General features: G+C 48.9%; 59 protein-coding genes and 2 tRNA genes (2 of these 61 cut by a window edge). 7 read left to right on the forward strand and 54 right to left on the reverse strand.

The window, feature by feature from the left end; translation table 11 throughout:
- From Q334_RS0108070 to Q334_RS0108110, 9 genes are all read right to left on the reverse strand, one after another.
- On the reverse strand, positions 1 to 277 hold the start of the coding sequence (locus tag Q334_RS0108070) for a hypothetical protein (protein ID WP_155888975.1). 1424 nt of this gene lie to the left of the window's left edge; 277 of the gene's 1701 nt are visible here — the first part of the coding sequence; its start codon is at positions 275 to 277; its stop codon lies beyond the left edge, outside the window.
- 71 nt (positions 278 to 348) lie between these two features.
- Complete coding sequence (locus Q334_RS0108075) at positions 349 to 2067, reverse strand: hypothetical protein (RefSeq protein WP_027312759.1); 1719 nt, start codon at positions 2065 to 2067, stop codon at positions 349 to 351.
- A 6-nt stretch (positions 2068 to 2073) separates the two neighbouring features.
- A complete protein-coding gene (locus tag Q334_RS0108080) occupies positions 2074 to 2814 on the reverse strand; it encodes a phosphocholine cytidylyltransferase family protein (RefSeq protein ID WP_027312760.1) in 741 nt (246 codons plus the stop codon).
- Between the two features lie 9 nt (positions 2815 to 2823).
- Entirely contained in the window at positions 2824 to 3417 is a 594-nt protein-coding gene (locus Q334_RS0108085) for a gamma-glutamyl-gamma-aminobutyrate hydrolase family protein (protein WP_027312761.1), read from the reverse strand.
- On the reverse strand, positions 3414 to 5738 hold the full coding sequence (locus tag Q334_RS0108090; protein ID WP_211249518.1) for a PEP-utilizing enzyme: 2325 nt from the start codon (positions 5736 to 5738) through the stop codon (positions 3414 to 3416). Before Q334_RS0108090 ends, Q334_RS0108085 begins: the two co-directional genes overlap by 4 nt.
- Before the next feature lie 8 nt (positions 5739 to 5746).
- Positions 5747 to 6499, reverse strand: coding sequence for a class I SAM-dependent methyltransferase (locus Q334_RS0108095; RefSeq protein WP_027312763.1), 753 nt, complete (start codon positions 6497 to 6499; stop codon positions 5747 to 5749).
- On the reverse strand, positions 6489 to 7010 hold the full coding sequence (locus Q334_RS0108100) for an adenylyl-sulfate kinase (RefSeq protein ID WP_027312764.1): 522 nt from the start codon (positions 7008 to 7010) through the stop codon (positions 6489 to 6491). The genes Q334_RS0108095 and Q334_RS0108100 overlap by 11 nt, the downstream gene beginning before the upstream one ends.
- An 8-nt stretch (positions 7011 to 7018) precedes the next feature.
- Positions 7019 to 7285 carry a nucleoside-diphosphate sugar epimerase/dehydratase gene (locus tag Q334_RS0108105; protein WP_027312765.1) on the reverse strand — a complete coding sequence of 89 codons (267 nt, stop codon included), beginning with the start codon at positions 7283 to 7285 and terminating at the stop codon, positions 7019 to 7021.
- Positions 7282 to 8367 carry a sulfotransferase gene (locus Q334_RS0108110; protein ID WP_027312766.1) on the reverse strand — a complete coding sequence of 362 codons (1086 nt, stop codon included), beginning with the start codon at positions 8365 to 8367 and terminating at the stop codon, positions 7282 to 7284. Before Q334_RS0108110 ends, Q334_RS0108105 begins: the two co-directional genes overlap by 4 nt.
- A gap of 85 nt (positions 8368 to 8452) precedes the next feature.
- Here Q334_RS0108110 and Q334_RS0108115 point away from each other — a divergent pair, with 85 nt between their 5' ends.
- Positions 8453 to 9469: an FkbM family methyltransferase gene (locus Q334_RS0108115; protein ID WP_027312767.1), complete on the forward strand. Its 1017-nt coding sequence runs from the start codon at positions 8453 to 8455 to the stop codon at positions 9467 to 9469.
- Between the two features lie 28 nt (positions 9470 to 9497).
- Here the strand turns inward: Q334_RS0108115 and Q334_RS0108120 are convergent, their stop codons facing one another.
- From Q334_RS0108120 to Q334_RS0108310, 39 genes are all read right to left on the reverse strand, one after another.
- Positions 9498 to 10658: a 2OG-Fe(II) oxygenase gene (locus Q334_RS0108120; RefSeq protein ID WP_027312768.1), complete on the reverse strand. Its 1161-nt coding sequence runs from the start codon at positions 10656 to 10658 to the stop codon at positions 9498 to 9500.
- A 2-nt stretch (positions 10659 to 10660) separates the two neighbouring features.
- Entirely contained in the window at positions 10661 to 11743 is a 1083-nt protein-coding gene (locus Q334_RS0108125) for a methyltransferase domain-containing protein (protein ID WP_027312769.1), read from the reverse strand.
- Positions 11740 to 12564 (reverse strand): phytanoyl-CoA dioxygenase family protein, encoded by an 825-nt coding sequence (locus Q334_RS0108130; protein WP_155888976.1) that lies wholly within the window; start codon positions 12562 to 12564, stop codon positions 11740 to 11742. The genes Q334_RS0108125 and Q334_RS0108130 overlap by 4 nt, the downstream gene beginning before the upstream one ends.
- Positions 12565 to 12567: 3 nt before the next feature.
- Positions 12568 to 13419, reverse strand: coding sequence for a 2OG-Fe(II) oxygenase family protein (locus Q334_RS0108135; protein ID WP_027312771.1), 852 nt, complete (start codon positions 13417 to 13419; stop codon positions 12568 to 12570).
- 17 nt (positions 13420 to 13436) lie between these two features.
- Positions 13437 to 14495, reverse strand: a complete 1059-nt coding sequence (locus Q334_RS0108140; RefSeq protein ID WP_027312772.1) for an alpha-ketoacid dehydrogenase subunit beta — start codon at positions 14493 to 14495, stop codon at positions 13437 to 13439.
- Positions 14488 to 15495 carry a thiamine pyrophosphate-dependent dehydrogenase E1 component subunit alpha gene (locus tag Q334_RS0108145; RefSeq protein ID WP_081414398.1) on the reverse strand — a complete coding sequence of 336 codons (1008 nt, stop codon included), beginning with the start codon at positions 15493 to 15495 and terminating at the stop codon, positions 14488 to 14490. Before Q334_RS0108145 ends, Q334_RS0108140 begins: the two co-directional genes overlap by 8 nt.
- Before the next feature lie 17 nt (positions 15496 to 15512).
- Entirely contained in the window at positions 15513 to 16172 is a 660-nt protein-coding gene (locus tag Q334_RS0108150; protein ID WP_027312774.1) for a class I SAM-dependent methyltransferase, read from the reverse strand.
- Between the two features lies 1 nt (position 16173).
- Complete coding sequence (locus Q334_RS0108155) at positions 16174 to 17295, reverse strand: DegT/DnrJ/EryC1/StrS family aminotransferase (protein ID WP_051527631.1); 1122 nt, start codon at positions 17293 to 17295, stop codon at positions 16174 to 16176.
- Positions 17292 to 18437 carry a DegT/DnrJ/EryC1/StrS family aminotransferase gene (locus Q334_RS0108160; RefSeq protein WP_051527632.1) on the reverse strand — a complete coding sequence of 382 codons (1146 nt, stop codon included), beginning with the start codon at positions 18435 to 18437 and terminating at the stop codon, positions 17292 to 17294. Before Q334_RS0108160 ends, Q334_RS0108155 begins: the two co-directional genes overlap by 4 nt.
- A complete protein-coding gene (locus Q334_RS0108165; protein ID WP_027312777.1) occupies positions 18437 to 19435 on the reverse strand; it encodes a GDP-mannose 4,6-dehydratase in 999 nt (332 codons plus the stop codon). Before Q334_RS0108165 ends, Q334_RS0108160 begins: the two co-directional genes overlap by 1 nt.
- The gene (locus tag Q334_RS0108170) at positions 19429 to 19995 is read right to left on the reverse strand and encodes an SIS domain-containing protein (protein ID WP_027312778.1); all 567 of its coding nucleotides are present in this window, start codon (positions 19993 to 19995) and stop codon (positions 19429 to 19431) included. Before Q334_RS0108170 ends, Q334_RS0108165 begins: the two co-directional genes overlap by 7 nt.
- Positions 19992 to 20930, reverse strand: a complete 939-nt coding sequence (locus Q334_RS0108175; RefSeq protein WP_027312779.1) for an NAD-dependent epimerase/dehydratase family protein — start codon at positions 20928 to 20930, stop codon at positions 19992 to 19994. Before Q334_RS0108175 ends, Q334_RS0108170 begins: the two co-directional genes overlap by 4 nt.
- Positions 20927 to 22222, reverse strand: a complete 1296-nt coding sequence (locus Q334_RS0108180) for a hypothetical protein (protein ID WP_027312780.1) — start codon at positions 22220 to 22222, stop codon at positions 20927 to 20929. The genes Q334_RS0108175 and Q334_RS0108180 overlap by 4 nt, the downstream gene beginning before the upstream one ends.
- A 16-nt stretch (positions 22223 to 22238) precedes the next feature.
- Positions 22239 to 23393, reverse strand: a complete 1155-nt coding sequence (locus Q334_RS0108185) for an acyl-CoA reductase (protein WP_027312781.1) — start codon at positions 23391 to 23393, stop codon at positions 22239 to 22241.
- Positions 23377 to 24507 (reverse strand): LuxE/PaaK family acyltransferase, encoded by a 1131-nt coding sequence (locus Q334_RS18490; protein WP_051527633.1) that lies wholly within the window; start codon positions 24505 to 24507, stop codon positions 23377 to 23379. The genes Q334_RS0108185 and Q334_RS18490 overlap by 17 nt, the downstream gene beginning before the upstream one ends.
- On the reverse strand, positions 24504 to 25907 hold the full coding sequence (locus tag Q334_RS0108195) for an AMP-binding protein (RefSeq protein ID WP_051527634.1): 1404 nt from the start codon (positions 25905 to 25907) through the stop codon (positions 24504 to 24506). The genes Q334_RS18490 and Q334_RS0108195 overlap by 4 nt, the downstream gene beginning before the upstream one ends.
- Positions 25904 to 26623, reverse strand: a complete 720-nt coding sequence (locus Q334_RS0108200; RefSeq protein WP_162157429.1) for an SDR family NAD(P)-dependent oxidoreductase — start codon at positions 26621 to 26623, stop codon at positions 25904 to 25906. The genes Q334_RS0108195 and Q334_RS0108200 overlap by 4 nt, the downstream gene beginning before the upstream one ends.
- Before the next feature lie 29 nt (positions 26624 to 26652).
- Positions 26653 to 26892, reverse strand: a complete 240-nt coding sequence (locus Q334_RS0108205) for an acyl carrier protein (protein ID WP_027312784.1) — start codon at positions 26890 to 26892, stop codon at positions 26653 to 26655.
- Positions 26893 to 26907: 15 nt separating this feature from the next.
- Entirely contained in the window at positions 26908 to 27540 is a 633-nt protein-coding gene (locus Q334_RS0108210; RefSeq protein WP_027312785.1) for a hypothetical protein, read from the reverse strand.
- A 63-nt stretch (positions 27541 to 27603) separates the two neighbouring features.
- On the reverse strand, positions 27604 to 28623 hold the full coding sequence (gene pseG / locus Q334_RS0108215; protein WP_027312786.1) for a UDP-2,4-diacetamido-2,4,6-trideoxy-beta-L-altropyranose hydrolase: 1020 nt from the start codon (positions 28621 to 28623) through the stop codon (positions 27604 to 27606).
- Positions 28624 to 28627: 4 nt separating this feature from the next.
- A complete protein-coding gene (pseI, locus tag Q334_RS0108220) occupies positions 28628 to 29677 on the reverse strand; it encodes a pseudaminic acid synthase (RefSeq protein WP_027312787.1) in 1050 nt (349 codons plus the stop codon).
- A 9-nt stretch (positions 29678 to 29686) separates the two neighbouring features.
- Complete coding sequence (gene pseF, locus Q334_RS0108225; protein ID WP_027312788.1) at positions 29687 to 30394, reverse strand: pseudaminic acid cytidylyltransferase; 708 nt, start codon at positions 30392 to 30394, stop codon at positions 29687 to 29689.
- A 36-nt stretch (positions 30395 to 30430) separates the two neighbouring features.
- On the reverse strand, positions 30431 to 31579 hold the full coding sequence (pseC, locus tag Q334_RS0108230) for a UDP-4-amino-4,6-dideoxy-N-acetyl-beta-L-altrosamine transaminase (RefSeq protein ID WP_027312789.1): 1149 nt from the start codon (positions 31577 to 31579) through the stop codon (positions 30431 to 30433).
- Between the two features lies 1 nt (position 31580).
- Positions 31581 to 32567 (reverse strand): UDP-N-acetylglucosamine 4,6-dehydratase (inverting), encoded by a 987-nt coding sequence (gene pseB, locus Q334_RS0108235; protein WP_027312790.1) that lies wholly within the window; start codon positions 32565 to 32567, stop codon positions 31581 to 31583.
- 8 nt (positions 32568 to 32575) lie between these two features.
- Positions 32576 to 35476, reverse strand: a complete 2901-nt coding sequence (locus Q334_RS0108240; RefSeq protein WP_027312791.1) for a motility associated factor glycosyltransferase family protein — start codon at positions 35474 to 35476, stop codon at positions 32576 to 32578.
- A 39-nt stretch (positions 35477 to 35515) separates the two neighbouring features.
- On the reverse strand, positions 35516 to 35815 hold the full coding sequence (locus tag Q334_RS0108245; RefSeq protein WP_027312792.1) for a hypothetical protein: 300 nt from the start codon (positions 35813 to 35815) through the stop codon (positions 35516 to 35518).
- 1 nt (position 35816) lies between these two features.
- Positions 35817 to 36269 carry a flagellar export chaperone FliS gene (fliS, locus tag Q334_RS0108250; protein ID WP_211249519.1) on the reverse strand — a complete coding sequence of 151 codons (453 nt, stop codon included), beginning with the start codon at positions 36267 to 36269 and terminating at the stop codon, positions 35817 to 35819.
- A gap of 41 nt (positions 36270 to 36310) precedes the next feature.
- Entirely contained in the window at positions 36311 to 37771 is a 1461-nt protein-coding gene (gene fliD / locus Q334_RS0108255; protein WP_027312794.1) for a flagellar filament capping protein FliD, read from the reverse strand.
- A 17-nt stretch (positions 37772 to 37788) separates the two neighbouring features.
- Positions 37789 to 38175, reverse strand: a complete 387-nt coding sequence (locus Q334_RS18495; protein ID WP_051527635.1) for a flagellar protein FlaG — start codon at positions 38173 to 38175, stop codon at positions 37789 to 37791.
- 68 nt (positions 38176 to 38243) lie between these two features.
- Positions 38244 to 39068 (reverse strand): flagellin domain-containing protein, encoded by an 825-nt coding sequence (locus Q334_RS0108265; protein WP_027312795.1) that lies wholly within the window; start codon positions 39066 to 39068, stop codon positions 38244 to 38246.
- Positions 39069 to 39497: 429 nt separating this feature from the next.
- Entirely contained in the window at positions 39498 to 40325 is an 828-nt protein-coding gene (locus Q334_RS0108270; protein WP_027312796.1) for a flagellin N-terminal helical domain-containing protein, read from the reverse strand.
- Positions 40326 to 40483: 158 nt separating this feature from the next.
- On the reverse strand, positions 40484 to 41422 hold the full coding sequence (gene flgL, locus Q334_RS0108275; RefSeq protein ID WP_027312797.1) for a flagellar hook-associated protein FlgL: 939 nt from the start codon (positions 41420 to 41422) through the stop codon (positions 40484 to 40486).
- 7 nt (positions 41423 to 41429) lie between these two features.
- Entirely contained in the window at positions 41430 to 43061 is a 1632-nt protein-coding gene (flgK, locus tag Q334_RS0108280) for a flagellar hook-associated protein FlgK (RefSeq protein WP_027312798.1), read from the reverse strand.
- Between the two features lie 37 nt (positions 43062 to 43098).
- Positions 43099 to 44094 carry a flagellar assembly peptidoglycan hydrolase FlgJ gene (gene flgJ, locus Q334_RS0108285; RefSeq protein WP_027312799.1) on the reverse strand — a complete coding sequence of 332 codons (996 nt, stop codon included), beginning with the start codon at positions 44092 to 44094 and terminating at the stop codon, positions 43099 to 43101.
- Positions 44095 to 44106: 12 nt separating this feature from the next.
- On the reverse strand, positions 44107 to 45213 hold the full coding sequence (locus Q334_RS0108290) for a flagellar basal body P-ring protein FlgI (RefSeq protein WP_035461146.1): 1107 nt from the start codon (positions 45211 to 45213) through the stop codon (positions 44107 to 44109).
- 18 nt (positions 45214 to 45231) lie between these two features.
- Positions 45232 to 45903, reverse strand: a complete 672-nt coding sequence (flgH, locus tag Q334_RS0108295) for a flagellar basal body L-ring protein FlgH (protein ID WP_027312801.1) — start codon at positions 45901 to 45903, stop codon at positions 45232 to 45234.
- A gap of 14 nt (positions 45904 to 45917) precedes the next feature.
- On the reverse strand, positions 45918 to 46703 hold the full coding sequence (flgG, locus tag Q334_RS0108300) for a flagellar basal-body rod protein FlgG (RefSeq protein WP_027312802.1): 786 nt from the start codon (positions 46701 to 46703) through the stop codon (positions 45918 to 45920).
- 11 nt (positions 46704 to 46714) lie between these two features.
- Positions 46715 to 47461 carry a flagellar basal-body rod protein FlgF gene (gene flgF, locus Q334_RS0108305; protein WP_439897758.1) on the reverse strand — a complete coding sequence of 249 codons (747 nt, stop codon included), beginning with the start codon at positions 47459 to 47461 and terminating at the stop codon, positions 46715 to 46717.
- 133 nt (positions 47462 to 47594) lie between these two features.
- A complete protein-coding gene (locus Q334_RS0108310) occupies positions 47595 to 48518 on the reverse strand; it encodes a histone deacetylase family protein (RefSeq protein WP_027312804.1) in 924 nt (307 codons plus the stop codon).
- Positions 48519 to 48748: 230 nt separating this feature from the next.
- On the opposite strand from Q334_RS0108310, the gene Q334_RS0108315 reads away from it, so the two are divergent.
- A complete protein-coding gene (locus tag Q334_RS0108315) occupies positions 48749 to 50326 on the forward strand; it encodes a response regulator (RefSeq protein ID WP_027312805.1) in 1578 nt (525 codons plus the stop codon).
- Positions 50327 to 50352: 26 nt separating this feature from the next.
- On the opposite strand, the gene Q334_RS0108320 is transcribed toward Q334_RS0108315, so the two are convergent.
- From Q334_RS0108320 to flgA, 4 genes are all read right to left on the reverse strand, one after another.
- Positions 50353 to 50428: transfer RNA gene (locus Q334_RS0108320), tRNA-Arg, on the reverse strand.
- A 120-nt stretch (positions 50429 to 50548) separates the two neighbouring features.
- Positions 50549 to 51025 (reverse strand): flagella synthesis protein FlgN, encoded by a 477-nt coding sequence (locus tag Q334_RS0108325; protein ID WP_027312806.1) that lies wholly within the window; start codon positions 51023 to 51025, stop codon positions 50549 to 50551.
- Positions 51026 to 51038: 13 nt separating this feature from the next.
- Complete coding sequence (gene flgM, locus Q334_RS0108330; protein WP_027312807.1) at positions 51039 to 51347, reverse strand: flagellar biosynthesis anti-sigma factor FlgM; 309 nt, start codon at positions 51345 to 51347, stop codon at positions 51039 to 51041.
- Positions 51348 to 51486: 139 nt separating this feature from the next.
- On the reverse strand, positions 51487 to 52194 hold the full coding sequence (gene flgA / locus Q334_RS18500; RefSeq protein WP_051527636.1) for a flagellar basal body P-ring formation chaperone FlgA: 708 nt from the start codon (positions 52192 to 52194) through the stop codon (positions 51487 to 51489).
- Between the two features lie 101 nt (positions 52195 to 52295).
- Between flgA and Q334_RS0108340 the strand changes: the two genes are divergently transcribed.
- The 5 genes from Q334_RS0108340 (at position 52296) to Q334_RS0108360 (ending at position 56280) form a co-directional block, all read left to right on the forward strand.
- On the forward strand, positions 52296 to 53147 hold the full coding sequence (locus tag Q334_RS0108340; RefSeq protein WP_035461148.1) for a CheR family methyltransferase: 852 nt from the start codon (positions 52296 to 52298) through the stop codon (positions 53145 to 53147).
- A 91-nt stretch (positions 53148 to 53238) separates the two neighbouring features.
- A complete protein-coding gene (gene flgB, locus Q334_RS0108345) occupies positions 53239 to 53631 on the forward strand; it encodes a flagellar basal body rod protein FlgB (RefSeq protein WP_027312809.1) in 393 nt (130 codons plus the stop codon).
- A gap of 11 nt (positions 53632 to 53642) precedes the next feature.
- Positions 53643 to 54098, forward strand: coding sequence for a flagellar basal body rod protein FlgC (gene flgC / locus Q334_RS0108350; protein ID WP_027312810.1), 456 nt, complete (start codon positions 53643 to 53645; stop codon positions 54096 to 54098).
- A gap of 10 nt (positions 54099 to 54108) precedes the next feature.
- Positions 54109 to 54777 carry a flagellar hook assembly protein FlgD gene (locus Q334_RS0108355; protein ID WP_027312811.1) on the forward strand — a complete coding sequence of 223 codons (669 nt, stop codon included), beginning with the start codon at positions 54109 to 54111 and terminating at the stop codon, positions 54775 to 54777.
- A 12-nt stretch (positions 54778 to 54789) separates the two neighbouring features.
- Positions 54790 to 56280, forward strand: coding sequence for a flagellar hook protein FlgE (locus tag Q334_RS0108360; protein ID WP_027312812.1), 1491 nt, complete (start codon positions 54790 to 54792; stop codon positions 56278 to 56280).
- A 71-nt stretch (positions 56281 to 56351) separates the two neighbouring features.
- Here the strand turns inward: Q334_RS0108360 and Q334_RS19965 are convergent, their stop codons facing one another.
- Both Q334_RS19965 and Q334_RS0108370 read right to left on the reverse strand, forming a co-directional pair.
- Positions 56352 to 57218, reverse strand: a complete 867-nt coding sequence (locus tag Q334_RS19965) for a lipase family protein (RefSeq protein WP_027312813.1) — start codon at positions 57216 to 57218, stop codon at positions 56352 to 56354.
- Between the two features lie 227 nt (positions 57219 to 57445).
- A tRNA-Ser gene (locus Q334_RS0108370) sits at positions 57446 to 57454 on the reverse strand (it continues 82 nt past the right edge of the window).

Raw genomic sequence — 57454 nt, forward strand, 5'->3', positions numbered from 1 at the left:
GATCCAGCACACAGACCACCCTTTCCCTGACCCGACTGTCCGCTTGCTGCAAAAAAGCTTGAGCCAATGCACCACCGGGATAGATAGCAAAGCGCTGAAACGGTAGGTATTCAGCAAGATAAGCCAGTGCAATTTCAAGATGACGAGGCGCAGCCCAAAACTGACGCAGCTGCTCCCCTACGTAGTCAAAATAAGGGGCTGGTTCCGCCAGACAAGCCTCTGGTAGCGTGGCATAGGGGGCGGTCAGATGGCCCAACTCATCCACAAGGGGACGCACATCTCGATGGCCACTACATTCCCTCCCTCGCGTGGGAAGCAATCTAAAACGCGTGATGTCCTGTGCTTGCATTAGCCTGCTCCCGATATCGCGGGAGCCTGGAGCTGTGCTAAAAAATCCTGCAAACGCCCCACATGTTGGCGGATATCATAGCGATGGCGCTGTTGCCAAGCCTGATCACAAAGCTGCTGCCACTGGGGAGAAGACATGATTGCCGCCAGACGCCCCACCTCGGAAAATTCCATCTGATACAAGCTACCCTGATAAAGACGCTGATAGCCCCAGAAATCCCTTGAAGCCAAGACCGGCAACCCAGCCGCCGCATACACCAGTGAAGAGGTAGCGACCGAGGTGGTGGCAAACATCTTAAAAGCCTCCTGCATGAATAGATCAGTGCACTGGGTCGATATTTTGTAAAACATCTGGTGATAAGACAGAGCAAAGCCACCATGACAACGCCGAATACTCTCCACTAAGGCTGCAGGATCACGAATCGGCTCATGCACAATTAAAAAGGGCTTAATTGAGTCAGGCAGGGTGTCAATAAAAGCGCGAGTTGCTGGAGACATGCCGGCGTAATAGTGCAAATAAATCCCCTGCTCCAACACTTGTCTGGCCACTTGAGCCAAGGGAGCACGCGAAGGCTCATTAAACTCACTAAACAGCATCGACAGGGCAGCAAGATGAAAGCCATCTTCATATCGCTCCTGCTCCAGCGCAGGACTTGCATGACCAAAACGATAAAGATGCAACCTAGGCACCTCAGGGATCAGAGCATTCTCAACAAAAGCCCCCATTTCCTCCACCGAAGAGCTGTATATCACCCCCTGACAACGCTGCATCATCTGGCGATATGCCCGGGCCGTAACAGCATCCCACTCGACTTCATCCAACCCACCTTTAATCGGGTCATAGAGCATCTGTACTTGCACCGCTCTCGGTTGCCACTGGGCAATCACCGCTGACAAAGCCGCACCACTGAGATAGCAATAAGCTGCGCGGCGCATATTCCATTGAGGATGAATATAACTTTCGATGTTAATCAACAAACGTTGATCACTGAGCTTAACTTGCTGCAAAACCTGCAATAACTGCGGAAAAGTCAGCAGATGACTCACATCAGCAGGTACCTGATCCACACTGATAATGGAATAGCCCAAATTTTGTGACAACCCGCCTAGCCAAATCACTTTGCGGCCTTGTTCACGTAGGGCCCTAAAAGTTTCAATCCAGGTAGTAGTGAAATATTGACTGACAATAATGACCGCTTGTGGATGCTGCTCAATACTTTGACAAGCCTCCTCCACCTGTTGCTGGGATTGAGGTAAGGGGAGGTATCGATGGACCAAATCGGCAATCGTTATCGTGTGCTCAGCAGGAAAGCGCTGCTGAAATAGTTCGATCACTTTTTCTGTGATAGTCGGGATAAAGTACCCTGTTTTTTCCACTTCCAGCTCTGGCAACTCATCAGCAGGCAAAATACTGATACCCTGCCAAACCCGACCCTGTTTTAAATTATCCAGCAACACTATCCGGGGAAATGCCGCCTGCAGATAAGGCAATATTGACTCGACATAATCCGGGCAAGGGCCCAGTACCAACGTATCAGTTTGCCCATTGCCCAAAAGCTGCCGTAGCTCCTCGACACTAGCTGTAGCAATAATAGCTTGCACTCGATCGTAGTGAGAAAGCCGTAACAGGAAATCAATCTTATCTGTTAGCCAATATGCATCCTCTATATGGCAAGCCTCACAAGAAGCAACAAGGTTTTCTTTAAAAGAGTGCATCATCACTCACTACTCATAATTATGAAATTGGGCGTCTTGGTTATAAAGGTTTAAATCACTTTCTGTATCAACTTCACCCCACACCCCATTGTAAGGGACACCCTGTATCCACCCTGACCCTTTGGTAATCAACTGCTGCAACATACCTGTTATATGCATTTTAGCCACTTCTTCATCACTAAATGTTGTACATAACTTTTTAACCAATTGCCAACCTACTGGGGTCATTTTAATTAAACCCATATATTGGCCATCAACCTCTTCATGCGAAGCAATTTTATCGCCTATTTCAATCACTTTATTTTGATCATCAAGCTTAAAACTTTCTGCATCATCTAGAGGATTATCAAACCTTCTCTTCCATAGCTGCCACCAGTTCTCATCATACAGAACAGCAATATCCGCAGAGCTTTCGGCTAGACTTTTAACTGCAGCAGATGAGTAGAAAATATCAGCATAGCTAATAATACAGGGGTATTCAGAAAGGTATTCATCCGCACAAAAAAGAGAGCGCAGCATATTAGTGGAGCTCCACTTTGGGTTGTGAAACTGGCTACCAGAAAATCCCGAAAATCTATCTGCTAGATATCCCGTAACAACGGCAACATCTTCACACCCACCCAAACGTAAAGAAGTCAGCTGCCGCTCAAATAAACTCATGCCATTCACTTTCAGCATACATTTGGGGACATCATTAGTTATAGTCCCCATACGGCTGCCGCGCCCTGCTGCTAGAATAATCGCTTTCATAATAGCCTCCTAACCAAAAAGCTTTTGCAACCGTAAAACATCATCCTGCTGAAATGGATCTTCACGCTCTGGATGCCACATCCATCCTTGCCATGGCAGCTTATTCGACTCTATGGCTTCGATCACACCATCCTGACATGTAGCAAGAACTCTATAGTCTGCTGGACACTGGGTTAAAGCATATTGATGAAAACTATTCACCTCTTGTTCTATTTCACCGCATAGCCTATGCCGAAGCGCAACATGATTCGAAACCCTTTCAAGATTTGCCCCAGAAAAAACTGCCATAGTTTGCATTCCACGACATATTCCCAAAACAGGAATCTTATTACCCTCAGCCCAAACCAGTAGCTTTCTTTCTAGCAAAAAACGCAAATTCCGTTCCGAGGCATCTCCCCCTCCTGTTAACAAAAATGCCTCCGGCTTAATAGATAGCAACCAACTCTGAAGCTTTTCATTATCAATGCTAATAGCATTAGGAATAGGAAAAGGTAAGTAGCCTGCATACAACAGCCATTGCACCAATTTTTGGTCAGAAGCATCACGAACTTCATTTCGCTCTGAATAAATATCCATGCGCTGTGTGTATACCACTCGCTTCATACTAACGCTTCAACTCTTTTAGCCGCACAATCTATCGATATTACTTTTGCCTTACTCCAAGAAGAAAAAAGAGCCTCACCCACTCCAATAACAGCTGGAATATTTTGTTCATTGGCTCTAATTGCCATATGACTATTGACACCACCATATGCTGTTATCAAACCTGCAATACCATGCGAGAATACCCAGTCATATCCAGGATCAGCACTCTTTATCAAAACTATCTTACCATTAAGGCTTTTTCCCGGCTCTGCTTGCACAGCATCCCCCCTAGCTTGCCCTAAAGTAACATAGTTAGGCTCACACTCCGTCAGCTCAAAATTATAGACATCGTCTGGTTTAGTAATCAGAGAGGGTAGCCACAACTGGCAACTTTCACGATATCTCCTTTTTCCCTCAGATATAGAATCTTCTAGTAAAGAATAAGGATCGTCCCAACCAGAATACAATTTCTGCACACATTTAATATCAGAATATGATAAGTCTTCTACAGAAAAACCTAACCCTTGCCCCCAACGCTTATAAAGAGCAAGTGCATCTGACAAATTCTTAGTAAAAAGAAACTTAGAATACTCTCTAAGCTCTATCGCTGACTTAATAAAATATATCAACTCATCAACGCTCACATTCAATCCATGCTGAATCAAAAGACATCCAATTTTATTTCGATGAGCAGCAGTTAAACAAAATTCTGGTGACGAATCTGGTATATAAGCACAATCAACATGTGAAAAATAAAGAGCTGGAGACTCATCATACCGGGGAGAGCAGATATCATAGGTACCTGGTCTGAGATGACCGTATTCGGACAAAAAATCCTCTTTGCTTTTACAGTGAAAATCATGTGCCATACGCTTACTAACTGTATTAATACTTAGCATAAATGCATGAAAGTCATGCTCTGTAAAAGCCCCCACGTTTACTAGAGATCGCAAGAGTTGAACTGCGATAAACCCAGCTCTAGCCAAGCCTGCAAAGGGTAACGTACCGTAACGCTTACAATCCTCCAAAAGCCAATAAATTTTTGACAAAGGATCAAGCTCAGAGTCTAAAACCCGCTTTCTTCTTTCAACCAAGCTATTAAGTTTATTAGCATCACTCAACCACAGGGCATTTTCAGAACCAATAATTTTGTTTGTCAAAAACAACAGGCTTCTTTTTAGTTCAGCCAGCTCAAAATTTGAAAACCCATGATCAATCAGCTTAGCCAAGCGCATATCAAGATCAAATGAATAACAAGAGAAAACAATCTCAAACTCAACCTTGTCATGCAATGCAGGCATTTTTATTAATGAATCAATATAATAATCAACAAGACGTTCAGCTAACCTGCCCTCAATTTCCTTTGGCAAAAAAGAGTTAAAAGAAACACGCACATCCACAAAAGGCTGCCCACCAAGACTCACAACCAAAGGAAAGCTTCGTAAGTTTTTATATCCGTAATTATTTCTTTGATAGGCCCAAATAGAGTCTGTAATTAAGTCTTGATAAAGAGACAAAGATAATGGGCGCGGCCTAACCCCAATTATTTCAGCAGGATTCCAGTCCGGCATAACACCGAGCACAGTTCTGCTTCCATATAAAAATACATGGGGTTGCTGTACCTGAGTGACTCGTCTATGAATCCTAGACAATAATCTGCTATGAATAAAATCATTAACACAACCACTATTAACATTAAGTGGTCTCACTTGTAACAAGTACAACTCAAATGGGTCTGCACACCAAGCAAACTCAATATCCAATGAATCAAAATCGACAAGATCAGCAAGCTCCTCCAAGAGAGAGACAATATCATCAAACTCTTTAATGCCACAGGCTTTTCCAGCAGCAATAACTTTCGTTCTTGCCAACCCCATGCCTGATGTTACAAGATCAGTATCCCCCTTATCTGAATAATTAATTACTCTATATGGAGAGCCTGTTGATGGATCATGTGAAAAAGCCACTCCCGCTAGCTTGACATTTACTAGCTGTGGCTGCACAAAAACCTCATTATCACCACTATCAGTTTCGTATGAATCTATTACTTTCCCTACCGCGTCATGTATTTCCTTCGCGCCCTGAACATTTTTTAATGATAAGTATGCACCAGCATTCGATCCATAATATGTGTCTTCATCTAGCGCACTTGACCTAACGACTAGTGGGACTTCACCAAAACTCTCTAGAATTCTATTAACATAACAGTTAGGGTCGCACCTCCAAGCCTTGACAGAAAAGCGGACCATAGGTAGCACATTGGCCTTTTGTATAACTTTTCCAACACTCTCTAGCGTTGAAGCCTTGGTCTCAAATACAATCCGCTTTTCTACCATCATCACCACTCTTATCCCTTGCTTTGCGCAACCCACATTCTTGTCGTATAGGGAACTATAATTTCACTTTCTTCGAGAGAGTTTACATATTCTTCTATAAGTTTTATCACATCAATAAAATTATCTTTTGCCTGTCTCGCTAGAGTTGCATGAGAGCGCCACGCCTCAATTAAATCTTCCTTACTCAATCGATGAGTAACACTACCAGAGATAAAGTGTACACCTTCATATAAACCAGACTGCTCTATAATTTCAGTCTGATCCTCTCTACGCTTACCATAACTATAGTCAGACACATTCGATTTAATAATTTCTTCAATAGCATTCTGAACCGGATCATTTAAATCTCTATGATTCCAAAGCAATGCAATCCAGCCTTTTGGCTTCAATAAACGTTTTGCTTCTAACAGTGCCTTTTGTTGATCGCAAACATTAAAAGATGATCCAAAAGTAACTGCGTCATACACACCACTTTCACGCCCTGTCGCTTCTCCAACACCATCATACCAAGTGACATTCTCCCATGATTGAGTCCTGATCACGCCATAATGTCGCATGTCATCATTGGGCTCAACTGCATCAACAGTAAACCCTTCACTTAATAACTCCAATGTTAAATGGGCAACCCCAGCACCTACATCGCATATCCTACTACCTAAATGCAGAGACGATAATTGATAAAATTGCTGCAATGCCTCTTTAGAATATTCTGGTCGTTTAATATAGGCTTTTGCTAATCCAGTATAATCCCACTCAGTTTTCATTCCCCCCCCTCATGTATCCTATAATATCTTCTGCCAAACTAAATATATCAGGCTGGTTTTCCCCAGCCACAACAAAATCTGAACTCTTTGGAAACTCAATCTCTCCTTCCATACCAGGCACCCTACCACCCGAAAATTTCCCAGATAAAGAGTACAATCCTTTCTGATTTCTAATCTTTAATATCTCTAATGGAACATCAAGAAAAACCTCATAATAATCTTGAATATTTTCCCTATTCCAGTCACGAACCATATCAAACATTGATACAGTTGCGCATATTACAAAATGCCCTTGATCTGAAAGCATCTTACACAATTTTGCGTAGAAGAAGGCTAGCCTCTTTCTATCCTCCTTCTCGTATCCCAGCTGAAAATGCAATAAAGCTCCACGAAGGTCATCGCCATCAAGCACAATAGGATTAACCCCGTTGCTGCGAACTTTTTCGGCTATAGCCTTAGCTAGGGTTGACTTTCCCGCGCCCGGTAATCCAGTTATCCAAATGCAGCTCATTTTCCTTCCTAAAGAACAGCTGGAAAAATTCTTATGCTATCTCTCTCAAAGCCTTGCAATGTAAGATCTTTCACAATCTCCGAATAATAAGACGAGGCAACAATAATACTCACACCCTTTTTCGGGACATCATTAATAGAAAGTACAGGCTTACCCAAAAAAAAACTACCAACCTTTCCAATATCAGAATCAATAAAACCTAGAACTTCTTCAGAGAAGCGATAATACTTTAAGCACTTCTCACCTCCTTCACCAGCCCCATATATATAAATCATATCAACCTCACCGGCTTAGGAAGAATGTCAAAATTATCTTTAACAAAACCAATTAAGTTAGATATTCTTGCCGATCTATAACCAACAACAATCTTCTCAAAATCAAAGATATCAGGTAGCTCTACCTTTTTCTCAATATAAGGATAGCCCCAGGCTAACATTTTGTCTCGTGTCAAGTATGATAGCACCGCCTTATCATGATCAGAGAAAAAATCATTATGTGATCGATTCGCCGCCACATTTCCTAACCCTGATATTTTCTCACCATTGTTAATGTATACCCAAGGTTCGCCGCCAAAAGTGCTTTTCAATAAAATAGGATGCCAATCAATTTCTAACCACTCAGCCACTCTTCGCATTGTCAACTCTGGCTCAGCATGGAGCTGCTCAAATTTAAAGCCTTTTATACTGTCATAGTCACCATTAATCGGAGTACCAGAATACAGCATCTGTCGCAACATCCCATACAAATACTCCTCATTAAACCCATATTCATTTATATAATGTTTAATATGCGACCCAAGGGAAATAATAGGATTTCTTATAACATGCAAAATTTTTGCATTAGGAAAGTCTTCTAAAAAATCGAGCAAGTACACTTGATCTGGAGAATGCAACTGGCATGCACATAAACCATCATCTGCAGACTTCCATTCTCTCCCAAGATATAAATTTTCAAAAGAGACATGCAGGGAAAGAAGGAATGAGGCACGGTTAGAAAAACCCCTTTCCTTAAAATCTAAAAAAAATCCGCTTAAACTTTCTTTAAAATTTTTCTCAGAAACAGTCATCCCCTTTCCTGAATTGAATGAGCACAAATTCATAACCTGAGGTGCATCTATTCTTGAATACAAATCAGAATTCCCACCATATACATCAAAGAGAGTCGCAAAATAATAGCAAAATTTGTTCAAAACATTGGAAAAAGAGTCCTGATCTTCTACTTCATTTCGCCAAAAACTATAAAAACCATTCAGGATATAGGGAGGTAGAGTCAGAATGGAGGGATGGCTATCCAACATGCTAGACACTAACATAGACCCGCTACGATTATAAAAGACGATACCCAAAACTTTCATCATGTCCCCCTAATCCATCCATTTACAACCCACAAAAGTTAGCGCATCATCCTTACCCAAGTCCACTCATAGAAAAGGCTTTTTCTACATGCGCAATATTCAACTAGAAAAGTCGGCACAGCTACTTACCCTTCCCGATCTTCAGCTGAAGGACTATGACCATATATACATTTATGGTGCTGGGGAAATCGGCTCTTACATAAAACAACTCATCACAGCAGACGGTCAAGGTGATAAGTTTCGAGGTTTCATTGAAACATCGCCAAGCCCCAGATCAGAGAGCATATCTCTAGCCCATCTCCTGACAAAGATTCAGAGTAACACTGCCGTTATCATCGCCTCATCTTACCAGTCCGAAATTTTAGAGGAGATTTTTAAAACAAACGCCACTCCGAGCTTTGAAATATGGCTTGGAAACCACCTCTTTCAAGACGCGCATTATGTTGTCGACCAAGAGGTGAAAAACTTTATTTTAAATTTATGCCAAAAAAGCGGAAAAATAATTAATTGCGCAATTGACATTGGAGCCAATGTAGGAAAGTTTTCAACACTACTTGCATTGTTTAGCAAAGAAGTCCATTTGTTTGAGCCCGACCCTGACAACTTTGCCATTCTGAAAGCTAGGTTCTGTGAAAAAAGTAAAATTATATTAAATCAGGTTGGTATGTCTGATAAAGCTGGCGAGCTTACCCTTTATAAAGACCTATTTACCAAAGAGGCTACTTCTACAACCTTTGATGTAAGCGTTTCTGAAAGTTGGTCAACAGAAAGCTTTGTTACTCATACTATTCCTGTTACGTCCTTGGATGAATATTGCCAGCAACACAAAATTGAGCCTAACTTTATTAAGATTGATGCCGAGGGTTTTGATCTAAAAATTCTAAAGGGCGGCCTAAAAACCATAAAAAGACATCAACCCATAATCGTTTTTGAAAATACACCATGTCATATACATGAGTATATTCAAGTGCTAGACGAGCTACAGAGAATTTATACTCTTATAAAGCTCTCCACGCAAAGAGAAATAAAAGATTGGAGTTCTTTACAAGTCCATCCCGAACAGGAAAATAGCTCCTATAACTATGCTCTTGTTCCAAAACATTGATAAGGAGGGCCAGCGCCCTCTTTAAAGATTAAAGAAAATCCTCTGCATATACCACTTCTTGACAAATAACATTTTCCAACAATGCAGATATTTCCTTCTTCCTTCCTATTGGAGTAACAAAAATTACTCGATTTTTATCTGTTGACCGAAGCATGTCATCAGCAGGCAATACTGTTTTGCCAATCTCTTTACACATCTTAGTGGCCATCCCAACATCTACCACTTCTTCAACCTTTTCAACAATATGAGGTAAAAATATTTTAGCTACACTTCCCAATCCATAAACCCACACCTTGTCCTTACTATTTAAGTAAGAAATGAGCGCATGAATTTTATTGAAATATTCTTGCGGACCCCCCCCAAAAACCTCGACTCTCTTCATGTCATCACCTAAAAATCCTGAAACCGCACTTTCTTTCTCTAAACTATAAATACAATGCTTTCTTTTAGCGAGCACAGCACTACTTCTAGCAGACCATGGATATATAGGAATTTTTGAATTTACCCCGGAATCCAAAACTCTTAAATCATTAACAAAGGATGGTCTAATCGTAATTTCGATTGTTGCCCTGAGCTCACCTTTCGTTACCGGTGGTTCTCCTTTGTGCACTATGGCAGTCGGATCAAATAGAACCCACCTACCTGGCTGGACTCCCACAAGGGAAATCTCCTGCCCTTTAACTCTTAACTTTGTTGTCCCAGATAGTTCATTTAGCTCAGTGAGGTATATCAGAATCTTATAAAAATTTTCTGGAAAATCATCTGTATGCCAACCAAGAGAATAGGAATCCTGACTCCGCTGTGGTTGTGGGTACTGCTCCCAGACTCTTGTAGATACAATAGAAAAATTATGCCCTATTTGCTGAGACACAAGTGGCTGCATACTCTCGAGTACATCACTCAAATGCCAACAGAACTCTTCTGAAAGCAGCTTAAAGGAAAAATTTTTATTTACATAACCCCTTCCCATCCAGTCAAGATTATTAAAAGAGTAATTTTCTAAGTGGTCCCAGCTACAAAATTTTACTCCATTAAGTTTGTCCACCTGCTCCTTCAATAGCTCCACACTACTTCGGTCAAGGTAATCAGTATAAAAGCCTCGCTCTTTAAACTCTGACTTACTTGAGCAATCGGTCACACAGCGTCTTAAAAGACAAAAATACTCATTCCAGCTTTTAATGCACTCCATGACTACTCCTTAACAAATAAATAGTAAGCACTAATAGCGTACATTTCCTTAATACCGGGAACATAGCTATAGCGCTTTACAATCTTATCTCTGTCAACAGAAAGCAGGTTAAACCCATGACCTTTAGCCACTACTTCCAACTCTTCAACAGACCAAGCATTTTGATGATTAAATGTGATTCCCTTACGCTCTTTAACTAGCTTCCTTAACAAATCAACAAACTCTTTTGGCGAACTTGAGCAAATCCATTGCTTGAGCACATCTTCTTCAATTTTCGGTGGCCCATTATAAGCACCTTCAGCATTTACATCATACTTATCAAATAAATTACCAAAAGCAGCGTTCCAATACCCACAAAAAAGATATGCACATCTATTTTCTATAGTGTCCTCCACACCTGAATTTTTCCATGTCTGAGTAGCACAAGGAAAGTTCCATAACTCATCGGAAAATGCAGACTTATCATTAATTTTGCATTTTTCAAGCAACCAATCGAAATCTGGTATTTTGACTAAAAATGCTCCAGAGGAGTGGAGAATTCGATTAACTTCTCGAAAAACAAAATCAACCTGCGCATCATTAAGATGCTCTAAACAGTGGGATGTATATGCAAGCTCAATACTCGAATTTTCAATGGGAAGCTTTTCAACACCAGAAAAATCATTAAATATTGCGTAGTTTTCATCTGCATTAATGTCTACGTTATACCACTCAGGATAAACAAATCGCCCACCACCAACATTTAAAAAGCGCTTTACTGGAAAAGTTGATGCAAGATAATCATAAACATCTTTTTTCACTTCCCCCAACTCATTCCCATATAGCCTTTTAATTTCATGAGCATTATTTATATCAAGAAACCTTATCTGCTTTAGCACCAAATCCTGGCCACTCTCACCCATTTCATTAAATACACTTGAATATAGGAGAAAACTTTCTTTATCCTCTACAGCGTCATAGTAGGCCAAATTAGCCTGTATGTAGCCTTTCACATCTCTTTTAGGGTCGAGACGTTCAAGGATAAACTTTGCATCTTTGTAAAAACCTTTTTCAATAAGAGAAATAACCTCATCCACTGAACTCACATTACACCCCTCTTCGCACTCTCGTAGCAGGACTTTTCCACAAACAAGGTCCACTCCACACTCACCCGGGATTGCTGACCTCCCACCAATCCCCCATGCAACAAATCATCATTAAACAGAATGGCCTGCCCTGGTTGACCAGCGAAAGGGGTGATGTCCAACTCATCATCGCTCACCTGAATTTGTGGCTTAACCAACCCATCTCGCTCTATCCCGATATAAGGCCAGGTTTGACGATGGGACCCGGCCACAAAGCGCAACCCATTTAGTCCCGGATCAAGGTACAGAGGAATCCAAATTTTCACTCGCACATATCCAGGAGGAATGCGGCCGTGGCCAAGTGCCCAAAACCAGCTATCGGCATGCATAGGCCCGACATCTTCCGCTACCCCTGGGCGAGCTAAGCGCCAGTATATTTCTTCTGGGTAAAGGCGTTCTTCATCTGCAATTTTGACGGGCCCCAGTTCCGCTTCCAGCTTACGAAAGAACGGCATTTGGCGGATGTGCTCGACTACAGCAGGCGTAAAGATACGCGAATTTTTATTCCACAGTCTGCGGTGCTCTAACTGCGGGTAATCCATGAGCAATTGATGGTAACAAGGCAAATCATATTGAGAGAGCACAGTCACAAGTTGAGGATGGAGCTCAAGGATACGTGCCTGCCACTGCAGCCGTACTTGTTGGCGCATCCAGTCCAACTCTTCTTGACTTAAAAAAAGCTGATCAAAATAGCCCTGCGGTCCCTTAATTGCTTTTAGTATCTGCATGGATTGCATCTCATCAGCATGACTGTCTCGACATCCTGCCTGCTTTGTATCCATGACTCATTGATCTACTGCAAACTTAGGAAGTGCCTTACAAACCAGATCACTTGCCTCTGTTACTTTGTCTCGGTAGTAATCCTGGGCCACTTGACTCACGACAGAGGCGCAGAGTCGACGGTAGTAACCTTCTTTCAGGTATTTGGATACTGGGGCATAAGCGGCCTTTAGTCTGAAATCCACTGACCAGCGACAAGCCGTATCCTGATTTACTTCCTGCCCGTGCAGAACGCCCAGGCTAAACATCAGCATTTCCCCTGGTTCAATCACCACCGGAGTCAGCTTAGAGTAATCAAGATCTTTGATAATTTTAGGCGCATACAAAAAGCCCATTTGATTGGCCATCGAACCCTTACCAACCTCCGCAGCAAATTGTTGCTCAAAGCTGGCTAATGGCCAGTGTTGGCTGCCAGGCGCCAACTGTAGTGCCCCCTGTGCATTGTTATGGGTTAGGGGAAAAACACAGGACACTTCATAGGCACTATTACCGTAGAAGGTATCCCAATGAAAACCTATGTTGTCCTGTGGGCACTGAGGGCGTGCTATGCGTAGATAAGGTTTGACCTGAATATCAATATCGGGGCCAAAAATGCTGCGAAATAACGGCAAATTGGCTTCTACCACTTGTTGATGCAAGCCACTCGCGTGCAACCGCTCAAAGAGTTGGTACTGAATGCCCCGGTGTTGTTCATCTGAACTCACCACTTGGTGATAATTTTCCAAGTCTACTTGAGCATCTTGGAAGTATTGACGCAGGTAATCCAAGCACAGACTTTGAATCGCTTTGATGCCATCCTGTTGTTCCAGTGCCACTACGGCAAAGCCATCCCGAACGAAGTTTTCAGCCCAACTCATGTTGACCTCACGCATCCTTAGAAGGGTCCCGTAAACCAGTCGCCTGGTACATCATGGTGTCCCTGACGTGCTAATTGTAAAAAGTCATTTGGCTCAGCGTGCAGCATGTGCCAAACCGTTTGGGCAATCTCTTGAGCACCAAAGTAAAAACTGCGGGTTAGACCATAACTAGTGGGCTCGGGTACATCCGGCATGGCTAACCGTTTAGGCGCGCACTTCAGGGCAGAGAAACAATGCTCTGTCACCCTTGCCAATACTTCAGCGGAGACAGAACAAGTGATCGCCCCGGTATCCAACGCCAACAAACGCCCCGTTTTCTGCACAGAGGTATAAACCGTTGCCCAGTCGATCGGGTTAACGGTACGCAGATCGATCAACTCTGCACTCACTCCCTGCTGCTGCAGGGCTTTCACTGCGTGCATGGCTTCGACACATTGATAGGACAGAGCGACCAGGGTGATATCGGTGCCCTCCTGCAACACCTTGGCTTGGCCAAGGGGAATGCGGAAGTCAGCTTCTTCAGGTACTTCACCGCGTTGATGATGCAGCCAGCGGTGCTCCAGAAAAACCACTGGGTTATCATCAAAGATGCTCGCCAATAGCAGCCCTTTTGCATCCGCGGGGCTGGTTGGCATCACCACCTTCAAGCCAGGGATATGGGCAAACCAGGCATGTAGGCTCTGCGAATGGGTCGGCCCCTGCCCCCATCCTCGTCCTAAAATTAAACGAATCACCATGGGCACGGGGCGCTGACCATTGAACATGTAATGCCACTTGGCAGCACTATTGACCAGCTGATCCATCGCCAATAAGAAAAAGTCGAGTCGTTGATGCACCATCACAGGCCGCATGCCTTGTAGAGCCGCACCAATGCCTATTCCTGTCATAGCATTTTCAGCGGTAGGCATATCAAATACCCGCTCAGGATAGGCCTCTTTTAAACCCGCAGTAGTACCAAAAATACGACGAGGATCATCGACGCCTAAACCATAGCAAAAGACATTGGCATCCTGTTCCATCGCTTGATGCATGGCTTGATTGACTGCCTCAGCATAGGTGAGCACTTGCTTAGCCATTCAGATTCTCCCGATACACCTGGGTATAGGCTTCAGTAGACGCGGGATAGGGCTGACTCTCAGCATCCGCAAAGGCTTGTTGTACCTGTAGCTGCACCTCCACACGCAGTTTGAGACAGTCTTCCATACGCCACTGTCCTTCCTGTTGAAGGCGTTGTTCAAACAAGCTCAGCGGGTCACGAGCCCGCCACTGCAAAAACTCGTTTTCACTGCGATAGCCCAGGTCATTGTCATAGTGAGGTCCACAGTGCTCACGCCAGCGATACGTCGCCAGCTCAACCAGAGCAGGCCCTTGTCCAGCGCGTACCTGTGCTAGAAGCGGAGCGATAGTCGCATAGCAACCAGGCAGATCATTTCCATCCCCCGCCGCACTTTTCAACCCTAATGCGGCAGCTAATTCGGCAATCTTACGATCTTGCGGTTGACGCACCTGCAATGAGGAATACACCGAATAAAGGTTATTTTCACAGACGAAAAGCACCGGCAGTTTTTGCACCACCGCAAAGTTAGCCGCCTCGTAAAAGGCGCCCTCTTCAATCGCCCCATCTCCCAGGTAAACCACTGCCACCTGAGACTCAGCCTGCTGCATTTTTAACGCCAACCCCAAGCCCACTCCAATTGGGATGGTATTACCGACGATTGCCGTACTACCTTTAAAACCAACACGCTCATCGATCAGGTGCATGGAGCCTCCACGGCCACCACTACAGCCGCCTACCCGACCATAAATTTCCGCCAGCATCGCGGTAAGATCACCTCCCTTAGCCAAATAATGTGCATGGCTACGGTGAGTACTAACCGCTAAATCCTGTTGGTTGAGCAAGACCGACATCACTGCCGGCACACCCTCTTGCCCAATCGACAGGTGTGTTGGACAGCGCATCTTGCCTTCTGGATACCGTCGGGCAATTTCCTCTTCCACCTCTCGGATCAGGTAGAGCATCCGTAACAAGCCAGCATGGTTGTCAGAGGGGATCAGGCTTAACGCAGGCTGAGTCATAAAACTACCTAAAGCTGTCAGGGAATAAACCAGTAATAGTCACCGGTGTAACCAACCTTTTTGAAGAAAGCCTTCCATTCATCCACATGCATCATGGTTTTGGCCGTTAGGTTCCAAGCCTCCATGCGCTTTTTCTCTTCATCATTACGATAAGCATCCAGGGTGATAAAGCTGCCTTTACGTGCAACCCGCTCCACTTCCTGTAACGCCACGGCAAGCTCTTCTTCTTCCAGATTGTGCAACGTCGTAATAGAGATGACGACATCAAAGCTGTTGTCGTCAAAGGGTAGTGCTCGCGCATCCGCCACCTGCAGGAAGGGTTTAACCTCCTCCTTGGCATGAGTGATGGCATATTCCGAGATATCGATACCCCTTACGCTAATCCCGGGAATCAAACGCTGCATGTCATAGAGCATAAAGCCTTTCGCACAGCCGACATCCAGTACGGAGCTATTGGCAGTCAAGCCAAAATGAGCTTGGAAGGTTGGAATCACCGGCTCCCAGAAACGGGCCATATAGTGGAAGCCGCCATAACCCGTTTTGCGATCACCATCGAAAAACTCTCGTCCAAATTGACGGGCAATAGCACGGTCTTCTTCCGTTTTTTCCATGCCCCGCTCATCCACGTTCCGCTTGGTACGTGGGTAATTCACCATTAAGTCAATTTCCTGACCCATCTTATGCTCCTTTAACGATGCCAAGACGCAAGCACTGCTGCACCACCTGGGTGGCCACATAGTCCACCTGGGCATCGGTTAGTTCTGGGTAAATCGGTAGGCTAAGAATTCGGCTAGCTTGGCGCTCGGCTACCGGAAAACTTCCACGCTGATAAGGCAGTTGTTTAGCTGCCTGCATCAGGTGTAATGGGATAGGGTAGTGAATTTTGGTATCCACCCCCACCTCCGCCAAAGCCTGCATCAGCTCTGAGCGCTTATCGACCTGGATGACAAAGTTGTGATAAACCGGCTGGTCTTCGGTCCGGTGCAGGGGACAGTGCACAACCTCGGCTAAATGCTGATGATAGACGCGCGCAATCTCGCGAAAACGCGCCGTCCAACGGGACAAGTGAGCAAGCTTAATGTTGCCCAGTGCAGCCTGGAGCGCGTCCAGACGGCTGTTCATCGCCCACTCTTGAGCCTCATCCCGGTTTAGCAGGCCATGGTTACGGAGTAAGCGCATCCGCTCGGCTAATTCTTCATTGGAGGTGCTGATAAAGCCTGCATCCCCCATCAGGTGCAGGTTTTTCAACGGGTGCAGGCTAAAACAGGCGATATCACCTAGGCTCCCTACCTTTCTGCCACGGTAACTAGCATCAATGGCTTGAGCCGCATCCTCAATCAGAGCAATACCGCGTGGACGGGCTATCGCCGCCAAGGCATCCATATCCGCAGGGTTACCAGTCAGGTGTACTACGATGATTGCCTTAGTACGCTGCGTGATGGCTTGTTCAACCTGGATGGGATCAAGATTGTAATCTTCCCCCACATCGGCAAAGCGAATCTCGGCCCCCACTGCTGCGATGGCACCGGCACTGGCAATAAAAGAATTAGGCGCGGTTATCACCTCATCACCAGGACCAATGTTGAGCGCCTTCAAGGCTAATACCAGGGCATCGGTACCGTTGGCTACACTGATTGCCTGACTGGTTTGACACACCTCTGCCAAACCTTGCTCAAAGCGGCTGACTTCATCCCCGAGAATATACTGTCCACTACGCCCAACCCTGACAAAAGCATCCGTCAGCTCTGCTTCAAGCTGCTCAAACTGAGCACCCAAGTTAACAAAGGGCACACGCATCATGAGTAAAACTCCTGAATACAGGCGAAGGTATAGGCCAATTGCTCGTCATTAATGAACTCATGCACTGGCAAAGACAGGCAAGAGTTGGCTAAGGCCTCAGCCTCGGGGAAATCACCTGGCTGATAACCCCAGGGCGCCGCCGCAGGCTGCAAGTGCATTGGGATAGGGTAATGCACCTTGGCATCGATCCCTTTGCCCTGAAGGAAGCGCTGCAACTCATCTCGACGCTCAAAACGCGCCATATAGAGGTGAAACACTCCCACTTTACTGGGGTCACGGCTTGGCAAGGTCACCTGGGGCAAACTAGCCAGAGCTTGATCTAGCCAAGCAGCATGGGCAACTCGCTGCGCGGTAATATGGTCAATTCGCTCATCTAGCAGGTATTGCGCCACCGCCGCCTGGATCGTGTCTAAACGTGAGTTATAGGCCCAGACTTCACAGTGATCACGATCGCGTAAGCCATGGTTGCGCAGTAACGAAAGCTGGCGGTTAAGGGACTCATCATCGGTCAGAATCACCCCTCCATCCCCCCAAACATTGAGGTTTTTCAGGGGATGCATAGAAAAGCACGACACATCGGCCCATTTACCGATCAGTTCTCCCTGATAGCGTGCCTGAATAGCGTGGCAAGCATCCGCCACTACCTTCAAATTATGACGTTGGGCAATCGCCATAATGGCTTCCATATCACAAGGAATCCCAGCCCAGTGCACTGGCATGATGACCTTGGTGCGCTCGGTGATTGCCGCTTCAATCAGGCTGGCATTGATATTGTGGTCAGCACCAATATCGACAAAGACGGGCCGCGCGCCTGCCGTGACAATAGCCCCCACCGTAGCAAAGAAGGTAAAGGGCGTCGTAATGACTTCATCCCCTGCTCCCACCCCCAACGCTTTCAGGGAAAGAAAGAGGGCATCCGTTCCACTGCCTACCCCAATGGCAAAGCGACCGCCATTGCGCTGAGCAAAATCCTGCTCAAAGCGATCAACTGCCGCTCCCAGGGTGAAGTCCCCCTGGCGCACTACCTCGGCGACCTTAGCCAACATCACCTCATAATCGGCAAACTGCTGGGGCAGGTAATTGTGATTGATCGGATACACACCCGTGCGCTGATATTGTTCAGGGTAAAAATTGGTGGCCATTAGGGCTTATGCTCATAGTTCAGAGGTTGCTGAATCAGGTCATCCCAGTAGGTGTTGACCCAGGCCAAAGTCTGCTCCAGTCCCGCCTTCAAACTGAAGGTTTCGCTCCAACCCAACTCTTGGCGAGCCTTCTGGTCAGACATCAAATAACGTAAATCTTTACCGGGGCGATCCTCCGTTACCTCTACCACCGAGGCAAAAGGAATGCCCTGCAAGGCCAGAATTCGCTCCACCAGTTCACGAATGCTGACGAAGCTATCTGTCGAGAAATGATAAACCTGGCCCGGCTCTCCCTTGGCCAACGCCGCCAACAAGGCGCTGGCCACATCCTCGCCATAAATAAAGGCACGGATAGCTTTACCACCACCATGTAGCGGCAGCTTTTTCCCCAAACGGGCATAGATCATAGTGCGCGGAATAATGCGATACAGCTGTTGCCCTGGCCCGTAAAAATTAGAAAAACGGGTAAGTACGACTGGAAAGTCGTACTGGCGGAAGTACGCCTGCAGGTGCATATCGATCGCCGCATGACTCACAGCATAGGGCGTACTCGGACTATAAGGCTGACGCTCGTCAATCAGCTGTTCAGTACTGCCATAGACTTCTGGGGTGGAAACACGCACGTATTTTTTCAGGCTCGAAAGATCTTTCAACAGCAATAACAGACGCGCCTTACTCACCACATTGGTCTGGTACCACTGCTCGGGCTGCTGCCAGCTCTCTGCCACCATGCCCTGCCCAGCCAAGTCCACCACATAGTGTGGCTGCCAGTCTTGGATCAGTGCTGCAATAGCAGGCCAGTCCTGGTTCAAGTCCAGCTGATGAAAGTGATAGTGACTTGCTTCAGGCAAGGCCCGATAAGGATGAAAGGCCGCGCTCTTTTCCGCCGAGCGATTAATACCCAACACAGCCATGCCCGCCTGCAAAGCAGCTTTCACTAAGCAGGAACCAGCAAAGGAGTTAGCTCCCAGCACCAGTAGGCGTTGACCGCTTAGCATGCCATGCCCTCGTCATTAAGCAGACGCATCAGCATGTGGCCGACAATGAGCTGTAAATCCTCCGCAATCTGCATATCGTCCAAGGGGAAGTGAATGGCGACATCAGCCATCGCTTTAGCCTTGCCACCGCTATACCCGAGTAAGGCGTAGGACACCATGCCTTTCGCTTTGGCGACTTCCAAGGCGCGAAGAATGTTGGGGGAATTACCACTGCCTGACAGCACCAGTAACACATCGCCACTGTTGCCTTTTACCTCTAACTGACGGGCAAAAATTTCCGCATAACCCAAATCATTGCCGAGGCAGGTCAGTACAGCACTGTTGGCACTCAAGGCCTCGACCCGCAAGGCTTTCGCTTGCTTGGGGCTGACTCCATACAGGTAATCGTTCGCCAAGTGCATAGCGTTACCCGCACTGCCACCATTGCCACAGATGTAAAGTTGTTTCCCTTCACGAATCAAACGACGGCATTCCTCCGCCAGTTGTTCTACCGGACTCCAATCCGTTGCGGCGAGTACTGATGAAAGGCGATCTGCATAGCTTTGACAAAAGGCGCTCATAGCACCTCCTTTTGCATCCACTTGAGGTTGTACCATCGCTCCTGGTCTTCTAGCTGGCCTGAGCGGTAAGCATCGACGATTTCACGAATGGCATCGTCAACTCGTTTTTTCGGCTTAAAGCCAGTCGCCAAGAGCTTGTCGGAGTTCACCCGATAAGAGCGAGGATCATTCGATGGCGTCACCACAATTTCCGCACCGACATGCTCAACCACATGTTGAGCGATCTCCATGATGGAGATATTTTCAAAGCCAGCGTTATAAACCCCTGTCACCTGCGGGTTATCCAGCAAAAACAGGTAAAGATCGGTGATGTCATCGATATGGATATTAGGTCGGGTCTGATCACCACCAAACACGGTGATACGGCCATTTTTCAGGGCTTGAACCGTCAGCATATTGACCGACACATCCAAGCGCATACGCGGTGACAAACCACAAACCGTGGCTGGGCGCACAATCTGCACACACATGCGATCGGCATAGGACAGCATCACTCGCTCCGCCACCATCTTGGTCTTGTTGTATTCCGAGATGGGCTCCAGGCTGAGGTCTTCCGTCACCTGATCTTCCTCTTTCACACCATAAACGCTGCCAGAAGAGGCATAGATAAAGTGTTTGATGCCACGCCGTGCCGCTTCATCGGCTAGTTGCATGGTAGCCAGCGCGCTGACCTCCCACGTCAACTTGGGATCAAGATCACCACAGGGATCATTAGCTATGGAGGCTAAATGAATAATGGCATCAATGCCCTCCAAGGGTACCTGTTGGAGATGACGCACATCGCCTTTCACTACCGTTAGGGCTGCATGCTCAGGTAAGAAGTTGCCAAACCACTGAGTATCCAAGGCAGTCACCTGATAGCCGGCGGCCAATAGTTTGGGTACCAGGACACTGCCTTTGTAACCACAAGCCCCTGTAACCAATACATGCTTCATAAGACAACCTCTTGTTTTTGCTCATGGGCCTGCTCCCAGGCAGCAAATTCTGCTGCAATCACATCCTGCTGGTCAGGCTCCCAAATAAACTTTTGCCAGGGCTTGGCGGGGGGGAAATTCTCCCCCACTTCCATGCCAAAGCGGCTACGGTGAAACTCTGCCGAAGTAACCGAATATTCAGGTAAATACCATTTGAACATCAGGTAAGGCACCTTGGAGAAATACATTAATGCCGAAGGGCCAGTGTTGATGGTGAGGTTAAGGTAGGCCAGCTCATAAAGCGCCATACGGAAGTTCACATCAAAACTGGCCTGAGGAAAGCTGATATACCCCTGCAATGCAGATGGTAACGGCGCCAGTGCCTTATCCGTATCCCGAACAATCACCACTGCATACTGTTGCTGATCCAGACTGGCAAAGAAGCTGGCCCAAGCCTCGACCTGGGTGTTACGCCCTTGCTGGTAATCATATTCGCGCATGGTAAGGGTCAGCAGTTTGCGACCACCTACTTGCGGTATCAGCCATTGACGCACCTGTTCAAGCGCCTTGGGGGGGGCTTGTAAACACAGGGGATCTCCTCCCGCCTGCCAGGCTGGATAGAGCAAAGTCATCTTGTGCTCATCCTGCGGATGGTCAAGATCATAGTCTGTTGGGAAGCAGGCACTGGCACGCGCTTGCAGCGCACGTGCTTCCTGGCGATAGGCCAGACGACTACAGCCCACACAACTTGGCAACAAGCGAAAGACCCCAGCGACGATATAATCCTGGCGCCAGTGCACTTCACTCATACCACCATAGCGCCATAGGTCTCCAGGTCGCCCCCCTGCAATCAATGAAGGCACAATCACAAAATGAATACCCTGTTTGCCCAGACGTTGACGCTCCATTTCTGCTCGGGCGGCAAACACAGCGGAGTCATAGGTCGAGGGATTCATGGCCAGATCATAAAAGGCGTAAAGGACTTGCTCGTGATCCAGCAAGTTAATGCCGATTTCATCGGCTTCCAGAATGCGGTCTTCCTCATGGAAGTACCAGGCAACCTGGGTCAGAGGAATGCCATGCTGCTGTAACGCAGTGAGAATCGCGTTGAGGTAAGTGGAAGCAATAATAATCCGGCTGAGTCCCGATGCGGCTAATTCCTCCAGCCCCATCACTGGCTGGCCCATGAACTCCCCACCACCCTGGGTCGCAGCAAAACACACCTCGCCCAGGCTTTGACCATGGTTAGCCAAAAGTTGTGAGGCGGCGCCTCCCGTGCCATAGACAACCGTCTTGGCGCAAACGTCAACCATCAGACACTCCCTATGTTCAGGCTCGCAGCAACCGTCCCAGGCGTGGCAATAACGCCTCGCCATCCCAAATGGGATGAAAGCGCAGGGCTTCCCCCATTGGCTCGATGCGATCCAGGCCCATTACTCTGTGGTTAACGGCCCAATTAACTAATTCTTCACGTTGCCAGCCAAAAAAAGTTGCACTCTGATGCACAGGCGCCAACTGAGTCGCCAGCTCATCCAACTGTTGCAGCGATAACTCGTAAAACAATCCTAAGCCGGGATGCAACTGCTGCTGGGCATCACTTAAACACTGAACCCGACAGCGCTGCCAGCCAAGCTGAGGGTCAGCTGCTGCATCCGCCTCAAGTAAACCTTCCAGTGCTAAGCGTTGGCACGCCAGCTCCCGCTCAAGTAATGCGGCCTCAGGCCAGGCCGGTGCCGCAGGGCTGATAGCCTGCCAAAAATGCTGCTGAGCCTCACTGACCTGCTCCTTCGTGCCAACCCACACCAGCGTGCGCGGCGAAGAACAAGCCTGTTGTTGCAGGCTAAACGCATCACGGATAAAGGCCGCTGCCCAATGCTCAGCAGGCTGCTGCAGAATAGCCTCCGCTTTGAGCAGGGCTAAAGAGTGTTTATGCCCCATCAGCAACTCTTGGCAATGGGCGGACTTCGGCCACTGGCTTAAACGCGCCAGGCTGGCATCACTGCCCCAAAACACGCGCATGTCGACTGCCGCCGCCAGAGCCTGCAAGGCAGGTTCATTATGCTCACTGCGAAATAGATGCAAGCGGGTCAGGCAGGACTGGTGCTCCGGCTGTTGGCTCAGCTGCTCCAACAGTGCAATCAAGACTGCTTCGTCCTCACCCTGTTGTGACGCCAAGCGTACCCAGCAGTGATTACCCATCCACAGCGCCAGGAGGGCAACATAAATAAACAGCAAATCCACATTAGCAGGGGCAATCTGTAATACCTGCCCCCTTGGGCGCCAATGGCCATGAGGGGGCAAGGTATGCGCCATTGCTTGTAAGTTTGCGGGCCGCAGCCAAAAACCCAGTGCTTTTAAGGTAGGTGAGGATTGCTGTAGTAGTTGTTGTCCCAGTACGGTCAACGTCTCTGTACTTTCAACCGCCAGAGGAGCGGCTAACGAAAAAGGCTGTTGCCAATCCGCCGGATTAAAGCGCCACTGCATGTTGCTCTCCTGCTGTCACCGCAACAGTGTCACTACAACCACGTTGCTCGGCCCGCGCCACCCGTCCCAACACACTGAAGTAGCGGCCCGGACGACCGCAGGGGCAATCGTCTTGGCCAAGAATACGACCGCGGTCTTCGGTCAAAATAGAGTGCCCGGGGTAAGATAGCGGCAAGGCCGAGAGTACCTGAATCACACCCTCTTCCCCCACCGGCAGGGGGGCTAAATCCCCCGCTCGGCGAATCACCACCTCAGCAAAGGCTGGGCTATGCAGATGGCCATGCTCACATTCCACAAAGACCGAACCTACCTGTTCAACCATGCCGTAAAAGTTGTGCACCCGCGCCATACCCGTTAGCTGCCGTACCTGCTGCTTAAACTGCTGATTATTAACCGCAAGCTGTTGCAGTTTTTTCCACCCCCCACCATGAACGAGAACGCCTTGGCTGAGGTCCAATTGCCGCCCTTGTTGTGCCAACGCCTGCAACCATTGCCACACCATGAAAGTAAAGCCAAAGACCAGGATTGGCCCGCCCTGATGACGCGCCAACCAATCATCCAACGCTGGCCAATTCGGGCTGAGATCATCATTAAGGGCATAGCAGAGTTGGCGGCCAAAAATCTGCATTCCCTGGATTCCTGCCCCGCGGGCCGAAAAACTGGCACGATCACGTATCACGTTAGGGTGATCAATGATCAGCATCGGCAGGCGTTCTTTACCTAACCAATGCTGCATGATGCGCACCAGCGCCTTGGCCTGAGCACTGGCCGTTTCACTGTCGAGCAAAATACGCGACACCTTGGCCGAGCTGGTGCCTGAAGAGGTCAACACCTTAATCACCTGCTCAGCAGGAACGGAGCGCAACTCATACTCTTTAAACAGACGGACATGCAGAGGAATACAGTCGTGCCAGGCTTGCCATGGAACTGGCTTTCCAGGCTGTTCAGCCACAAAGCGCCGTTGTAGTTGTTGATAGGCAGGACACTGCTGTAAGTGCCAACTGTGCAGCTGATATAAGCGAGGTAATAGCCAAGCTGCCTTGCTGGTTTGATCAAAGCCGTAAACCGGCTGCTGCCAAAAAGCCTCGTCAAAGGTGGGGCGTTCCCTGCTCATGAAGTCTGTGAATCCCCCGCAGCCTCCCACAGCTGTTGCAACTGTTGGTAATCGGTTTTGCCTGCATGGGTCAGCGGAATCGGCCCTGTCAGCCTGACATGCACCACCGAAGGATGAAATCCAAACTGCTGCTGTAACTGTTGACGCAAGCGGGTGCTGACATTGGCGAGGTCGTCTTCCGCTTCGACCAACGCCAACTGCAAACATTGATCCTGACCAATACAGGCAAGCTGCCAACCTTGACGCTGTAACCAGCGTTCAACTTCATCCAGGTTTACCCGCAAGCCAAATAGCTTGATGAAACGTTTTTTACGCCCACAAATGCAATAAAGCCCCGCTTCATTACGCAAAGCGATATCGCCGGTATGCAGCCACTCCAGCTCCGGCCCTTGGCTTAAATCAGCGCGGCTACTGGCATACCCCATCATCACATTGGGGCCTCGGTAGACTAACTCACCGGCTTGATTGCAACCTTCAATTGGCTGTCCCTGCTCATCCCAGAGTTGCAGCTCACCACCAGGAATAGGGATACCAATCGACTCTGGATAGGCCGCAACTAACGACCAGGGTAAGTAGCTAATCCGGGCAGTGGCCTCTGTTTGGCCATACATAGGGATAAAGCGCATCTCCCGTGCTTCAGCGAACTCGCTCCAACGACTGATTTTTTCTTCCGCAAGCTTTCCACCTGCCTGGGTTAAACAGGTCAGGCTGGGGGGGCAGATACGCTCAAAATGCAGACGTTCTAACATTTCATAATGGAAGGGAACCCCCGAGAGACTGGTAATGCTTTGCTCCCTGGCCCACTGCCAAAAAGGCCTTTCCATCATGGAGTACGGGCACAGTACCAGCGCTGCCCCCACCAATAAGTGGGAGTTAACAATGGAAAGCCCATAGGAATATGACAAGGGTAGGTGCACCAGCGGACGTTCCTGGTCATCTAACTCCAGATACTGGGCAATAGAACAGGCATTGGCCTCTAGGTTGCTGTAACTGAGGCGCACCTGCTTGGGGGAACCAGTGCTGCCAGAGGTAGAAAGCAGCACTGCTAAGTCCGGGTGCAAAGGAGGCAAAGGTTCCTGCTGCGCCTGTCGCTGTGGTAACTGCATCCCAGGACGCCACAACCAACGCGGCTGATAAAGCTCCAGCAATTGCTGCAGTGACTCTTCTTGAATATCTGCCGGCTGCAGCATCACCGCTTGCCCTGTACGCAGCGCGGCCAGATACACAACCAACGCCTGCATGGACTGGTCTGCCACCAGCAAGATCAAGCATTTGCTGCCTGTTAACTGCTCTGCCACCTCATCGCAAGCCTCCGCTAACTCGGCGTAGCTCATAAACCCCTGTGGGTGAATCAGCGCAGTATGCTCAGGCCATTGAGTCAAGCGGTCGGCAAACATCATAGGCGCATTCCCCCATCTATCCCGATCACCTGACCGGTGATAAAACTGGCTCGCTCTGAGGCCAAAAACACCACCAACTCAGCCACCTCATGCGCTTGTCCTAAACGTCGTAATGCGGTGTGCTCTTGCAACCGCTGGCGTTGTTCTGCTTGATAGCCTGCGGTCAGGGCAGTCTCAATAAAACCGGGAGCAACCGCATTCACGCGAATTCCCAAGGGCCCTAGCTCCTGCGCTAAGGATTTGGTCAGGCTGCTCACGCCAGCCTTACTGGCAGCATAGGCAGCTTGGCCCGCACTGCCTTGCTCCCCCACCCAGGAGGCAAGATTGATAATGGCACCCTGACGTTTCCGCATCATGCTGCGTGCAGCCAGTTGGCTGGCGTGCAAAGGAGCCAACGTATTCACCCGCCATTGCGCCTCAGCATCGATTAAACGTGTCATCGCCAAGGGGGCATCTTTCATCATGCCGGCATTATTGACCAGCACATCAAGTTGTATGCCCTGCTGTTGTAGTTGGCGAAACACCTGGGTCATCCCCTCCGCGTCCGTCACATCCACCTCAAATAACTGCACTGTGCTCTTAACACTTTGGTGCAGTTCAGCAGCCAAGGCTTCAAGGGCTGAGCGTTGACGACCGAGTAAAATCAGCGCTGCGCCTTCCCGTGCAGCAGCCCTGGCAATTGCCGCGCCGATACCCTGCGCGGCACCTGTGATCATCACCTGCAGCCCGCTAAGCAGCATTCTGATTACGCCTCAACATGGTACTTGCTAAGGATTTGTCGAGCCTTGGCAACGGAGCTCATATCGATGATGTCATCCGTATCCAGCATGACACCAAAGGCGTTTTCCAACTCTGCCACCAGAATCATGTGAGCAGTTGAGTCCCAGGCCGGGATACTGTTATAGGTCAATTCATCGCTAATCTGGCTCGCCTCTAGCCCTAATGCTTGAGCGAAAACTTGATACAACTTAGCCGGCTCGTTCATCCAAACTCTCTTCTATTAAGGCTTGCACACCCCCACAGAGGGGCGTGACTGTACGTTGGTACGGGTTAACAGGGCTTTAATGCGATCTGCTTGACGGTAAGAACCCGCATCCAAACATTGCAATACATGAGCGTGCGGCAATTCAGCAGAAGCCGCTATCCGCTCTACTTCCTGATAGCCAAGGCTGGCGTTAAAGCGCAACGCACTCTGATTATCGGCTAAGACTCTGGCCCAGAGCTTCACTCCTGGCTGTAATTGAAAACACCAGTCATTCAAAGCCAGAGCGGGTGCAAAAGACAGAATAGGACTCAAAGACGCAGCAAGCTCAGGAATCCGATAAATTGCTGCCTCCAAGTCCGTACTGCGGCTCAGGTTGCCCCCATCACGGCTACAGACACTCGCCACGGCTAAGGGTTGCTGCTGATAAAACGCCACATACATGGCCAGATCATCACGAGAAGGTAGCCGCTGCAGCCACTGTTGATGTTGACCAGCACTAATCAGGGTCTGGCTAAACATATAGCGACGCACATCCTGGTGATTACGCCAGTCACGCAGCTTATCCGCATAATGCGGCTCGCGGGCTAACAAGGGTAGTAACGGTTGCAACACCACCTGGTAAGCGGCAATAGCTTGCTGTGACTGCATGGTTCTCCCCACTTTGGCCCTTGTTTTAACCCCGCTTGAGCCTGCCGCTTAAGGCGTGCACGCTCAAGTCAGCGCTTGCTGCATCAAACGGGCAACACGACGGGCGCCCTGTCCATCCACCAGCCCATCAGCCCGTTGCTGCATCGCTGCCAAACCTGAGGGCTGGTGCCATAACTGGATAGCTCGAGCAACTGCATGCGCCAGGTGATTCGGTAGGCGCACATCAAACACCTCACACCAGCCACGCTCAGCGTGTAAATGCGCTGCCTCTAGCTGATTATCGGCGACCACCAACAGAACTGAAGGTACCTGCCAGTAGGCCAGCTCTAACAAGGTTGAACCTGCAGCGGTTAATGCCAAACGACTGCGCTGCAAGGATGGCATCAGGCTAAGCAAATCGTGCTGATGTCTATAACCCTGTTGCTGGCAATACTGCTCAACCTCTTGCCAGGCGACCATTCCCGGGCCGGTCACTACCTCAACACTGCTTGAAAAGTCCATTTCTTTCAGTAGTTTAAGCGTAGGCAAGGTTAACCCAAAGGCGTCAGTCGCGCCAAAATTTATAAATAGGGAGGTGGGGCTGACGGATCGGGATGGACGCTGCCAATAGTCCTGACGTAGTAAGACAAAGTCCAAACCCGCCAGTAGCTGCGCTGGACCATAATTCTGATAGTGAGCTTGCGGGGTGGTATTCAACACCCAGTCTAGTTCCGCCGCTCCCTCTTGGTTCAAATCGTCAATCCAAAGCGTCCGCACCTGCTCAGGTAAAAATTGCTTTAATGCTTGACGATAGCGGTGGTCAAAATGATAGCCATCTAATACTAGCCAATCGCTCTGCTGCGCAATTGCCCAGTCCGCCGTTTGCCTGGCATCCTCCAGGGTGGCTGCACTGGCCTGCAAGCCATAGGCTGGTATAGCGAGCTGCTGCAGGCGAGCCAGTAAATTCGCCGGGCTTTGTTGATAACACCATTGCACCTCTCCCCCTTGCTCCTGGCAGGCCTGCGCTAATGCCAGCGAGCGCAACCAATGTCCACCTCCCATAGTGGCAGAGGCATCGACCCGAAAGAGTACACGTATCGTCATCGGTTTAGTCCAGCATATCCCAACTCAGGGGGGTACCCTTACTCAGGCCACGACGGGCACGACGACCAAGCACCCTGTCCCAGTGCTTAGGGGCCAACCCTAAGCCTGGACGAATAATGCGTAAGTTCGCTTCAGTGAGGAGCTCTCCGGCTCGGACATCTTCAGCAATATAGAGTGAGCGACGAAACTTTTTCGACGCCTGCTCGCTCTGCCCCTGACCATAACTGACACGCCCTAACGCCAATCTGGCTCGCGCACTTTCTTCCACCAGCTGTTTTAACTCTGCCGGCTCAAGAGAGAATGCAGCATCCACTCCCCCACCTTGACGATCCAGCACAAAGTGCTTTTCGATCATAACCGCACCCTGTGCCACCGCTGCCAAGGGAACCGCCAGCCCCAGGGTGTGATCCGACAACCCAACCGCACAATCAAAGAGTTCTCGCATATGCGCTAACGTGCGCAGGTTGGCATCTTCCACCGGCGCAGGGTAGGCACTGGTACATTTAAGCAAAGTGATGGGGCCGCAGCCGGCGGCACGGGCACAGTTAACGGCCTCTTCCAACTCAGCAACCGAGGCCATGCCGGTTGACATGATCAATGGCTTACCGGTTTGCGCCACCTTACGAATCAAAGGCAAATCATTGTTTTCAAAAGAAGCAATTTTGTAGCAGGGCACTTGCAGCTGCTCTAAGAAGTCAACCGCACTGGCATCAAAGGGCGTACTAAAAGCTTCCATTCCCAGGGCACGGGCACGCTCAAACAGTGGCTGATGCCACTCCCAGGGTGTTGATGCTTGTTGATAGAGTTGGTACAGGCTGGCACCTTGCCACAGATTATCGACATCACTGATAAAGAACTCACCTTCACTGACATCAAGAGTCATGGTGTCAGCAGTGTAGGTTTGTAGCTTGATCGCATGGGCGCCAGCCGCTGCCGCGGCCTCTACCATCGCCAGTGCAGTTTGCAAGGATTGACCATGGTTGCCAGAGAGTTCAGCAATCACAAAAGGGCTTTCCTCGTCCCCGACCCAATGTTGTCCAAGTTGAAAGCGCATCGCGTCCCCTTAACTCATCTGAGCCTGGCGTTGTAACACTTGATAAAGCAGCTCGGCTCGCTGCCAATCTTCTTCCGTATCAATATCCTGCACACGCCAGCTAGGCAGCACGTGGGGAATCGAATGGGGAGCAAACATGGCCGCATTGCTAGCAAAAGCCGCTGTGCGGGACCAATAGAACATCCCTGCATCGTGGTATACCTCAGGCAGGTCCTGGGAACGTGTTGCCTCATACTCGGGGAACAGCATACTGACCCCCTCCCCCGCACGGACCAAACCCCGCTGCACCGGATAAGCAAAGCGCGTCACCGAAAAAGCATGTTGCATCTCAGGCCTCTGTTCCAACTCAGTAATCGCGGCCTTGAGGTCCTCAGCCTGCAGCAAAGGCGCCGTCGCATAGATGCAGCACACATACTCAGGTTGCAATCTGTCATGCTCAGCAAGCCAATCAAGCGCATGAAACACCACAGCCCCGGTACCGGTATGATCATCCGCCAGGTTCGCTGGGCGTATAAAGGGCACCTCCGCACCATAGGCTTGGGCCACTGCCGCAATCTCCGCATCATCAGTGGAGACAATAATGCGCTCAAATACATCTGCCTGGATGGCGGCTTGAATGGAATAGGCAAGCAGTGGCTGGCCGGCAAAGTCTCGAATATTTTTGCGCGGAATACGTTTACTGCCGCCTCGGGCAGGAATAATGGCAACCTTAGCCACCGTTGTTCTCCTTACAGCTATCCCTTAATCAGAGGATTAGTCAGGGGATAAAAAACTATGGAGTAGAGCGATTACTCGATCTTGCTGCACGTTGGTCAACGTGGGGAATAAAGGCAGGGTTAGCGTACGCTGGTAATAGTCTTCCACCGCTGGAAAATCACCACGGGCAAAACCCAGGCGCTGGTAATAGGGCTGCCAATGAATGGGAATGTAATGTACCTGAACCGCAACACCTTGCACCTGCAAAAAGTCGTACAGTGGTCGGCGTTGCATCGGATCCTGTAATTGCACCACATAGAGGTGCCAGCTGGACTCAGCATAGTCGACTCGTGGTGGCAACTGTAGAGGAAGCCCCTGCAATTGCTGATCATAGCGCTCTGCTAAGGCCTGACGCTGTTGCACATAGCCATCTAACCGAGAGAGTTGGCTTAATCCCAAGGCTGCCTGCAAATCCGTCATGCGGTAATTAAATCCCAGCTCCTGTTGCTGGTAATACCAACCCCCTTCCTGCTCCTGCAGCTTACTATCCTTATCAATCCCGTGGCTGCGCAGGCGCTGAATACGCTGGTGCAGCTCCGGATCACGACACAGAATGGCCCCACCCTCACCGGTGGTGATCATTTTGACCGGATGAAAACTAAAAACACACAGGTCTGCATGCTGCAACGCTCCTACTGGCATGCCCTGATAGCGCCCTCCCAATGCATGGGAAGCATCCTCCATCAGCCGCACCTGATAGCGCTCACATAGCGCCTTAATCTCTGCCATGTCTGCACTTAAACCCGCAAAGTGCACCACTATCAGTAGCTTAGGCAAACGGCCAAGACTCGCCGCCCAAGCCAACTTGTTTGCCAAAGCAGGCAGACTCAGATTCAAAGTAGAGGGGTCAATATCGACGAAATCGACTTCAGCACCGCAGTAACGCGCACAATTAGCCGAAGCGACAAAAGATAACGGGGAAGTCCATACCCTATCCCCCTGCTCCACCCCTAGCGCCAAGCAACCAAGGTGTAGAGCAGAGGTGGCCGAGTTAACCAGTGTGACCCAAGGGGTGCCTGTGTACTCTGCCAAGGCTTTTTCTAAAGCCGGTACCTGCTGCCCCTGAGTTAAATATTGATGGCGTAGCACCTCAACAACCGCTTGGACATCCTCTTCCTGGATGTCCTGACGACCATAAGGCAGCATCTCAACCTAGCGCTCGCAGTTCATCAACACTGAGGAACCAGGGATTGGTGCCCGAATGATATTCAAAGCCCTCATCCATCTCCTGCCCCTGTTCACCTAAGCGGTTACAACGATAATCAACCGACTTATCAAAGAAAACGATGGGGGGCTGAATCACGTAGTGATCGGCAAACTCCAGGGTATGGTGGGAGACCTCAGCCGGTACCATGATTTCATGTAGTTTTTCACCGGGGCGAATACCTACACGCTCGTATTCACGCTTTCCGGTCATGGCCTCAACCAAGTCTAGAATACGCATTGATGGGATCTTCGGAACAAAAATTTCTCCGCCATACATCCGTTGAAAATTCTTGATCACAAAGTCGACTCCCTGTTCCAAAGTGATCCAGAAACGGGTCATATCCGGATGCGTAACAGGCAACAATCCCTTGCCTTCTGCCAACAGTTGTTCAAAGAAAGGCACCACTGAGCCACGTGAACCTACGACATTGCCATAGCGCACCACAGAAAAACGTGGGCCGTCTTTACCTGCAATATTATTACCTGCGACAAACAACTTATCGGAAGCCAGCTTAGTAGCACCGTATAAATTAATAGGGTTAGCCGCCTTATCCGTCGACAGGGCGATAACCCGACGGACTCCGGCACTAATCGCCGCTTCAATCACATTCTGGCCACCCAGAATATTGGTTTTAATACACTCCATCGGATTGTATTCAGCGGCAGGTACCTGCTTTAACGCCGCCGCATGTACCACATAATCAATCCCCTTCATCGCCGCTTTTAAGCGATCCAAGTCCCGCACATCTCCCAGAAAAAAGCGCATGCGACTATCGGTGAACGCCTGCTGCATTTCGAACTGTTTAAGCTCATCACGGGAAAACACCACCACCTTGGTGGGCTCATAATGCTCCAGCACCCGTTTGATAAAGGCACGTCCGAAGGAGCCTGTTCCTCCCGTGACTAAAATGGATTTGCCATTAAACATGCACGCCCTCACCAGTTAGGGTTATCTACTGCGGTTTGTTCTAATTTATCGGGCGCTACCAGATAATCTGAATAGGCTTGTTCAACATACTCTGCCCAATACTGCCAAGCTTGCGCCAAAGCAGGCATGACTTCCGCCTCGTCCTCACTCATATGTGCAACTTTCAACAACAGCGCCGCAACATAGTTCATGCTGCCCCAGTATAGATAAAACAGTAAGGAATCTCTGCGTGCCAGGTAGTGATAAAAGCGCTGCCGCTGAGTTTGAAGAAGCTGCTCCAGCTCCTTGCGGCTCTCTGGCTGCTGACTCTTCAACCACTCCAGGTAGTCGTTTACATCCCGCTCTAAGGCTTCGGCAGTAAAGTGTTGCTGCAGCTGTATTGGTAATTGACGGACAGCATCTGGCTCCAAACAAGCATGCTGAAGCAAAACCTCTACTAGATCCATCGGTGCCAAGGAGGTAGTGGGTAAGTCGATCTGCTCCGCCCGAATAGGTTCCGCGCCTTCAATACGAGCACCATCACTGCAGTTAAAACAATGCATATGTGGCGACAGACTGAGCAAACGCTCCATCATCTGTACTGCTACGCGAAACTCATGTTTGGTATAGACCGTATCCTGAAAATTACCCGGCACCATCAACAAACCATGGGTCTGAATAAAGTCATATACCTCTTGCCAACTCTGCTCGTGTTGCTCAGTGTCTGGCTTCTGATGGTAGTAATCAGAGAAGCGTGAATGGTGCTTACCCACTTCCTTATAGCCCAGATCGACGCCAAACAAATACAGATTGCTCATCCCTAAGGTACTCAGTGTTGCCATCACCATATTAGTGACAGTGGGGTAAGCGTACTCCACCGCTGGATACTGCTGATCCGGACAAAGCGAATCCATATAAACACGCGTGGAGGCTTCCCCCGCTTTAAAAGCTAACAAGGTTCGCTTAAAGAGTGCCGCAGTGTCGGGGTGAATACCATTGACGGTCAGCAGGGTAATATCTGCCAGAAAGTCAGCGGGGGCAGCATTTTTAACCCAAAAATAAGACGTGCGATTTTGTTCCACTTCCGCATGCAGATGAGGTTTCACACCATAACGATGCAGTGCTTTTAACGCCGTCCCACAGGAAATAATCAAAGCTTTGTCCTGATTTGCTTTGATTATTTCAATACTGCTATCAAGGGATGGTCCATTGCCGACAACAAAAATGGGGTAATCCATCCATTGTTGATAGGCATGGCCACCATGCTTCCTCAGCAAATAGGTTTTACCCTGAGCAAAAGCTTCGCGCATATGAGCCAAACCATAGCGAGCATGCTCAAAGTATTCCCCCATGGATACCACAACCTTGAACTCCTCCCGCAACTCAAACATCAACTGCTGCATACGCGAATGGAAGTACAGCGAGTACAGGTAAGTAGTAACAATATTGTAGGGGCCTACTTGATAGAACTGCTTGAGCAAGTCCTGCATGACATAGGTGCCATCATCGCCCAAGTTGAGATAAAGCGTACTACCCTGCTGGTCAAGCTGTTGTAATAGCGGTTGCCAATCCAACACATAGAGCGAGGCATAGAAGAAGTCGAGGTTAGGCTCATACAAATACAAACGCCCAACCTGATGCTGAGACAATAAAAGCGGTAATTGATAACCCAACCCCAAGCCAAACAGCACCATTCCAGATATATCATCGGGTAAGAGTGTAGAGCTCTTTCCTGAGTGGCTTAGCAAAGCTTTGATTTTCTGCGTCTGTTGGAAGTGGTAGTAATAACCCAACTTCCCCCCATCCATGTTTAATAACGGATCGTCTTTATTAGGACTATGGCGATAAGCTGCAAAGTCATCTTCCGCCTCCTGCTCAGGAGCCCCTCCATACAAGCAAGCCCCGCGCCCGATATGTAGGACATTCCACCCATCCTGACCTCGCACCAAGTGCCATTGCTGTGGCTCATAACGCGCAAAGGCCGCTGCAACATCAGGATAGTAGTGTTCCAGGCAAGCCATATTACGCAAGAATTGCTGACGAGCCTGCAGCCAAGCTATACGCGCTTGCTGAGTAGTTTGCAGTTCAGGTAGCAGGCTACGTGGAGCGACTTCATCACAACGATCAGTGAAGGGATATAAGCGTACCCGCCCCTCATGCAGCTCCTGCCAGCTAAACTGATTAGATGTGAGATATTGATAGAGGGCATCCATTTCCACATGATGGTAATGGCGAAACACAAAAGCGGAGTTCAGCGGCTGGATATGCTGATCAATAAAGCGCAAATCTTCTACCAGGCTGCCACCACTATTACCAATTTGCAGAAACACCTCTTGCTTAGCCGCTACCCTTTGCTCCAACCAACTGGCCCAATCAAAGACGCTCAACGAAGCCACAAAGGCATCTTCAGAAGGCTCATAAATGAGCCAAGCACTCGCATCAGTACACTCAGCCAGTGCCGCTAAACTATGACCCAACCCCACACCAAAGCAGATGAGTAACGGAATCTGTTCGGGCAAAGCCTGGCACTCACCTTGTCGTGCCAACCAACTTTCTAGTTGTAAAAAGGGGGTACCCGCTACCCATTGCGGCGTTGCCGCTGCCTGAGGGGGAGGAGCAAGAAAGCTTATTCGCGGAGCCTTGTTCCGGTAGTTCTCCACCTCCGCCTTACATTCTTGCTCCGGGTTTAGGCCATACCAACACTGGCCTGTAGCATAGTCGACTAAATTAGCATGCCCTTCGGCAGTACAAAAAACCGACAAACACTCCTCATGCACGGATTGCAAAACTTTTAGGATATGAGGGGCATAGCGCTCAAAGGCTTGAACATTGCGTTGATAGTAACGGGTGAGCTGGCCGCTTAGCTGGGCTTCTAGCTGCTGCTGGGCCTGTTCATCGGCCATTGTCAGCTGGCTGATATTTCGCAGCATAACCTTACCTGGCAATAGAGAGAATTGATCCTGAATGTCTCAGGTGCGATAGGCTTGGAGTGCGCGCTGGTTACGAGCAAGTTGTAGCAGGCTATTAGACAACTCCGAACTATAGCTATGCAGTATAGTATGCCATTGTTCGGTTAATGCCAGCTCCTCAAGGAGAAGCTGCTGATACTGCAGTTTATCTGCTTCTTTAGCACAAAAATGCCGAAGCAACGTGTCTCGCTGTATTAACAGTTCCGCCAACACAGCAAAATCAGCTTCGGCATGATTATCAATTTGAACCGCAATTTGCTGACGTAATGCCGCCAATTGGTTGACTTGTTCCTGCTCCATGTCACTCGCCTGCTCGAGGCTCAAGATCCAACTCCCCTAGCTGTTGGCGTTGGCGATAACCCTCTGCTTTAGCCTCTTCTGGAATTTGATCCCAAGCTTCTTTGATAGGAATCAGTGTGCGAGCCACTTCATCAATCATCGCGGTATCGTTCTTAACCGTCGCCTCTGATAGACGATCGACCATGAAGGCATACAACTCAAACAAATTAGCCGAAATTTCTCCACCAGCTTTCATATCAAGTGATGTTTGTAGGGAGGTCAGAATACCGATAGCCTTGGAGATATGCTCGGACTTACCCACAAAGTCACGACGTTCAATACAGCCCTTAGCATAGGCCAACTTATCCAACAAACCGCTGTAGAGCATTTGAATGACGCGATGAGGGTCGGCTTCGGGCAGCTCATTCTTGAGCCCTACAGCTTTATATGCCTGTATCCCCTTTTTCATCATCATGGTATGTGGTTCCACTTGTGCTGCTAAACGTATGTCACAACTTAATTACGCTGGGTACTGAATCCAGGCAAGCTGGCCAGCTGGCTACTGAGATAAGAAGAAGTCGAGTTCATTTGCGCTAATACCTTATCCAACGCAGCATAGCGCTCACGCAGAGTTTTTTCGTAACTCTCCATATACTTATCAAGATTCGCTCGCTCTGTGTTCACAAGCGTCAAACGGCTATTAAACACTTTTTCCTGGGAGGCTAGAATTCCGCCCGCTTCAGTATAGGACTTCACTTTAGACTCTAACTGAGCAGCCAAGCCATTATCACCCGAAAACAGCTGCGAAATCTTATCAAAGGATCCAGTCAAAGCATCCTCTAAACGCGCACTACCTGTCTTACCACCATAAGAGTTAGTACTGGATATTTCCATCTTGCCATCAGCGGTCATGGAAATCCCCAGGGCAAACAAGCTATTTAGGCTCGCGTCAGCACCACTCACGGTACCAGCTAGCTGACTGTTGAGTTGGCCCATTAAGCCTCTCACCATCGAGTTACCATTCAACGCACCACCACCTGTCAAACTTTTGCCATCTGTGGAGAGAGTACCTGGCTTGGTGAGATCATTAATAGTAGTGACCAACTCATTATAATTTTTGACAAAAGCTTCAATGTGCCCCTTAACCGTATCTTTATCTACCGCGATGTCCAGCGTTGCCGCCTTAGTGTTGGTCAGCTCTTTTAGATTCAGGGTAGTATTCTGGATCACATTTTCCATTTTGTTGGTATCAGCGTAGGCATCCACATTGTCGATGGTCACATGCGCCCGCTGCGAACTCGTTACAGACAATGTGGTTCCACCGCCGGTCGCAACAGTCGATACCTTATCCAACTCAGCATTATTATTAGTGATGCTGAGTTGCTTAGTAGCAGGATCCCCTGTAATGGAAGAGGTGATCACCAGCTTTGAACCAACAGCTGCATCACCAGTGTTAATAATGTTAGCGGACACACCAATATTATCTGATGCAGTGTTAATCGCCTCACGCAACTGACTGAGAGTCATACCCGCCGCAACATTAACGTTAAAGCTCTTGCCATCCGCACTAAACGTCAGTTGCCCGGCCGTACTCGAAACTACAGAGTCTGAATTAGCGAAGCTACCATTAGCGGTTTCGGCACGGGTACCCTTTGCCAAAGCCTTTACTTCGATGCTGTAGCTACCCGTGGTAGCTGAAGACGTGGTCGTCACATCAAAAGGCTTAAGATTATCAGGGTGCGTAACTGTAGCCTTACGCGTCAAAAGGTTGTTAGCACTTTTCAGCGTATCAAGAGAGGACTGAAACTTACTCAAAGCAGAGCGGATTTTACCAATCCCAGAGAGCGAGACTTCAATAGTGGATTTCTGCGAATCCAGCCGTTTAACCTTAGGATCGCGTTCAGATGCAACCAGCTGTTTGACTAAGTCCTCAAGTGGTAGACCAGACCCCACCCCCAAAGCGGTTAATCCTGACATGGTTGCCTCCTTCCGTTTTACACTCGTTTATTCAGTATCAATCCTGTTGCCTGCCCCAGCTCTTGCTGCAGCTCTCTGACGCGGCTCGCTAAACGGCGCACTTCTTCAGAAGGGATTTCACGAATCACTTTATCGGTTTCTGAGTCCAGCACTGTAATCACCGGCTTGCCGCTTGACTCATCCATATTGAAACGTAACTGACGATTCTGAGCCTCTACGATCCGGTTAATATCATCAACCGCCACCTTTAAAGTCTGCGAATCCTCAGCAGGCTCGGCCTTATCTTGCATCTTCTTAGGGTCAGCGGCCTCTTTTTGCAAAGCCTGATTAGACTGGCTTGCCTCAGCGCCGCCCGAGCGAAACAGGTTAGCCTGCCCTAAGCTCATTTTACTTTCAATTTCCATACCAGTTCTCCTCCACCCAGGAAGGCAATAGGGTCAGACCTAGGGCTGACCCTATTGTGCTTGGGAGATTAACCCAACAGTGACAGAGCCACCTGAGGACGCTGGTTAGCTTGACTCAGGATGGATGTACTTGCCTGCTGGATAATCTGATTACGAGTCAGCTCCGCTGTCTCAGTCGCAAAATCGGTATCACGGATCCGCGAACGGGCACCTGATACGTTCTCAGCAATGTTGCTCAAGTTTCGAATAGTGGACTGGAAACGGTTCTGCAGCGCACCCAGGTCTGCACGCTTACCATCAACGGCAGTAATAGCCGCGTCAATGGTTGCAATAGCAGCAGATGCCAATGCAGCAGTAGAGATAGACACTGACCCCACTCCCAAACCAGAAGCACCAAAGCCACCGGAACGGGAAATATTGACCGCGATAGATTGCCCAGCATTAGCCCCTACCAGGAACTTCGCAGAGTAACCCCCACTCAGGATGTTAGTACCACCAAACTGGGTAGTAGTAGCGATACGGCTCATCTCAGCCTTCAGCGCTGTTACTTCTTTCTGCAGCGCTGCACGGTCTGCACTGGAGTTGATACCGTTCTGAGACTGTACCGCCAACTGACGGATACGCTGCAGAGCATTAGTGGTTTCCTGCAATGCACCCTCTGCAACCTGAGCTACAGAGATACCATCATTGGCATTACGGATTGCTTGGCTCAAACCCTGGATTTGAGAAGTCATGCGGTTACTAATCTGCAAACCGGCTGCGTCATCCTTGGCGCTGTTAATCCGGAAACCGGATGACAAGCGCTCGAAGGAAGTCCCCAGTTGCACCCCAGAGTTCATCAACTGACGCTGAGCGTTCAGTGACGAGACGTTGGTATTAACGAATAAAGTCATAATTGACCTCCTAAGTCGAGTGACACTAGGCCACCCTGCCTTTTAACGACCACCGAAGTGGCTTATTGCTCAGCGCTCTGCCTCTAGAGCTCCGAAGCTTTTACTCTTACCTGATCGTTATATCGGCCCCACCTGAGCAAGCTTTAGCCGCTCACGGCAACTTTTTTCACTTAGCGGTCAAACCTTGCCTCTCAATACCGTCACACTCCAGATAACCCTCCAAGGCCTAGCCCATACCCCCCCTTCAAATGTGCCAACCTGGAGTGGCATAAAAAATGCTTAGCTTTTTTGCCTCAAAAAAAAGGCCAGGTAAATAACCTGGCCAATTCGCTCAAATTTGGAGAGATTGAGCTCTTTCCCCACTGGTCGGCAGGATGCCTCTCTTGCCTTAGCCTCCTAAGCCTGTCACCAGTGGGTTATTTCTTTCTATTAACCCCCCAGCAGCGACAGTGCCACCTGAGGACGTTGGTTCGCCTGAGCCAGAATAGTGGAGCTAGCCTGCTGCAAAATCTGGTTCCGCGTCAACTCTGCAGTTTCAGTAGCAAAATCAGTGTCACGAATACGTGAGCGTGCGCCAGATACGTTTTCAGCAATGTTAGTCAAGTTTCGAATAGTTGATTGAAAGCGATTCTGCAGTGCACCCAAGTCAGCTCGCTTAGAGTCCACAACAGTAATGGCCGCATCCAAACTGGCGATGGCAGCAGACGCTAAAGCTGCGGTTGAAATTGACAAAGTCCCGATGCTTAATCCCGATGCCCCATACCCCCCAGCACGAGAGATATTGACCGCGATAGATTGACCAGCATTAGCCCCTACCAGAAATTTTGCAGAGTAGCCACCCGTCAAGATATTCGTACCACCAAACTGCGAAGTAGAAGCAATACGGCTGATTTCAGCTTTCAACGCGGTCACCTCTTTTTGCAGGGCGGCGCGATCGGCACTGGAGTTAATACCGTTTTGTGACTGAATAGCCAGCTGACGAATACGTTGCAGAGCATTAGTCGTCTCTTGCAAGGCTCCTTCCGCCACCTGAGCCACGGAAATACCATCATTGGCATTTCGTACAGCTTGGTTCAAACCCTGAATCTGAGAGGTCATACGGTTGCTGATTTGCAGACCAGCCGCGTCATCCTTAGCGCTATTGATCCGAAAACCAGAAGAAAGACGTTCAAATGCAGTACTCAAAGCAGTACCAGAATTCATCAACTGGCGCTGTGCATTTAAAGAGGACACGTTGGTATTTACGAATAAAGTCATGCTCATCTCTCCTATTACTTTCTTTTTGAGCTGATGCATGTATCTGCATCTTGTGTAACCTATATATCGACTAGCAAGAGCATTCCTTTAGTTTTTTTCTGCATTTTTTCTACAAAAAAAAGAACCCCGGCATGCCGGGGTTCTGTATACACCATATTTTAACGGATATAGTTGAATAACGAGAGCTGCTGAATCTGTGCATAGCTGGACTGAGCGACCTGCAAGCCATAAGAGCGCAACTTGAGGTCACTAATGGCCTCATAGTAATCCACTTCTTGTAAGTCTTTTAGCTGACTCTTATCAGCCAAAGTGGAGTCAAGCTGTGCATTTTTCACATCCTCTGCCACATTCATACGCGCCCCAAGCCCAGCCCTCACTTCAAGCACTTGGTTGTAAGCAACATCCAAGTTTTGTATGTACTTATCAATATCTAAATTCACGCCTGACACACCATTGAGTGCCGCAACCGCCTCACTGAGCACATTCATCGGATTAGTAGTTGCCCCCGTCACGACCCCACTAGCATCCACTTCAGCAAACTGAAAAACTGCCGCCCCAGAGTCATTTTTCGCCATAGAAACGGAGGGAGAAAGCTGCACTTGTGTTTGCCCAGCATCCCCTTGATACGAATAGGTATTAAAAGTTCCCGCCACCGTAGTAAAAGGCTGCTGCTTCACCGCATAACCAGAAAAAATATAATTACCGTTTATATCTTTTCCATTGGCATGGTCAAGCACCTCATTCAAACGCTCATTTAACTCTTTAGCGACAGCTTGCCGATCTACCTGATTCAGACTGCCATTACTTGCTTGAATCAATAATGTGCGAGAACGCAATAGCGCATTTTCAATACTTTGCAATTGAGCTTCTTCTTGAGCCAGAGAATTCACCAGCTCAGTATTATTGCGACCATATTGCTCGCTTTGACGAATCTTAACATTAACTCGCTCTATTTGAGCTGCCGCAGCAGGGTCGTCTGCCGGCGACAGCACTCGTTTACCACTTATCGCCTGCTGTTCGCTACGAATTAACGCCTGTTGGTTATTCAGTAACGAATCCGTACCCTGTCTAAAAATTTGCAGTGATGAAATACGCATTTTTAAATTACCTCACCGCATTTAATAAGCTTTCAAAAACACGCTGTGACGTCGTAATAATCTGCGCCGCAGCTTGATAGGCCTCTCGATAACGCATCAAGTTAGCCGCCTCTTCATCCAGGTTGACCCCTGAAACAGAATCCCGGTAATTTTGTGCATTAGTTAGCAGCACTTTATCGGACTGCTCATCAATGCGAGCCTGACTGGCATACCCCCCAACGCGACCAATGGTTTGCGAGTACGCGGACTGATAAGTCAGAGTGCCACCCGCTAAGGTCGGGGTGTTTTGTAAAGCGATCAGCGCTAAACCATTGGTATTGTCATTCTGCTGGGTCGCCGTGGCACTTGAGCCAGCAAAGGCTAAACCTGCCGGTGCAAGCGTTGTCACACCGACTTCACCTGCCATGTTATAGGTTGGCCGCACCAAAAAACTATCGCCATTGGCAGGAGAGCCAGTAAAAGCAAGATCAAACCCATCCACACTAAAGTTAGGTCCGGCCCCTGTTGCAACTTGTTGGTTATCTGATAACCGAGTGACACTATAACTACCGGCGTTATAACGCACCTCGTAATCACTTGCGGTTAAATTGCCATGTGACCAACTGGCTGGAAAGTTCAGAGTAGCCGCACCCGACCCAGTGTTATTGGCGCTAGCCAATACCCGCGAGCTCACGGTGTAACTACCGTTCAATGCGGGAGTAAACAGATCTGCACCTACAGCATTATTTAAGTCTCGCCCCTGATTTTGCTGGCGGTTAAAACTGTCAGTAAAAACAGCGGCTAACTGGCCAAGCTCATTCATGGTGGGATTCAAGGCATCACGACGATAGGCCAGGGTTCCCCCTAGCTTGCCATCCTGAATGATAGAAGAAATCGATGCCTTACTTGGCTCGAGGGTGACATCAAACTGCGCTTTATCGTACTCCCCCTGGGTCACGCCCATTTTCATAGAGGAGTCACTCATCACCAGCGACTGGCCACCCTTAAGGTAAACATTGACCATTCCTTGCCCCGCAGGAGCTGTATACACCCCCACAAACTCAGACAGCTCACGTACTAGCTCATCACGCTTGTCCTGTAACTCCAGCGAATCCTTATTTAGAGACACCGCTGAGTTGATTTGCTTATTCAGATCAGCAATCGAGGAAGAAAGACGATTAATATCAGACACATATCCCGTCAGCTGATCGTTGATAGCCTGATGCTGATCCTGCATCAAGCCATTCATACGATTAAAGCGATCAACTAACTGGCTAGCCTGAGTCAATACCAAGCGGCGGGAGGTGATATCAGTCGGGTTATTGACTGCATCATTCAAGGATGCAAAAAAATTACCTAACCCCGTGGAGATACTATTTGATGTCTCCGCCACCAACTTATCCAGCACACTGGCATGCTGCAGCCGGGTCGCACTACTTTGGTAGATGCCTGCCTGCTGTTGCAAATTATGGATGGCATACTGGTCCACTACTCGAGTCGTCAAACTCTGGGAGACACCTACATTGGCATCGGAATAATGCACGGTGGATTGCCGGCTATACCCCACTGAATTCATATTGGTGATATTTTTACTCACCGTTGTCAGCGACGTCTGACTTGCACGAATCCCCTGCTGCCCGATATTTAATAAGTTAGCCATATAGAGTCCTCCCGCCTGGGGTTATCGACCAATAGCCTCAAAGCTTGAGTGAGGCGAGAGCCTGTTGCATGCGCTCCCCTTCGGCGATTTGGATGATTTTGCTGGCATAGCGTGGATCAGTTGCATATCCCGCCTGCTGCAGTGCTTTAACAAAACCCGCTCCATCTGCAGTTTGGCTTAATGCCTTCGAATAACGGCCGTTTTGCTGTAAAAAGCTTATATAGTCACTAAAGCTTTCGGTGTAGGAGTTGTAGGAACGGAAGTAAGCCCGCTCTTTTACAGGCACACCTCCTCGATACTCCAGCGTAGTGGTTGCTGCTTTAGCGCCATCCCAACTAGGATCCGCTTTAATCCCAAACAGGTTATAGCTGTTACGGCCATTATCATCTTTGATCAGGTGCTTACCCCAACCGGTCTCTAATGCCGCCTGCGCCAGCAGGAAACGCTCATCTACTCCAAGGCGATCCGCTACCTGCTTAGCACTTGGGTAAAGCGAGCGAATAAAGTCCTCTGCATCACTAAACTGACTCTTCTGGCTGCTCTCTGCCACGCTTGGAATGGCACCTTGGCGCTCCAAACGCTGCAACACAGCCTCCCAGGCTATTGCATCTTGTTGCAACTCAGCAGAGGGTGTCGGGGCAACACTTGGCCAGGCAGTCGGCAACAAATTGCCGCTACGAGCCTGATAATCCTCTACGCCCATTGCCGTTTCAGTACTCTGCTGCGGCAGCAACTGGCGTACCAACACATCGGCTAAACCCAACCCACCAGACTGAGCAATCTCGATCCCCATTTGTTGATCGAGCATGTCCTGATACATCTTGGTTTCATTTGAGTTGAACAGACTGTCTTCATTCAGCGCTGCGTTAGACTCTCGCATAGAACGTAGCAACTGGTTGATGAACAAGGATTCGAATTGGCGAGCAACATCACGTACTGCTTCAGGTGAGTTGTCTTTAGCGGCATTTTTCAGAGATTGCAGACGATTCAGGTCGGTATAAACCTGGGACTGCATTGTCGCCTGACCAATCATCCTCTGCCTCCTTTAAATAACCACTAGCTCGGCCTGTAAGGCGCCAGCTTGTTTCAATGCTTCTAGTATCGCCATCAAGTCACCAGGGGCGGCCCCCACACTATTCACCGCATTGACGATATCACGCAGCGAGGCGCCAGGGGTAAACTCGAACATATGCCCTGAGCCTGCATCCACCTCTACTCCACTGCGCGGGGTGATAATCGTTTCTCCCGCTGACAAGGGTTCAGGTTGATTGGCTTGCGGCGCCTCAGTAATCGTCACCGTGAGCGCCCCATGGGTGACAGCCACCGGTGCTACCCGTACATTCTCTCCGATCACGATGGTGCCGGTGCGGGAGTTGATAATGACTTTGGCCCGCTCTGCAGCCAAACGCACTTCAAGGTTCTCCAACACAGACAGATAAGACACGCGCTGAGAGGAATCCCGCGGTGCCCGCACCCGGATCGAGGTAGCATCCATTGCTTCAGCCACACCACTACCAAGCAAGTCATTAATCTGTTCAGTGACGCGTTTAGCGGTAGTAAAATCAGGTCTATGCAAATTGAATACCAAGGTATCTCCATTGGCAAAACCACTTGGCACAATCCGCTCAACTGTCGCCCCTGAGGGAATACGCCCAACGTTCAGCACATTGACACTGACCCGAGAACCGTCCGCTCCTTCCGCACCGAAGCCCCCCACCACCAAGTTCCCCTGTGCCATCGCATAAATTTGTCCGTCCGCACCTTTCAGCGGCGTGAGCAACAAGGTACCACCACGCAAACTCTTCGCATCACCAAGGGAAGATACCGTAATATCAATCGTCTGCCCTGGCTTAGAGAAAGGCGGTAACTCGGCATGCACCGCCACTGCAGCAATATTCTTCGACTGAGGACTGGTACCCGCAGGCAAGGCAATACCAAACTGCTCCAACATATTTTTAAAGGTTTGTGTTGTATAACGAGCACTGGACTTATCACCGGTACCGTCCAATCCCACCACTAGGCCATAACCCACCAGCTGGTTAGTACGCACACCTGCCACACTAGCAATATCCTTCAGGCGCTGACTGTTATCAGCCAAACTCAACTGGCTTAAGCCCCACAGCACCGTAAGCAACAAGAAGCGGATCAACATACTGCCCTCCTTCATCATCTAGAAAGGCCATAACGCACTAAAGAAGAATTTAGTCAGCCACCCCTGAGCAACAGAATCCTGTGCCTGCCCAGTACCACTGTAAGCAATGCGCGCATCTGCCACTCGGGTAGAGCTCACTTCATTATCAGGATTCACATCCTGCGGACGAACCAAGCCAGTTAAGCGGACAAACTCCTCCCCCTGAGTAAGGTTAATCCACTTTTCCCCGCGCACACGCAACACACCATTAGGCAAGACTTCTGACACCGTTACAGCAATGGTACCGCTAAGTTTATTACTCTGTTTAGCACTGCCAGAACCTGAGAATGTATTGGTACCACCGATACTGGTATCAATTCCGCGCCCATTAACACTTAAAGGCACCCCAAGGATGGTCGGATTTTGCACCGACACACTGGTGGTTTTTGAATCTGCCGCCGTTGCACTCTTTTGCGAGTTGGTTGTTTCTTCTAGCACCACCACCAGAATGTCACCGACACGATGGGCTCGACGGTCACCATACAGCGACATTTCATAACCATCTTGGAAGATAGAGCCATTACTCTCTTTAGGCGGATACATCTGTTGCGGCGAAACCGGCGCAAATTGAGGGTCATCCGGCCGTGGTGTTTTACTCGCACAAGCACTCAGCAGCATGGTTGCCAACACTATCCAAACCGGCGCTCTCATAGACTAGCCCTCACTTATAGCTGCTGGGTCACGAAACCAAGCATCTGATCGGCGGTAGAGATCACCTTGGAGTTCATTTCATATGCACGCTGAGTGGTAATCATATTGACCAGCTCTTCCACCGCGCTAACGTTAGAGGCTTCCAACATCCCTTGAATAGTGCGCCCCATACCATCCAACCCAGGCTGTCCTTCCGCAGGCGCGCCGCTTGCAGCCGTTTCCTTAAACAGCGTTCCCCCCACAGCCTGCAAACCAGCAGGATTCACAAAACGGGATAACTGAATCGTGCCAACAATTTGAGGATTGGCTGAGTCTTCATTCAATATCGCCTCGACATTACCATTGGCATCGATTGATACCTGAGTTGCTCCCTGAACGTTAATTTGCGGGTCTAACAGATACCCCTCAGGAGTCACTAAGTCGCCAGCATCATTCAGCTCAAAGGCCCCCTTACGGGTATAACCCAGGGTTCCATCCGGTAACTGCACTCGAAAAAAACCTTCCCCCTGAATCATCATGTCAAAGGTATTACCCGTGTTAATGGAGTCACCTTGAGAGAAAATTTTCTGCGTAGCCAACACTCGTACCCCTGTACCTATCTGTAAGCCAGAAGGTAAACGGGTATTTTGAGTAGACAAACCGCCAGGCTGACGTTTGATTTGATACAACAAATCCTCAAACTCAGGGCGATCCTTTTTAAAACCTGTAGTACTGATATTTGCCAAGTTGTTGGAGATGGTTGAGAGAGCGGTATCCTGCGCACTCAGGCCAGTTTTACTAATCCAAAGGGACGCCAACATATCCTATCTCCTTAACCAATTTGTAACAGACGATTTTCTGCTGCCGCATTTTCTTCTACGGTTTTCATCATCTTCACATTCATTTCGTACTGGCGGCTGAGGGACATAATGGCGGTAAACTCCTCCACCGGATTAACGTTACTGCTCTCCAGATAGCCCGAACGCAGCTGTACCTGAGCATCCGCTAACGCAGGCTGACCATTTTCCAGAGAAAACAGGCCGTCCTCGCCCTTTATCAAGTCTCGAATCTCAGGATTAACCAACTTGATACGATCAATCTCAGCCACGTTGGCAGGCTGATCACCTTCGGCCACAATCGTGATGGTGCCATCCCCACCAATCTCAATCTGGGAGAAAGGCGGCAAAACAATCGGCCCACCTTCGCCGATCACCGGCAAACCTTTGCCGGTCCGCAATTGCCCTAAAGGATCAACAGTTAGCGACCCTACCCGGGTATAAGCTTCGGAGCCATCTTCTCGCTGTACAGCAATAAAGCCATCCCCGCCAATCGCCACATCCATTGGACTGCCCGTCACCTTAAGAGTACCAGGGGTAAAATCCGTGGCAGGATTTTCTGTCATGTTATAGACCCGGCTCGGAAAGCTTTCGCCAAACACTTGCATAGAGCGGGCTTGCTCAAAGTCGCGACGAAACCCTGTCGTACTGACATTGGCCAGGTTGTTGGCATGAATCGCTTGGCCCCACATATTTTGCTTGGCGCCAGACATTGCCAGAAACAGTGCTCTATCCATCGACATGGGTAACCCTCCAATACATCTCTCTGTTACCCAGCAAAAAACAGGCCAAAAAAAATCGGGCCAACGCCCGACTCTTTACTACAACACCATTCTCGCAACATTACCTACCCTTGCGACAACCTAGGATCAATACTTAGAAACCTGCTAATACCTGCAAATGCGCTTCAACGGAGCGTGCCAATGCATCTGGGTTATACCCCCCTTCTAACACCGATACTAAACGGCCGTTTGCATACTGGTTAGCTACACTCAGCAATAATTGTGTCACCCAACGGTAGTCGTCCTCATGTAAACGCAAATCCGCCATTGGGTCTTCTGCATGCGCATCAAACCCTGCAGAAATGAAAATAATATCTGGCTTGTGAGCTTGCAGTGCGGGTAAGCAGCGCTGCTCCACCACTTTGCGAAATGCATAACCATCACTAAAGGCTGGCAACGGACAATTAATGATGTTGGGCCGCTCCAGGTAAGAGTATCGATCAGGATAAAACGGATGTTGAAAGGTCGAGCACACCATGACCTCTGGCCGATCTTTAAAAATATCCACCGTGCCATTGCCATGATGGACGTCGAAATCAAAGATGGCGACACGCTCAATGCCTGGCTGTTGCAATGCATGTAACGCCCCAATGGCAACATTGTTGTACAAGCAAAAACCCATCGGTAACTCATGCTCAGCATGGTGACCAGGTGGACGTACCGCACAGAACGCATTGTTCGCTTTGCTATTGAGTACTCGATTAGTGGCCAAAATCACACTGCCCACCGCTAAACTCGCTGCTCTTAAGGAGTGAGGGCAAAGTGCCGTATCATCATCCGTCCACACAATACCCTGCTCAGGCAACTGAAATGCCAGCTTTTCCATATGATAGCGACTGTGAGCCAATAAAATTTGCTCTGCTAGCGCCGGTACCGCGCTATGATGATCAAGCTGTTGAGCCAATCCTGAACGCTCTAACTGGCGTTTAATTGCTACCAGCCGCAGCGGACTTTCCGGATGCTCCGGCCCCATATTGTGCTGCTCACAATCCTGGTGAGAAATAAAGGCAGTTAACATGTTGCTTCCATTTGTTTTTATAAATCGCAGGGTTTCGCCAGTTTACCTAAAGGCATGCAGCATGGCGCTACTGCCAAGGTCGCACACTATGTTGATTTACATCATGATCCTTATCAGCAAAATGTCAGACACTGGGCGCACAGCATAGAACGCTTAGCACCGAATTTCGGTGCTTTTTTTTTCTTGGTATTTGGCCCCCATAACTATAATCAGCAGAGCAGGAGGCCAGCATGCTAAATAAGAAAAAAGTGCTCTTTATCGACAGCAACGGCAATATGCGCTTCACCATGAAGAGCATGCTGAGAAGTTTGGGCATTGAGCACCTGGAAACCCAGGCGCCAGCCCCTAGCCTACTCAAGCACATTCAAAACCAGCACTATGACTTTGTAATCGTCAGTCATAACGAACAAGATCGTCTTAATGGCATTCGCTTGCTTGAAGAAGCGCGATATCACAACACGTTGCCAGAGCATACTGCCTGGATCCTTCTCGTCGCCGACACCGCCAAAGATCTTATTATTCATGTTATCGACAGCTATCCCGATGACATTCTTACCAAACCCTTCACTGCCAATGAACTACAACGGCGATTAGAGTCACTTGCACATAGACAAGACTCACTTAAGCCGCTTTGGGATCTTTTACGGCAAAAACGTACCCGCGCAGCCTTGGCACTCTGTGACAAAGTTGACGAAAACCATCAAAACTATCTTTATATCCAACAAGTTAAAGCCCGCCTACTCATGGCTAATCGCCGCCACTTGCAGGCTGCGCACCTACTGAGCGAGCTCCTCAAGCAGTACCCTCGTAACGATCTCGGCTTAATGCTGAGTTACTGTTTGTTCTGTGCCCAAGAATATGAACAGTCGATTACCACGCTCGGTGAGTTACTTGCCCAATCACCTTTGCTGTTAGGCGGATACGACCTCCTCAGTAAGAACTACCTTATGCAGGGGGACGTCTTTAAAGCCCGCTATTGGTTACAATGGGCCGTCTCTCTCAGTGCTCGCAGCATTCTTCGCTTGCAACAACTTGGTTATTACGCCTTTCTCAACACTGAGTTAGATGTAGCCGAGCCGGTACTCCAGAAAGCAGTTAAGCTGGCTGAAGACACGATTTTTGATAACAAACACCCCATTCTGCAGTTGGCTGATATCGGTCGCTACAAGGTAGAGCAGGGCGATGCTTGGCAACAGCAAGAAAAAGAGTTGGTGGAATGGCTGCGCTTAGCCCACAAACGCTTCCCCGATGACAAGGCTTTGGAAGTCGAAAGTGCTTGGCTGAAGGGGCAGTTTTATAAGAATGCCAAGCAAATGGTCATGGCCGAACAATTCTTAAGTGAAGCAGAAAAATTAGCCGGTGAGCGGGGGATCAGCATCCCGGTTAATGTTTGGCAAGCGCCTCCTGACCTACCTGCGCGCTGGGTACAGAACATGCCGGAAGATCCGGAGTTGATAGAGCAAGCCTCGCTAGAACAATTACTCTATCGTGGCAGGCTGGCCTACCAAGCAGGACACCTGGGTCAGGCACTTAGCCACTACGCTGAAGTGCTACAAAACCAACCCGAACATGCCGATGCCATGCTCAATATGACACAACTTTTTATTGAAGCGGCGCGCGACAGTAGCTATCAGCGTGATAAGCGTCTGCAACGCGCCAAACAATACGCTGTTCATCTCAATAAAAAACACGAAGAACTTAGCAATCGCCAACGCAATCGCCTTAGAGCCCTGCAAGCACTACTCGACTCTCCTATTGAGGAGCTGCCTCAAGGTAGCTTGGGGGATCTGCTCTGGGAAGGCGTATAAAAGCTAGGAAAAGAGGAGAAGTGAAGTGGCCTCCCCACCAGGACTCGAACCTGGATTTGCCCCTTAGGAGGGGGCCGTTCTATCCTGTTGAACTATAGGGAGGACTCGGCGCTTTATAACAACTCCTTGAAAACAAAGCAACTTTGTCTAATCAAAAGCCACTGTGCCCAGCCAGAAGCTCTGGCAAGCTTTCTTCCAAGAGAATCAACACAAACGAAGTGATTAAGCTTCACCCAGTTTATGGCTAGGTGCATTATGCTTAGTTTTGCCTGATGCCGAATAAAGCTTACGACTATCATGCTGCCCCTGTAACAAAGCCAGCAATTGCTCATTCTGCACTAAAGCACGCCCCACAATCTGAGCATTTACCTGAGCAGTTTCTTGGTTAACAAGCAGCAAGCTTTCCATCTGTTCTAACGCATCCTGCAAAGCAGCTTGCTGGGTACTGGACGAGGCAAAAGCCAGATAGCCCTCACGGGCCACCTCATAACCAGATGAGCTCAAACAGAACTGACGAGCTTGAACATTTGCTGCCAACTCATCCAGCAAAGTCTGCTTATCTTCTTGAAGGGAGGAGAAACTTTCATGATCACGAGCCAAGAGAAGTGCTCGCTCTTTCACCAGGATCTCCTGCAACTGCTCAAGCTGAACATTGGCAGCCAACATCAACTCAAGCAGTTTGGATTCCTGGTCAGACATAAGACATTATCAATTAGAGCTGAGCATCAAAGGCCAGCATTTTTTGCGCCAGACGCTGAGAGTCCACTTGATAGCTACCATCTGCCAATGCAGCTTTGATAGCAGCAACCTTATCTTCGTTCACATCTGGCATGCCGCGCAGACGCTCTTCAATGGATTGCAGGCTCTTTGCAGTAGAACTAAGTTCGACTTTATCTTCTTTTGCAGGGGTACTGACGGCTTTCTCACCTGCGACAGAGCTGGCCTGCTTCTCAGTGCCATTGCCCTTAATGCGTGTAGATGAGTTGCTGTGCACTCCTACGCTGTTAATGTCGATGGGCATGGTCTTATCCTTCCAATTAGTACTTACGTATGCAGGCTATCGGCGGGACCTAAACATTCTTTAATTTTTTTTTCCAATCCACACAACTAAGCTTTTACAACGAAACAGAGTATACGCGGATTCCTATCTTTGCGCAGCTTTAAGGGCCAACTTGCACTTGCCCAGGCCCTATTACCTTCGCCCTAACAATGCGCTGCGAATTTAAGTTTTGCACCTGGATGACCTGCCCTAAACTACCATCAGTCTGCGCCACCCCCTGAGTATGAATACGCACACTTCCTGCGACCGCATTAATCGTCACCGGAGTGCCTTTCTTAACCAACATCGGCGCCTCCAACATATCTGGCCCTAACACTGTATTAGCACTCAGATGGCGCCTGGTGGTATACCCTAACACCTCCGTTACACTGGTGTAGTACTGCTGACGCAACCCCGATACATCCTGTTCTTCAACTTTGATGCTAGAGTGATCAATCATTTGGTTGCGCGACAGGTTAGTCGCCAGTATCACCACAGGGCGCCATAATTTGATTTCAGCCCCGACATAAACGGACCAACTGACAGGGCCTGCGCAACTTACTTTAATATGTAAACGCCCCAATAAAGTCTTACCCGCATGACTCACCTCCAAGGGCTGGGCACAATCATGTAAGCGCAATCTGGAATCCAGGGGGGCCACCGCCAACTCCAGACGTCCAGATTCAGGAGGATTGGCTTCCAACTGCTCCGCTAAATAATTGATGACCGCCTGGGTCAGATCTTCACTAGTCGCTGCTGTCGCTGAAAAAGACGCGATCAAAGTACTTGTTAGCAGCAGAGTGAATGCAAATGCTTGAGAAAATTGCATGTAACCTTCATTCAAGGGGTTATACTTGAAGCAAATTCTGGCAGAACTCATCTGGACCAGCAATAAAGGGTTCTGGCTTAGCGCCGTAGAGAGACACAAGCATGAATCAGGGAACCTATCAGTCTCCTTCTATTTCCCCACAAGAATTTTCTGCGTTTAAAGACTACTTAGAGAAGGCTTGTGGAATTTTGTTGGGGGATAACAAGCAGTACCTCGTCAAAAGCCGCTTAGGCAGAATTATGGCCGAGCATAAGTTTGCCTCTTTAGGTGAACTCCTACAGCGCATTCAGGGTGGTGCTTTTTCTGGCCTCAAGCAAGAAGTCATCAACGCCATGACCACCAACGAAACCCTCTGGTTTCGCGATATTCACCCCTACAACATCCTACTTAATCAAGTTCTACCTGAGTTGGACGAAAAAAATCGCGGACAAGCACTGCGTATCTGGTCTGCTGCCTGCTCCACTGGCCAAGAACCCTACTCAATTAGCATGATCGTAGAAGAGTATAAGCAGAAGAAACTTGGCTCTCTGCGCGGAGAAGTACGAATCACTGCAACGGATATCTCCACCGCAGTACTTGAGCAAGCCAAATCCGCCAGTTATGAGACGTTAGCACTAGGAAGAGGCTTATCTACCGATCGCTTAAAACGCTTCTTTATTGAGGCCAGTAACGGCAGTTGGGAAGTTAAACGCGAACTCCGTCAACGTGTTGATTTCCGCTCACTCAATCTCAAGGACAGCTTTGTCAGTCTCGGTCGTTTTGACATCGTATTTTGCCGCAATGTCCTGATTTATTTTGCTCCAGAACTGAAGCAAGACATCCTCAGACGCATTCATAAAACATTGAACCCTGGTGGATATCTGTTTGTTGGTGCATCGGAAGCAGTTACCGGCTTAAACGATATCTATGAAATGGTGCAATGTAATCCCGGCATCATCTATCGAGCCAAGTAATCTCCACCTTTTCACTCAAGGCGCCCCGGGCGCCTTTTTTATTGGCACACCCCTTGCTTATTAGTCTTTGTACACAACAAGGAGTGCCGCCATGTCCATCAACTTCAACAACGCTCTTGGTATTCACGCTGATGCGCTGTTGTTCCGCGCCCAGCGGGCTGAAGTCCTGGCAAACAACTTGGCCAATGCCGACACTCCTCATTACAAAGCCAAAGATCTGGATTTTGGCAGCGTCCTAGCGCAAGCAGAAGCGGCAACATCTTTCCACCTGCGGCAAACCCATTCCCGTCACCTTGCCGCTAGTACTGATGCTAGTGCAGAGCAACTTTATACGCACCCTATCCAGCCGGCCGTGGATGGCAACACTGTTGATCCTCAAGTTGAAAAGGCAAAGTTCATGCAAAACGCTATGGACTTCCAAACTAGCTTCACCTTCCTGAATCGTAAGTTTCAGGGCTTAACCCGAGCGATTAAAGGCGAATAAGGAGGCGAATGATGTCACTTAGCAACGTTTTCAGCATCGCAGGCTCAGGCATGAGCGCTCAGTCTATTCGTCTAAATACCACTGCCAGCAATATGGCAAATGCCGACACGGTTAGCAGTAGCATTGATCAAACCTACCGCGCAAGGCACCCGGTATTTGCCACCGCACTTAACCAAGCGATGAAAGACAATGGTTTTAATGCTTGGGAAGATCCACATATGGCCGCACAAGCCAATGCAGGGGTAGAGGTGATGGGAATCGTTGAAAGTGAGGCTCCGTTGCGCTCCGAGTACAACCCTGACCACCCCATGGCCAATGATGAAGGCTATGTGTATTACCCCAATGTGAATGTGGTGGAAGAGATGGCCAACATGATTTCAGCCTCTCGCTCCTTCCAGACTAATGTAGAAATCATGAACACTGCCAAAACCATGATGCAGCGTGTGCTGGTACTGGGTCAGGCGTAAGAGGTGACGCATGAGCGATATTAACAACATCAATAGCAGCGCGGCCACGCAAGCCAGTACCGCTAGCTCGGCAGCCAGCCAAAGTAATCGCACTCAATACGATAGCGATATGTTTATGAAGCTGCTGATCGCCCAGTTAAAACATCAGGATCCTACCAATCCTCAGGACACCACCGACTTCATGGCACAGATGTCATCCCTGTCCACAGTGGAACAAATTACCAACCTCAACAAAACCGTTGAAGGCTTCCAGTCCATGCTGCAATCAAGCGTCGCACTGCAGGCTTCCTCCATGGTCGGCCGCACCGCCTTTGTCGAGGGAGACACTGCCAAACTCCACAGTCAAAGCGGTGAAGTAAAAGGCCTGCTAGATCTAACTAACGCTGTCAGCAATGTGCAGATCGGTGTATTCAGCTCTACCGGTGAACAGGTGGCCTCCCTTTCCTTAGGTGATCTTGCAGCAGGAGAGCACAGTTTTAACTGGCAAGCCGGCAATACCTTGCCGCCTGGCAACTATACCTTTAAGGCCCAAGGCTCTGTGGGTGGGCAAAACACCAGTTTAAAAACCTATATGGGAGTTAATGTCGACTCCGTTTCCTTTAGCGGAACGAGCGGCATGACCCTCAACCTTGGTAATGGACAAAGCGCTTCCGTTGCCAGTGTAAAACGTGTCGGTTGATAAGGAGTTAGCATGTCATTCGCAACAGCCATAACCGGTATCAAAGCGGCATCAACTGACCTCGATGTACGCGGTAATAACATTGCTAACGTCAGCACTGTTGGCTTTAAGTCATCCCGTGTCGAATTTGGCGATGTGTACTCCTCCACTCTTTTTGGTGGCGGCTCTTCAAACGTGCCAGGTGGCGGCGTGAGTATCATGGACATTGCCCAGAATCATAAAGGGGGCACCATTGAATTCACGCAAAACAACCTTGACTTGGCGATTGATGGTGGTGGTTTTTTTCAACTGAAAAACAGCTCTGGAGCCATTACCTATACTCGTGCTGGTAACTTTGAGCTGGTACCCGACGATCCTACCCAGTCTAACTCTGCCACCGGCACAACCAGCATCCTAAAATCCAAGAATGGCTCTGCCGTTCAAGGTCGAATTTACAACGATGCGGGTGTCTTAACCGGCGGTGAGCAGGACATCATTATTACCAGCGCCAATAAAACCAGCGCACCCAAGTCCACTACCAAAACGTCACTATCGTTAAATATTGACTCTCGCCTTGATCCAACCAAACTCAAGACACCCTACAACCCCGCTGACCCCACTACTTATACCTACGGCACTTCAACACGCTTCTATGACAGCTTAGGCAATCCACAAACATTGGTGTATCACTACCTTGAAGTAGTTGATCCTAACCCTCCTAGCGCCACAAACACGCTGACCTACTATCAAGTCAAAGTACATCGTTTAGAGAGCAATGGGAGCTATACAGAACTTCCCCTTGGCCTTAGAGACACAGGAGGAGCAGGAACAACAACCTCACTTGTTGACCAAACCACTTCCGATTTAGTCATGGCCTTTAATCGATCCACTGGTGTATTGGAGAGCGTAGGTTTAGGTAATGTTGCTGCAGGCACCGTAGGTGTCAATCCAGCATTCACACCTACAGCACCTACAACAGGACTGGTTGCCGTTAACAATGGTGCCGCACCTGATATTTTTATTGGCAATACTGACCCGACTAAAGCCCCAACCACCACTTTTCCCAGCACAGTCGCTACAGACTCTGTCATGACGCTGGATGTCTCTGATCATACCCAGTATGCCTCTTCATCTATCATTAAAAGCACTAACCAAGATGGCTATCCTACTGGACAGCTAGCTGGAGTGAAGTTTGAAAGCAATGGAGATTTAGTCGCCAGCTACACCAATGGCCAGTCTAAGAGAATCGCCCAAATTCAACTTTTTTCCTTCGACAATCCACAAGGCTTGCTGCCTGTTGGAGATACCAGCTGGGTATCGACTAATGATTCTGGCCCCCCCGTTGGCAACCCTCCCGGGACAGGCCTGAATGGCTCGCTAAAAGCCGCTGCTCTGGAGCAGTCCAACGTAGACCTGTCTGAAGAACTCGTTGGTCTGATCATTGCCCAACGTAACTATCAGGCAAACTCCAAGACGCTAGAGACTCAGAATGCAGTTACCCAAACCATTCTAAATATCCGCTAAGCCGCCTATAAATGACTAAGCCCTCCAAACGGAGGGCTTAGTTTATTCACTCAGACCGCTACCTCTATGCACTAGACAAAATACTGATGTTCTAGCTGATAGGTATACACATGCCAGGCATGATTCAACACCGCCTCTGCCTGCTTGGCCACCAGAGTGGAATCTGGCACTAACCATCCACCAAAGTCAGCACGCTCATTCACTCCCTGCAACCAAAACACATCGCCATATTGACGCTGTTCGGCAACCAAACCTAGCAAGTTTGAGCCCAGGGTAGTGTTATCCATCCTACCGTTATAATCGGTCAGAAAGTCGCCCTGAACATTGAAGTTTGTGACAGCAGATGCCTTAGTTACATCTAGACCATTGGCATCTATAGTCTGCTGAGACAATCCTGCCGCATCGAATACGATTGCCTGCCCACCCGTTGCTAAAGCCGCTGCAGTTGCCAAACCTCCCCCCAGACTATGCCCAGTGAAAGATAGCTGAATAGCCTGTTCACCCATTAAACCATGAGCGTTGTTATAAGCATCCAGTTTAGCTTGCACCTCTCGCGCAAGGGACACCGCTTGTTGATACTGCTCAGACTGGCCAAAGGCCTGCTCCACATCCTCCACCCAATCCACCGCCGACAATGGTTCCGTCCCCCTGAAGGCAATTACAAGGTCACCTGTCTGGCTATGCTCAAAGATCTTGTAATCCAAACCATTGCTACCGGGCCAATCAATAACACTGCCACCCCGATCGACTTCACGGTAATGAGGGGTCGCAAATCCTTGCTGACGTATATCATCAATACCACTGAAGAGTTTCATGCCAGCTTCTGCAACCAAATAATCTTTCCAGTCATAGGTTTGAGCTGAGAGTCGGGCGAAATCAACCGCCTGCTGGTATTCAGCCTGGGTCAGACCTGAGGGTAATGAGCTCGTTTGCGTCATGAGATGCTCCATTATTGTTATTAATGCACCTGAACCATTTCGCCCCATTCCGTCAGTGCAACAGAAGAGGCACAACGGGCGCTAGACCAAATTCAGCACCAGGTTCGCTGCGGAGCTTAGGATGAGATGAGAGGACGTCTCAATAACAAAAAACGTCGAGATCGATGGCAAAAACGCCTGACTCCAGAAATGCGAAAGCCCAGCTGTTAAGCTGGGCTTTCTGAATTTGGCGGTGA

The organism is Balneatrix alpica DSM 16621, from assembly GCF_000619885.1.
Classification (GTDB): domain Bacteria; phylum Pseudomonadota; class Gammaproteobacteria; order Pseudomonadales; family Balneatricaceae; genus Balneatrix; species Balneatrix alpica.

Excerpts from the sequence above, each read along its gene's own strand:
- Q334_RS0108075 (WP_027312759.1), bottom strand. The coding sequence starts at position 2,067 with ATGATGCACTCTTTTAAAGAAAACCTTGTTGCTTCTTGTGAGGCTTGC.
- Q334_RS0108080 (WP_027312760.1), bottom strand. The coding sequence starts at position 2,814 with ATGAAAGCGATTATTCTAGCAGCAGGGCGCGGCAGCCGTATGGGGACT.
- Q334_RS0108085 (WP_027312761.1), bottom strand. The coding sequence starts at position 3,417 with ATGAAGCGAGTGGTATACACACAGCGCATGGATATTTATTCAGAGCGA.
- Q334_RS0108090 (WP_211249518.1), bottom strand. The coding sequence starts at position 5,738 with ATGATGGTAGAAAAGCGGATTGTATTTGAGACCAAGGCTTCAACGCTA.
- Q334_RS0108095 (WP_027312763.1), bottom strand. The coding sequence starts at position 6,499 with ATGAAAACTGAGTGGGATTATACTGGATTAGCAAAAGCCTATATTAAA.
- Q334_RS0108100 (WP_027312764.1), bottom strand. The coding sequence starts at position 7,010 with ATGAGCTGCATTTGGATAACTGGATTACCGGGCGCGGGAAAGTCAACC.
- Q334_RS0108105 (WP_027312765.1), bottom strand. The coding sequence starts at position 7,285 with ATGATTTATATATATGGGGCTGGTGAAGGAGGTGAGAAGTGCTTAAAG.
- Q334_RS0108110 (WP_027312766.1), bottom strand. The coding sequence starts at position 8,367 with ATGATGAAAGTTTTGGGTATCGTCTTTTATAATCGTAGCGGGTCTATG.
- Q334_RS0108115 (WP_027312767.1), top strand. The coding sequence starts at position 8,453 with ATGCGCAATATTCAACTAGAAAAGTCGGCACAGCTACTTACCCTTCCC.
- Q334_RS0108120 (WP_027312768.1), bottom strand. The coding sequence starts at position 10,658 with ATGGAGTGCATTAAAAGCTGGAATGAGTATTTTTGTCTTTTAAGACGC.
- Q334_RS0108130 (WP_155888976.1), bottom strand. The coding sequence starts at position 12,564 with ATGGATACAAAGCAGGCAGGATGTCGAGACAGTCATGCTGATGAGATG.
- Q334_RS0108135 (WP_027312771.1), bottom strand. The coding sequence starts at position 13,419 with ATGAGTTGGGCTGAAAACTTCGTTCGGGATGGCTTTGCCGTAGTGGCA.
- Q334_RS0108140 (WP_027312772.1), bottom strand. The coding sequence starts at position 14,495 with ATGGCTAAGCAAGTGCTCACCTATGCTGAGGCAGTCAATCAAGCCATG.
- Q334_RS0108145 (WP_081414398.1), bottom strand. The coding sequence starts at position 15,495 with ATGACTCAGCCTGCGTTAAGCCTGATCCCCTCTGACAACCATGCTGGC.
- Q334_RS0108150 (WP_027312774.1), bottom strand. The coding sequence starts at position 16,172 with ATGGGTCAGGAAATTGACTTAATGGTGAATTACCCACGTACCAAGCGG.
- Q334_RS0108155 (WP_051527631.1), bottom strand. The coding sequence starts at position 17,295 with ATGATGCGTGTGCCCTTTGTTAACTTGGGTGCTCAGTTTGAGCAGCTT.
- Q334_RS0108160 (WP_051527632.1), bottom strand. The coding sequence starts at position 18,437 with ATGGCCACCAATTTTTACCCTGAACAATATCAGCGCACGGGTGTGTAT.
- Q334_RS0108165 (WP_027312777.1), bottom strand. The coding sequence starts at position 19,435 with ATGCTAAGCGGTCAACGCCTACTGGTGCTGGGAGCTAACTCCTTTGCT.
- Q334_RS0108170 (WP_027312778.1), bottom strand. The coding sequence starts at position 19,995 with ATGAGCGCCTTTTGTCAAAGCTATGCAGATCGCCTTTCATCAGTACTC.
- Q334_RS0108175 (WP_027312779.1), bottom strand. The coding sequence starts at position 20,930 with ATGAAGCATGTATTGGTTACAGGGGCTTGTGGTTACAAAGGCAGTGTC.
- Q334_RS0108180 (WP_027312780.1), bottom strand. The coding sequence starts at position 22,222 with ATGGTTGACGTTTGCGCCAAGACGGTTGTCTATGGCACGGGAGGCGCC.
- Q334_RS0108185 (WP_027312781.1), bottom strand. The coding sequence starts at position 23,393 with ATGCAGTGGCGCTTTAATCCGGCGGATTGGCAACAGCCTTTTTCGTTA.
- Q334_RS18490 (WP_051527633.1), bottom strand. The coding sequence starts at position 24,507 with ATGAGCAGGGAACGCCCCACCTTTGACGAGGCTTTTTGGCAGCAGCCG.
- Q334_RS0108195 (WP_051527634.1), bottom strand. The coding sequence starts at position 25,907 with ATGATGTTTGCCGACCGCTTGACTCAATGGCCTGAGCATACTGCGCTG.
- Q334_RS0108200 (WP_162157429.1), bottom strand. The coding sequence starts at position 26,623 with ATGATCACAGGTGCCGCGCAGGGTATCGGCGCGGCAATTGCCAGGGCT.
- Q334_RS0108205 (WP_027312784.1), bottom strand. The coding sequence starts at position 26,892 with ATGAACGAGCCGGCTAAGTTGTATCAAGTTTTCGCTCAAGCATTAGGG.
- Q334_RS0108210 (WP_027312785.1), bottom strand. The coding sequence starts at position 27,540 with ATGCAGTCACAGCAAGCTATTGCCGCTTACCAGGTGGTGTTGCAACCG.
- pseG (WP_027312786.1), bottom strand. The coding sequence starts at position 28,623 with ATGACGATACGTGTACTCTTTCGGGTCGATGCCTCTGCCACTATGGGA.
- pseI (WP_027312787.1), bottom strand. The coding sequence starts at position 29,677 with ATGCGCTTTCAACTTGGACAACATTGGGTCGGGGACGAGGAAAGCCCT.
- pseC (WP_027312789.1), bottom strand. The coding sequence starts at position 31,579 with ATGCTGCCTTATGGTCGTCAGGACATCCAGGAAGAGGATGTCCAAGCG.
- pseB (WP_027312790.1), bottom strand. The coding sequence starts at position 32,567 with ATGTTTAATGGCAAATCCATTTTAGTCACGGGAGGAACAGGCTCCTTC.
- Q334_RS0108240 (WP_027312791.1), bottom strand. The coding sequence starts at position 35,476 with ATGCTGCGAAATATCAGCCAGCTGACAATGGCCGATGAACAGGCCCAG.
- Q334_RS0108245 (WP_027312792.1), bottom strand. The coding sequence starts at position 35,815 with ATGGAGCAGGAACAAGTCAACCAATTGGCGGCATTACGTCAGCAAATT.
- fliS (WP_211249519.1), bottom strand. The coding sequence starts at position 36,269 with ATGATGATGAAAAAGGGGATACAGGCATATAAAGCTGTAGGGCTCAAG.
- fliD (WP_027312794.1), bottom strand. The coding sequence starts at position 37,771 with ATGTCAGGATTAACCGCTTTGGGGGTGGGGTCTGGTCTACCACTTGAG.
- Q334_RS18495 (WP_051527635.1), bottom strand. The coding sequence starts at position 38,175 with ATGGAAATTGAAAGTAAAATGAGCTTAGGGCAGGCTAACCTGTTTCGC.
- Q334_RS0108265 (WP_027312795.1), bottom strand. The coding sequence starts at position 39,068 with ATGACTTTATTCGTTAATACCAACGTCTCGTCACTGAACGCTCAGCGT.
- Q334_RS0108270 (WP_027312796.1), bottom strand. The coding sequence starts at position 40,325 with ATGACTTTATTCGTAAATACCAACGTGTCCTCTTTAAATGCACAGCGC.
- flgL (WP_027312797.1), bottom strand. The coding sequence starts at position 41,422 with ATGCGTATTTCATCACTGCAAATTTTTAGACAGGGTACGGATTCGTTA.
- flgK (WP_027312798.1), bottom strand. The coding sequence starts at position 43,061 with ATGGCTAACTTATTAAATATCGGGCAGCAGGGGATTCGTGCAAGTCAG.
- flgJ (WP_027312799.1), bottom strand. The coding sequence starts at position 44,094 with ATGATTGGTCAGGCGACAATGCAGTCCCAGGTTTATACCGACCTGAAT.
- Q334_RS0108290 (WP_035461146.1), bottom strand. The coding sequence starts at position 45,213 with ATGTTGATCCGCTTCTTGTTGCTTACGGTGCTGTGGGGCTTAAGCCAG.
- flgH (WP_027312801.1), bottom strand. The coding sequence starts at position 45,903 with ATGAGAGCGCCGGTTTGGATAGTGTTGGCAACCATGCTGCTGAGTGCT.
- flgG (WP_027312802.1), bottom strand. The coding sequence starts at position 46,703 with ATGTTGGCGTCCCTTTGGATTAGTAAAACTGGCCTGAGTGCGCAGGAT.
- flgF (WP_439897758.1), bottom strand. The coding sequence starts at position 47,461 with ATGTCGATGGATAGAGCACTGTTTCTGGCAATGTCTGGCGCCAAGCAA.
- Q334_RS0108310 (WP_027312804.1), bottom strand. The coding sequence starts at position 48,518 with ATGTTAACTGCCTTTATTTCTCACCAGGATTGTGAGCAGCACAATATG.
- Q334_RS0108315 (WP_027312805.1), top strand. The coding sequence starts at position 48,749 with ATGCTAAATAAGAAAAAAGTGCTCTTTATCGACAGCAACGGCAATATG.
- Q334_RS0108325 (WP_027312806.1), bottom strand. The coding sequence starts at position 51,025 with ATGTCTGACCAGGAATCCAAACTGCTTGAGTTGATGTTGGCTGCCAAT.
- flgM (WP_027312807.1), bottom strand. The coding sequence starts at position 51,347 with ATGCCCATCGACATTAACAGCGTAGGAGTGCACAGCAACTCATCTACA.
- flgA (WP_051527636.1), bottom strand. The coding sequence starts at position 52,194 with ATGCAATTTTCTCAAGCATTTGCATTCACTCTGCTGCTAACAAGTACT.
- Q334_RS0108340 (WP_035461148.1), top strand. The coding sequence starts at position 52,296 with ATGAATCAGGGAACCTATCAGTCTCCTTCTATTTCCCCACAAGAATTT.
- flgB (WP_027312809.1), top strand. The coding sequence starts at position 53,239 with ATGTCCATCAACTTCAACAACGCTCTTGGTATTCACGCTGATGCGCTG.
- flgC (WP_027312810.1), top strand. The coding sequence starts at position 53,643 with ATGTCACTTAGCAACGTTTTCAGCATCGCAGGCTCAGGCATGAGCGCT.
- Q334_RS0108355 (WP_027312811.1), top strand. The coding sequence starts at position 54,109 with ATGAGCGATATTAACAACATCAATAGCAGCGCGGCCACGCAAGCCAGT.
- Q334_RS0108360 (WP_027312812.1), top strand. The coding sequence starts at position 54,790 with ATGTCATTCGCAACAGCCATAACCGGTATCAAAGCGGCATCAACTGAC.
- Q334_RS19965 (WP_027312813.1), bottom strand. The coding sequence starts at position 57,218 with ATGACGCAAACGAGCTCATTACCCTCAGGTCTGACCCAGGCTGAATAC.